Here is a 57,671-nt window from a genome sequence, read left to right as displayed (position 1 = left end):
CTTCGGACTCGCCGATAGCCGCCAGGTCGCAAGTGCCTGCGAGAATCTCTACCAGGTGGCGGGTCTGGATTTCGTGTCCCTGGCGCTTGAGTTTGCCGGCCATGTTCAACAGACAGCCAAGGTCTCCCCCCACCAGGGTACCGGCGCCGCTGGCGGCGGTGTTGGCGGTCTTGTTTTCCACCATGCGGTTGGAAATGTCCGGGTACTTCACGCAGAAAGTGCCGCCAAAGCCGCAGCAGGTTTCGGACTCGTCCATTTCGCTGAGCTGCAACCCGACCACCTGGCTGAGCAGGGCCCGTGGCTGGGTTTTGATACCCAGTTCGCGCAGGCCGGCGCAGGAGTCGTGATAGCTGATTTGGCCGTCGAACTCACTCTGGATGCCGCGAAACTGCAGCACATCCACCAGAAAGCTGCTGATCTCGAAAGCACGAGCTTTGAGGTCCTGGGCTCTGGCGTGCCAGGGGTCAGTGGCCTCGAACAGTTCGGGGTAATGGTGCAGCATGCCGATGCAGGACCCGGAGGGGCCGACCACATATTCATAACCATCGAAGGCCTCGATGGTCTGACGGGCAATGTCCTGGGTGCTGGCACGATCGCCGGAGTTGAACGCGGGCTGACCGCAGCAGGTCTGGCGTTCGGGCACTTCGACGCTGCAGCCGGCCTGTTGCAGCAGACTGATGCTGGCAAAACCTATTTCGGGTCTGAACATGTCTACCAGACAGGTGACGAACAGGGCGACCTGGGGCGAACGCTCGGCATTGGGCATGGATTTACCTGTTGTTTTTTATACGCGGTGGCGGGGTTGTTCCCCGCAAGCTGGATGAACAATAGAAGCCGGTGGTGAAAAAGGAAATGCTACAGTACCCACTGGTCTGACCAAGCGTGAAAGAGCAGGGGAAAGGTGCAAGGTGAAAGGTGAAAGGTGAAAGGTGAAAGGTGAAAGGTGCCCGCCGGTACGAATTACGAATTACGAATCACGAAGATTGGTCATTGGTCATTAGTCATTGGCGGTGCACCGAAATTCGAGCTCCTTATCCCGGAATTCGTAAACTCCCCTGAAAACCGCTCCTGCGTTTTCAGGATTTCCGCCATCCATGGCGGTCATTCCAGGCCACGGGTTGCTCTCCCTTGCCCCTTTTACCTTGCCCCTTGAACCTGCTCTCATAATCACGAATCACGGCTCCTTGAGAGGGGATACCTGCGAATTGGGCGAGGCAAAATATGAAAGATGAAACGGACAAGGCGCAGCAGCTGGTGGCGCAGCTCAGTCGCGGCATCGTCGAGGGCCGTTTTCTGCCGGGCGAGCTGCTGCCCTCGCAGCGTACTCTGGCGCAGGACTGTGGCGTTTCCCGCGCCACGGTGCGCGAGGCCATTACCCAGCTGGAGCTCGGCGGCCTGATTCAGACCCGCCAGGGCGATGGCAGCCGCTGCCAGAATCTGCTGGAACCGCACTTTGAAATGCCCGCCGCTGGGGCGGGGGATAACCTGGCCTTTCAGTTGCAGGTGCTGGAAATGCGCGCAGCTCTGGAGGGGGAGGCGGCCTACAACTGTGCCCGGCGTGCCAGCGCTGCAGAGCTGGCCGGCATAGAGCGGGAATACGCGTGTATGGTGCAGCGCAGTGAGGGCCAGAGCACCCTGGCCAAGGCCAAGGCGGATTTGAGGTTTCACATGATGATTGCGCAATCGAGCCACAACCTCCTGCTGATTTCCTTCAGTCAGCTGTTCTATAGCCGCTATTTCAATGCCATTTACGGTGTGCTCGATCGTACCCTCAAGCGGTATGGCCGCTACCCCGATGGCATTCGGGCGCAGCACGCCGGCATTTATCAGGCGCTGATGGCGCGTGATGCCGAACAGGCCCGGCGCCTGGCCACCGAACACATCCTGTTTACGCATCAGCTGCTAGAGCAGAGCGACTCTTAACCTGGTGGACAGAAGCATCCATGCTGCATGTATTAACCTGCCTGGCTTTTCACTAGGCGATCTGTCGCCGTGAACTTTATGACCACAATGCCCGCAAAGGTTTGAAAACCCAGTATCTCCGCAAACTGGCCACTTTGGCCGCTACCACCTAGTCTGCATCTGTCCCTGTATAGGTCGTGCTGTAGCGTTATTCAGCTCGAAACAGCAGGCGCAGAATTCACAACACAGCGGTGCCGCCTGGTACGGCTGATTACAAAAAGAAAGACGGAGAGTGCAGAATGAAATTCCCTGTAGCCAAAACCCTGATCGCGACAGCGACCTTCACGCTGGCCGCCCAGGCCGGCGCGTTTGAACAATCACGTACCGCTGAATGTATCGCTCCGGCCAACCCCGGCGGCGGCTGGGACTTCACCTGCCGCAGCGTTGGCAAGGTGCTGACCGATCTGGGTTACATCACCGGCAATGTTCAGACCGTTAACATGCCAGGTGCCGGTGGCGGTGTCGCTTTTGCGCATACCATCTCCAAGCGTGGCGACGACAGCGCGCTGATCGTTGCAGCCAGCACCGCGACCACCACCCGTCTGGCCCAGGGCCAGTTTGTTGGCATGGATCAGGACATGGTCCGCTGGGTCGGTGCTCTGGGGGCTGACTACGGTGTTATCGCCGTATCCAAGGACTCTCCGTTCCAGTCGCTGAACGACATGATGGATGCGCTCAAGGCAGATCCGAACTCGGTCAAGTTTGGCGGCGGCAGTGCAGCCGGCGGCTGGGATCACCTCAAGGTGCTGATTGCCGGTCGTTCCGCCGGTATCGAAAAAGCCAACCTGCCCAAGGTTAAATACCTGGCCTTTAACGGCGGTGCCGAGGCTATTACTCAGGTTGTGGGTGGTCATCTGGATGCCTTCACCGGCGATATTTCTGAAGCCCAGGGCTTTATGGAATCCGGTGATCTGAAGGTTCTGGCTGTTCTGTCGGAAGAGCGTCTGCCGGCACCGCTGGACAATATTCCGACAGCGCGTGAGCAGAATATCGATGCCGTTGCCCCCAACTGGCGCGGTTTCTATGTACCCAAGGATGTGTCCGACGAAGCCTACCAGTGGTGGGTTGAAACTGTAGACAACGTTTACAGCAGCGACAACTGGCAGGACGTGATGCAGAAAAATGGTCTGATGCCGTTTCACAAGACCGGTGCTGATTTCAGCACCTTTGTGAAAGGCCAGGTCGACAGCATCAAGGAAATTTCCACTGAGATCGGGCTGATTAAATGATAGGGGATCGAATCCTCGGTGTAGTTCTGCTCCTTCTGGCCGTAGTTTACGGCTGGGAGGCTGCCATGTTTCCAGAGCCCTTTGGTGGATCCGAGGCTGTCGGGCCGGAAACATTCCCGCTAATACTGGCGGTGATACTGGGATTGAGCAGCATCTATCTGCTGGTGCGCCCGGATGAAGACGAAGAGTGGCCGCATATGAAAATGCTGGCTGAACTCGGCTTCGTACTGCTGATACTGGCGATCTTTACCCTGATGCTGCAGCCGGTGGGCTTTATTCCCGCCACTACCCTGATGGTCAGCGTGCTGTGCTGGCGCATGGGTGCCAAGCCGTTGCCCTCTGTTGCTACGGGTGTCGGTAGCGCGGTTGTGGTGTACGTGCTGTTCAATTTCCTGCTGGAGCTGCACTTGCCGGCCGGACTCTTGAAGCTGAGCGGGGGCTGATCTAAATGGAAACATTGAATTTTCTGCTGCAGGGGTTTTCCGTCGCGTTGACGCCGGAAAACCTGATGTTCGCGGCCATCGGCGCCATTCTGGGCACCGTGATCGGTGCGCTGCCGGGCCTGGGTCCTGCTAATGGCGTCGCCATTCTGATTCCGCTGGCCTTCAGCCTTGGGCTGCCGGCGAGTTCTGCCCTGATTCTGCTGACCTCTGTGTATGCGGGTGCCATGTATGGCGGTCGTATCTCCAGTATTCTGCTGAATATTCCGGGTGACGAACCCGCGATGATGACCTGCCTTGACGGCTACCCCATGGCCCTCAAGGGCAGGGCGGCCGAAGCCCTGGCGATCTCCGCGATTGCGTCCTTTATCGGCAGTCTGCTGGCGACCATCGGGTTGGTGATTCTGGCGCCGATACTGGCCAAGTTTGCACTGCGTTTCGGCCCGGCCGAGTATTTCGCGCTCTTTACGCTGGCGTTTGCGACTCTGGGTGGTATTACCGGCAAGAACCAGGTTAAAACCGTCGTGGCGGCCTGTCTGGGTCTGATGATTGCCACTGTGGGGGTTGATATCACCACCGGTAATCAGCGTTATACCTACGATATTCTGGAACTGTACGAAGGGGTGGATTTCATCATCGCCATCGTCGGTCTCTTTGCCATCAGCGAGCTGCTGTTCTTTATTGAAATGCACGCCGGCGAAGGCTTCAAGAAGGTCGCACTGAACAAGCTCAACCTGAGCATGAAAGACATTATCCAGGTACTGCCGACCAGCCTGCGTGGCTCAGTGCTGGGCTTTATCGCCGGCGTTCTGCCGGGTGCCGGTGCATCCCTGGGCAGCTTCCTCAGCTATACGATGGAAAAGAAAGTCGTCGGCAAGAGTGGCTATTTCGGTGAAGGTGATCCACGCGGTGTAGCGGCGCCTGAAGCTGGCAATAATGCGGCGGCAAATGGTGCTCTGGTGCCGATGCTGACCCTGGGCGTACCGGGCAGTGGCACCACGGCGGTGCTGCTGGCCATGCTGATCTCGCTGAATATTCAGCCAGGCCCGATGCTGTTCACCCAGAATGCGGAGCTGGTATGGGGCGTGATCGCGGCGCTGTTTGTCGGCAACCTGATCCTGCTGCTGCTGAACATCCCGATGATCGGTATCTTCGTCAAGCTGCTGAGCATTCCGCCCAAGTATCTGATGCCGGTGGTGACCCTGGTGGCGTCAGTGGGGATCTTTGCCATCAGCAACAGCCCGCTGGATCTGTACTTCATGATTGGTTTTGGTCTGCTGGGCTACCTGCTGCGCAAGCTGCATATCCCGCTGGTACCGGTCATTCTCGGCATGCTGCTGGGGCCTGAAATGGAGAAAAGCCTGCGTCATGCCCTGACCCTGTCCGACGGTGACTGGACGGTGCTCTGGAGCAGCGGCCTGTCAGTAGGTATCTGGGCGGTGGCGATTGCCGGTCTGGTGCTGCCGTATCTGATCGGTCCGGTCTTGCGCCGTCGCATGGCGGCCGCCCAGGACAAGGACCACAGCATCGTAGACTGATCTGTCGATTGACTGGTTGCGGCGCAGGGCCCTGGTGGTCGGGCGCCGCAACCCAACCCCCACCCCGGCAGGAAGGGCCTTCCTGCCAGTGTGTTTCCACCGCCTTCGGGCGGTTTTTTTGTACATGGATGTACGATATCGGGGTGGGAGTGGAGCCGGTTGGAATGTAGGTGGGTGCAGCCCCGAAGGGGCGTAACCCAACGGTGGCCGTAACCCAGCAATGAGCCGCCGGTTGGAGTGGGGAGGAGACCATCTCATCATCCTACGGTGTCTGGCGTGGCAGGCGGTAGCGCCGTTCGGGGCGGCCAACGCTGCCGTAGGCGACATCGGCGGTCAGTTCCTGGGCGCCGACCAGATATTCTAGGTAACGGCGTGCCGTGGTGCGGCTGGAGCCGATACTTTCGCCCACCTGCTCGGCGCTGAGGGCCAGGCTTTGGTCGCTGCAAAATACCTTGCGGATTTTTTCCAGCGTCAGCATGTCGATGCCCTTGGGCAGGGTTGCCGCCGTGGTTTTGGGTGCGGCTGAGCCGGTGCGAGGCAGCAGGCCGTCGACTTCCTGCTGCGACAGGCTTTGCAGCTGCAGCAGGCGTTGGCGGTGCTGGCGGTAGTTGCTCAGCGCCTGTTGCAGGCGATCGAACACCAGCGGCTTGAGGATATAGTCGAACACACCCCAGCGCAGCGCCTCGGTGAGGGTTTCAACCTCCTTGGCGGCGGTGACCATGACCACATCGGTGGCGCTGTTTTCGGTACGCAGGCGCCGCAGTAACCCAAGGCCACTGCCATCGGGAAACTGTATGTCCAGCAGTAGCAGGTCCGGGCGCATGACTTCCACCAGATCCGCTGCATCCTGGGTGCTATGGGCGATGCCACGTACTTCGAAGCCCTCGATACGTTCAACGAAACGGCGCTGGATTTCTGCGATCTGCGGGTCATCTTCGGCGATGATAACGCTGATTTTAGGCGTCATGCTGTGACCTCGTCACCGTGGGGCTGCCGGAATGCTGTTGTCTGGGGGTCATACTGCGGCCTCCTTGGGAATGTAGGCGGTAAAGCGTGCACCGCCGTTTGTCGCTTCAGATACGGTGATCTCGCCGCCGAGCTGGGTCAGCGTCTGGCGTACCAGGTGCAGGCCTATGCCGCGATCGCCGGACTTGCCGCTCACGCCGCGCTGAAAGATGCGTTCGCGTTCGGCCTGCGGGACGCCGACGCCCTCGTCTTCGACTTCAAATATCAGATCCGACCCCAGGTCCGTCATCGACAGCTGCACCTGCTTGCCCCGGGCGGCCAGGGTCGCCTCAAAAGCATTGTCCAGCAGGTTGCCGAGCAGGGTAACGATACTTTCGGGGGCGACATGGGAGGGCAGGGCGCCCATATGGCTGTCGGGGTCTATCAGCAGCTGCAGGCCCAGTTCGTGGGCGCGATTGTACTTGCCCAGCAGGCAGCCGGACAGTACGGGTTCAGTCACTGAGGCGACCAGCCAGCGCAGCAGTGCCTGGTGCTCCCGGGTTTCCTGGCCAATGATGTCCAGCGCCTGGTCGCTGGCGCCGAGCTGAATCAGGCCGGCGATGGTGTGCAGTTTGTTGGCATATTCGTGGGCCTGGCTGCGCAGGGTTTCGGCGTATTGCTGAATCTGGGTGAGCTGGCGGCTGACCTGATCCAGTTCATCCTTGCGCCTGAAGCTGGCAACGCCGCCGATGAGTTTCTGACCGTCGCGAATCGGAATGCGGTTAACGATCAGGGTCTGGCCCCGCAGCACCAGCTCGCGGTCGAATTCCGGCTCCCCGCTGGCGAGCAGGTCAGGCAGGCGGCTATCGGGCAGTACCTCCTGAATCGGTCGGCCGATCAGGGACACCGTATCAGACAGGCCCAGGGTTGATGCCGCCGCCTTGTTGACGGTACTGATCAGGCCTTCGGTATTGACCGCAATGATGCCCTCGCGCACCGACTCCAGGGTGGCGTTGCGCTCTTCAAACAGGCGCGCGATCTGGTGTGGTTCGAGCCCGAAGATGGCGGCCCTGAAGCGGCTGGAAATCCACACGGCCAGCAGCACGGACAGTGCCAGCAGCGCCAGGGTGACGCCGATCACGATGCGCTGATAGCGGTGAATCACGTTGTCCAGGCTGATGGTGAGATAGCCCACCGACACCACGCCTAGGATCTCGCCTTCCTCTGAAAAAATCGGCGCCTTGCCGCGCACTGAGGGCCCGAGACTGCCGATTGCTTTGGATATGTAGCTCTGGCCCTTTGCCAGCGCGCGCTCGTTGTCACCGCCAACCATCGGCAGGCCTATGCGCTCCGGCAGTGGGTGCGCCAGGCGGATCCCCTGCTCGTCGCCGACCGCAATGAAGCTGGCATCGGTGGCCTCGCGCAGTTCCTCTGCCAGCGTCTGCATGCGTACGCTGTCGTGCGCACGGGCGGCCTCGCGGACCGCTGGTGTCTGGGCAATCATGGAGGCCAGCTGCAGTGCCCGCAGGCCGATCTGCTCCTCCAGTGAAGACGCCAGATAGCGCAGCGCAAAGCCGCCGAGCAGCCCGGCCTGCAGTAGCACCAGCAGGCACATCATGAGCATCAGCCGGGTGCTTATCTTGAATTTGGTCATGGTGTTTCCGGGGTCGGATGTTGCTGTTTTTATGTCGAGCCCAGCCGTTTCAGGCTTAGGTGTCAGTGTAACGCGAATTGACGGTAGTCGCTGCTCTTCGGTTGGAGTATAATTTCACCCCTTTTATGCTGTGCGTCGTCTGTACAGCTTTATTTTCACGACATTTTTTGATCACTTAAGTGGCCTGTCGTAAGGGTCACCACTGAGACTACTAGGGACTTTCATGCCTGTTATTACACTCCCGGATGCCAGCCAGCGCAGCTTTGAAACTGCGGTTAGCGTACATGACGTTGCGGCGTCTATCGGTGCTGGTCTTGCGAAGGCCGCACTTGCCGGCAAGGTGAACGGTACTCTGGTGGATACCAGCTACCTGATCAGCGAAGATGCACAGTTGGCAATCATCACGGCACGCGACGAAGAAGGCGTGGAGATTATCCGCCATTCCTGCGCGCACCTGATGGCCATGGCGGTGCAGCAGCTGTACCCGGGTGCCCAGGTGACCATTGGTCCTGTGATCGACAACGGTTTTTATTACGACTTTGCCTACGAACGGCCCTTTACGCCGGACGATCTGGTGCTGATCGAAAAACGCATGCAGCAGCTGTCCAAGGAGAACCTGGCGGTAAGTCGTTCTCTGATGGGACGTGAAGACGCCGTCGCCATGTTTGAAAAAATGGGCGAGCAGTACAAGGTGCAGATTATCGAAGCCATTCCCGGCGACGAAGATCTGTCGTTTTACGGTCATGGCGACTTTATCGACTTGTGCCGTGGTCCGCACGTACCGGCGACCGGCCATATCAAGGCATTCAAGCTGATGAAAGTCGCCGGTGCCTTCTGGCGTGGTGATTCGAACAACGAAATGCTGCAGCGCATTTACGGTACGGCCTGGGGTGACAAGAAAGACCTCAAGGAGTACCTGCACCGCCTCGAAGAAGCGGAAAAGCGCGATCACCGCAAACTCGGCAAACAGCTGGATCTGTTCCATCTGCAGGAAGAAGCGCCGGGCATGGTGTTCTGGCATCCGCCGGGCTGGATTCTGTATCAGGAAATCGAGCAGTACATGCGCGCCAAGCAGCGCAAGCATGGCTACCAGGAAATCAAGACACCGCAGGTGGTGGAGCGCTCCCTGTGGGAGAAATCCGGTCACTGGGACAAGTTCTCCGAGCAGATGTTTACCACGCACTCGGAGCACCGCGACTTTGCCATCAAGCCGATGAACTGCCCCTGCCATGTGCAGGTGTTCAATCAGGGTTTGCGTTCGTACCGCGAAATGCCGCTGCGTCTGGCCGAGTTCGGTGCCTGTCACCGCAATGAGCCCTCGGGCGCGCTGCACGGCATCATGCGTGTGCGTGGCTTTGTGCAGGACGATGCGCACATCTTCTGCGCCGAGGCGGACATCCAGAGCGAAGTGGCGAGCTTTATCGACTTCCTGCACGAAGTCTACGCCGACTTTGGCTTTACCGAGGTTATTTACAAGCTGTCGACCCGGCCTGAAAAGCGTGTTGGTTCCGATGCGAGCTGGGACAAGGCGGAGCAATCCCTGGCCGAGGCGCTGGATGCCGCAGGCCTGAAATGGGACCTGTTGCCGGGTGAGGGTGCCTTCTACGGACCCAAGATTGAATTTTCTTTGAAAGATTGTCTCGGTCGCGTCTGGCAGTGCGGTACTATACAGGTCGATTTCTCGATGCCGGGCCGTTTGGGTGCCCAGTTCGTGAATGAAACAGGTGAACGTGAGACACCGGTCATGCTACACCGTGCTATCCTCGGCTCGTTCGAGCGATTTATCGGCATACTGATCGAAAACTATGCCGGCGCATTGCCGGTCTGGTTGGCACCACAGCAGGTTGCGGTACTCAACATTACCGACAAACAGGCTGAATATAGTAAAAAAGTGGCGCAACTTCTTGAAGATAAGGGCTTCCGAGCACAAGCGGACTTGAGAAACGAGAAGATCGGCTTTAAAATCCGCGAGCGCACATTGCAGAAGGTTCCATATCTTCTGGTAGTGGGCGATAAGGAAGTAGAATCAGGTTCCCTGGCAGTGCGAACTCGCTCGGGCGAGGACCTGGGTACCTTGTCAATCGAAGAGTTCGTAACCCTCCTGTCACAAGACGTGGCTCGGAAGGGACGCCAGCATTAATCTGAGCAGGAGATAGCACCATCAGGCGCGATAATAGACGCGGCGAGAAACGCCCAGCGATCAACGACAATATTCGAGCTAACGAGTGTCGGCTGATTGGCCCAGACGGTAGCCAGATTGGAATAGTAACGATTAAGGAAGCTCTTGAGGCAGCTCAGGAAGCGGGCCTTGACCTTGTACAGATCGCGGACTCCGATCCCATCGTTTGTAAGGTGATGGATTACGGCAAGCATCAGTACGAAGCTAAAAAGCAGCAGAACCTGGCCAAGAAAAAGCAGGTTCAGATGCAGGTCAAGGAAGTGAAATTCCGTCCTGGGACGGAAGAGGGGGATTACCAGGTAAAACTGCGCAACCTGGTACGTTTCCTAGAAGCCGGAGACAAGGCGAAAGTGACCTTGAGATTTCGTGGTCGCGAGATGGCCCATCAGGAACTGGGCATGCAGCTGATGTTACGGGTCGAAAAAGACCTGGAAGAGCTGGGTGTCGTTGAACAGCGTCCTAAGATGGAAGGCCGTCAGATGACCATGGTCATTGCTCCGAAGAAGAAAAAGTAGTCTGAACGATGCAGCGCCCGTGATTGCTTCTGTATTGAGGCGGTTGCGGGTTTTGCGGTTGTTCAGGTGAACACAACTTAACAATGCGTGGGGATTTTGGAAATGCCTAAGATCAAGTCAAACCGTGGCGCTGCCAAGCGCTTCAAGAAAACTGCCAATGGCTTCAAGCACAAGCAGTCCTTCAGAAGTCACATTCTGACCAAGAAAAGCACCAAGCGTAAGCGTCAGCTGCGTCCGATGCTGCAGGTTCATGCAGCGGACAAGGCACTCGTTAAGCGTATGCTGCCGTACATCTAAGTCTTTTTTAGACTCTTGGTATTAACAGAATTTTAGGAAGGTATTGCAATGGCTCGTGTAAAACGTGGTGTGCAAGCACGTCGTCGTCACAAGAAGATATTGAAGCAGGCAAAGGGTTACTACGGAGCGCGTAGCCGTGTATTCCGTGTTGCCAAACAGGCCGTCATCAAGGCAGGTCAGTACGCGTACCGCGACCGTCGTCAACGTAAGCGTCAGTTCCGCGCTCTGTGGATTGCCCGTATCAATGCGGCAGCCCGCATCAACGGCGTATCTTACAGCCGTCTGATCGCCGGTCTGAAAAAAGCTAGCATCGAAATCGACCGTAAGGTCCTGGCTGATCTGGCTGTACACGAGCAGGGCGCGTTTACTGCTATCGTCGAAAAAGCGAAAGCTGCTCTGGCGTAAGGCAAACCCGCCTCTTGTAGGTAATTGATCGAATCGAATAGGGGAAGGGTGCAAGCTCTTCCCCTATTTTCTTTTGGAGCCGGTAATGGAAAACATTGAGCCCCTGTTGGCACAGGGCATTGCTGCTGTAGAGCAGGCAGCGAGTACTCAGGATCTGGATCAGGTCCGTGTTCAGTATCTCGGTAAGAAAGGTCATCTTACTCAGCTGCTGAAAGGGCTGGGGCAGTTGTCCGCAGAGGAACGTCCGCAGGCGGGCGCACTCATTAACGAAGCCAAGCAGGCGTTGCAGGATGTTCTGAACGCACGTAAGGACTCGCTCGAAGGCGCGGCGCTGAATGCCAAGCTGGCGGCTGAAACCATAGACGTGACCCTGCCCGGTCGCGGTCAGGAACTTGGCGGGCTGCACCCGGTCACCAAGACCCTGGAACGGATTGAAGCTTTCTTTGCCAATATCGGTTACAGCGTAGCCGAAGGGCCTGAAATCGAAGATGACTATCACAACTTCGAGGCGCTCAACATTCCGGCGCATCACCCCGCGCGGGCGATGCACGACACCTTTTATTTCGACGCTCACACCCTGCTGCGCACCCATACGTCGCCGGTGCAGATTCGTACTCTGGAAGAGCAGAAGCCGCCGGTGCGCATCATCTGCCCTGGGCGCGTTTATCGCTGCGATTACGACCAGACGCATTCGCCGATGTTTCATCAGGTTGAAGGCCTGCTGGTCGACAAGAACATCAGCTTTGCTGACCTCAAGGGCACGCTGGAGCAGTTCCTGCGCGAATTCTTCGAAGAAGACGTCAAGGTGCGTTTCCGCCCGTCCTACTTCCCCTTCACCGAGCCCTCGATCGAAGTTGATATCGATCGCGGTGACGGCAAGTGGCTCGAAGTACTCGGTTGCGGCATGGTGCACCCCAAGGTATTCGCATCCGTGGGTATAGATCCGGAAGAATACACCGGCTTTGCCTTTGGCATGGGCGTTGAGCGCCTGGCCATGCTGCGCTATGGCGTGAATGACCTGCGCCTTTTCTTCGAAAACGATCTGCGTTTCCTCGGCCAGTTCAACTAGCGCGCTGCCAGGTTTGGCTGCGGCCGGGCTTGGCGGCGTGTGCGAGCGTGCTCGCGGTGTGGAAGCGATTTTTAACAGATTTGGCAGGACAGCAGAATGAAATTCAGTGAACAGTGGTTGCGTGAACTGGTTAACCCGGCGATCGACACCGACACCCTGGTGGCGCAGATCACCATGGCGGGGCTTGAAGTTGACGACGTAGTGCCGGTTGCCGGCGCTTTCTCCGGTGTGATTGTGGGCGAAATCCTTAGCGCCGAGCCCCATCCCAACGCCGACAAGCTGCAAGTGTGCGTCGTGTCCGACGGTCACGAGCAGATTCAGGTTGTGTGCGGTGCACCGAACGCCCGTGCCGGCCTGAAAACCTCCTTCGCCAAGGTCGGTGCCGTTCTGCCCGGCGACTTCAAGATCAAGAAGGCCAAACTGCGCCAGGTCGAGTCCTTCGGCATGCTGTGCGCCGAAGACGAGCTGGGTCTGTCGCAGGATCACGGTGGCATCATGGAGCTGGCAGCCGATGCGCCTGTGGGCCACTGTCTGCGTGACTACCTGGGTCTGAACGACAAGATTATCGATGTCGACCTGACCCCCAACCGCGGCGACTGCCTGAGCATCACCGGCCTGGCCCGTGAAGTCGGCGTACTGAACAAGGTGGCGGTGAAGTTCGTTGAGCCCGCCCCGGTTGAATCCGTCATCAAGGATGCGTTCGCCGTTGTGCTGGAAGCCAGGGCTGCCTGCCCGCGCTACGTGGGGCGTGTGATCCGTCGCATCAACCCGCAGGCCGTAACACCGCTGTGGATGGTCGAGAAGCTGCGTCGCGCCGGTATCCGCTCCATAGACCCGGTGGTGGATGTCACCAACTATGTGTTGCAGGAACTCGGCCAGCCGATGCATGCCTTCGATCTGGCCAAGCTCAGCGGCAGCATTCTGGTGCGCGAAGCCCAGGACGGCGAAAAGCTGACTCTGCTGGATGGCCAGGATATAGAGCTCAAGGCCGGCACCCTGCTGATTACCGACGAGAAAGGCCCGCTGGCCATGGCCGGTATCATGGGTGGCCAGAGCAGCAGCGTGACCTCTGAAACCCGCGATATCTTCCTTGAGAGCGCCTTCTTTGCGCCCCTGGCTATCGCTGGCCGTGCGCGCTCCTACGGCCTGCACACCGACTCCTCACACCGCTTCGAGCGCGGTGTCGACTGGCGCCTGCAGCGCAAGGCGATCGAACGCGCCACTGAGCTGCTGCTGGAAATCGTCGGCGGTGAGCCGGGCCCGGTTACCGAAGTCAAAAGCGAAGAGAACCTGCCTGAAGTCGCCCGTATTCGCCTGCGTCACGCGCGGGTCAATCAGCTGCTGGCATTCGACATGCCCGCCGCCGAGATCGAAGAAATTCTTAGCCGTCTGGGGCTGCAGCTGAGCGCGGGCGACGCCGGCGTCTGGGATGTATCTGTGCCCTCGTACCGCTTTGATATCGAGATCGAAGTTGATCTGATTGAAGAGCTGGCCCGGGTCTACGGTTACAACAACCTGCCGGTGAAAACGCCGATGGCGGCGCTGCCGATCAAGCCGATTGTCGAGTCCCGCGTTGAAACCCGCACAATGCGCCGTACCCTGGTCGCGCTGGGTTATCAGGAAGCGATCACCTACAGCTTCATCGAAGCCGGGCTGCAAAAGCAGTTTGACGACCAGTACGATGCCATTGCTCTGGCCAACCCGATTTCGGCTGAAATGGCGGTCATGCGCACCAGCCTGTGGCCGGGCCTGGCCAAGGCGCTGCAGTACAACCAGAACCGTCAGCAGGATCGCGTACGTCTGTTCGAGAGTGGCCAGCGCTTCCTGCCCCAGGGCGGCGAGCTGGTACAGGAAAACGTGATTGCCGGTGTGATTGCCGGTAGCCGCGAACCCGAAGGCTGGACCGGCAAGGCGCAGAAGGTCGACTTCTATGACCTCAAGGGCCATGTCGAATCCCTGCTGGCCCTCGGTGGCGCCGCGCAGCAATACAGCTTCGCGTCTGCCAGTCATGTGGCGCTGCATCCGGGGCAGAGCGCAGCGATCCTGCGTGCTGGCAAGGTTGTGGGCTACATGGGTGCGCTGCACCCCAGCCTGATCAAGGCGCTGGACCTGGACGGCCCTGTCTACCTGTTCGAGCTCAAGCTTGAAACACTGGCTAACGGCCGCCTGCCGCGTTTCAGTGAGCTGTCGAAGTTTCCTGAGTCGCGACGCGACCTGGCGCTGATCGTGGATGAGAAAACCGCCTTTGATGCACTGCGCACCGTGGCACTGAAAGAGGGCGGTGACTTCCTTAAAGAGGTCACCCTGTTCGACGTTTATCAGGGCCAAGGCATTGAAGCAGGACGAAAAAGTCTGGCCATCGGCTTGACCTGGCAGCATCCATCACGCACTCTTAATGACGAAGAGATCAACGGAACTATCCAGGCTGTAGTCGGCGCGCTCAAATCCGGGTTCGGCGCGACATTGCGAGAGTAATGACAGAGGTGAAAGGCATGGGCTCTTTGACAAAAGCTGAAATGGCAGAGCGTTTGAACGAAGAGCTCGGTCTTAACAAGCGTGAAGCCAAGGAAATGGTCGAATCCTTCTTTGACGAGATTCGTGCCAGTCTGGCGTCAAATGAGCAGGTGAAGCTGTCGGGTTTCGGCAACTTCGACCTTCGCGACAAGCGACAGCGGCCCGGCCGCAACCCCAAAACCGGTGAAGAGGTCCCTATCTGCGCACGGCGGGTAGTGACCTTTCGTCCGGGCCAGAAACTCAAGGATCGAGTAGATACCTATGCCGACAGCCGGGCCGAGTAACCCCCGGCTGGAGCCCATTCCCAACAAACGTTATTTCACCATCGGCGAGGTAGCAAAACTCTGCGACCTCAAGACCCATGTCTTGCGTTACTGGGAACAGGAATTCGACCAGATCAGCCCGGTCAAGCGCAGCAACCGCCGCTACTACCAGCGCCAGGATGTACTGGTGATCCGCCAGATACGCAGCCTGCTGCACGAACAGGGCTACACCATCAGTGGTGCCCGTCAGTGGCTTTCCGGTGAGCAGGCAGGGGATGACGCCGCCCGCTACAAGCAGCTGGTGCGCCAGACCATTACCGAACTTGAAGAACTGCTCGGTACCTTGAAAAGTTTTTAAGAAAAAACTTCACAGTATCAAAACCTTAGGGTATATTACCCACCACTTGAAACGCAGCAGCAATTGCCGCAGTTCAGGTACAGTCGGGGCGTAGCGCAGCCTGGTAGCGCACTTGCATGGGGTGCAAGGGGTCGAAGGTTCAAATCCTTTCGTCCCGACCAACATTCAAAAGACAGAGGCCGGTTTGCGAAAGCATCCGGCCTTTGTTGTATCTGGGTTTTGGTGATTAAGGTTGCCAATTGAAATTTGCTATTCGCATTGCTTTCCCTAGCCATACACTACCTGATCAATATTCCTGCGATACCTCGGCCTGAGTGCATCTAGTCATACTACAACGATAACCTGCGCGGCCTCATTGGATTCGAGTTAAATCGAGCTATCAAGCAGAGTATCAGTAATCAGGCTAGTTCCACTACTGAGCCTGGATAGCACATCTGCGGTAGGTACAATGATGCTTCGCCATCAGTTCACAGGAAATTGAAATGACACAGGATACATCGTCGAAGTCATGGGCCGTCACTGGTAGCGTTGGCTGGCATAACAGCCAGGCATCAAGCTACTGGGACCGTATGCTGTCTATCGAAGAGGTTGCCTGTGTCCTGGGCGTCAGGATCACCGAGTTGAAACATGCGGTGCAGCATAACCTGCCGCTGAAGGGGAAGAATCCGCCGGCCCTGAATCGTGTGACGAAAGGGAAGATGTACTTTGAAGGACGCGCTGTTAAAGCCTATATCGATAACTGATCAGGACTATGTATTCGCAGACCGCCAAACGGCGGACTGAAGTGTACTCCTCGCTCAACATGACGGATCAGCTCACAGTGAGTGGCAGCAACTTCACAGAGCCACCCCAAGGCTGCCGTCATCAGCCTCAGGGTGTCTCGTTCGCCTGGTAAATGTCAAAAAATTAAAAATCGAAAGTCTTCTGTTTTCAGTTCCCCTGTCCCTGGGTACGTCGCAGTACGCGCAGGCGGCTTCTGAACTCGGTGCGGTCGACGTAGGTGCCGCGCAGGTGGCGCAGGCCGGTACTGGGGTCGAACTGGCGGCGGCCGTGCAATACGCGGCGGTTGTCGAATACGACCATGTCACCTCCACCGAGGCGCAGCTGGATCATGTAGCGGGGATCGCGCAGCTGGCGCATGAGCAGGCGGTAGGCCAGGTAGTACTCGTGCATTACGTCTTCGGGCAGATCGAAGATGTCCGCCAGGTGCGCGTTGTACTTGAGCTCGGTTACTTCACCCAGGTAGTTCAGGCTGATGACGGGTCTGTGCTCGCGGATATCGTAGTCATCATCATGAAAACGGAAGGGGATCTGCTGGTTTGCCAGCAGTTCGAAGGCCTCAGGCGCGTTTACACGAATGTCCTCAAGCACACGGAAGCCATCGACGAAGATGGATTCGCCTCCGCTGCTCTCGTTGTTCAGGCAATGCAGAAACTGGTAGCCCGGCGGTGTCTCGTGGTTGGGCAGGTCTGTGTGCAGTGGCAGCGCGTCGGCGGTGTAGGCCTGGTTGCTGGGTTTGGGCACTGAGCGGACGTCGAAGGTGAGGCCGAAATTGGTGCGCCTGAGGTAGCCAATGCGTTCGGCAGTCTCGACCACGGCTTCGTTCGTCGCCGGCATATTGCGCACCAGCGCCAGGCCGTAGCGGGCCAGGTCTTCCATCCATGTCAGTAATGCGGCGTCGCTGTGCATGATGGCTTCATGCTCACCCTGGGGGATAACGTCGACAAAGCGCTTGTCCCAGCTCTCGACGCGGCCGGAGCGGTCCTGCGCGAAATCCACCGAGTAGGCGTACTTGCGCAGCCAGTCGAAACTGTAGCTGCTGCGATGGTCGCCTTCGGACCAGTCGATATGCAGCTTGTCACCGTCGATGCTGACCGCGGTGGGCCTTATATCATCGCTGACACTCAGCAGGTCGAATGTGCGCTCTTCGGTAATGGCGTGAAAGGCACTGGAGCAGTTGTCGCGCAACCACAGGTAATGGTACTTGGAGCGTTTGCCGTCGGACCAGGTGATATGCAATACCTGTTCGTCCAGGTAATGGTCCTGAATACCGATGGTGTCAGAGGATTCCGGTCCTTCCACTGCTGCTGTTGTCATGGCGTCGGTCTCGTTTAAGCTCAAATTTTCTGGTTACAGGGTTTGCGTGTGGTGTTTGGAACTATTCAGGTACTTTCATTATTTTTTATAATTTACCCCTCTGCATTTGGTCTTTGCAGCAGGGGTTTAACGCGAGCCCCTGAATATCAGGGGCTTTTACGAAACGCTGGCGGTTTTTCAAGCACGATAATCAAGGGTCATGATGTCACAGGACCGCAAGGCCTATGTCATCGCCAGGTTATCAGTAGGGCGCCTCGACCCTGCCCATCTCGACGTAAACACTCTTTAGCTGAGTGTAGTGCTCTATGGCCGCCAGGCTGTTTTCCCGGCCAAGCCCCGATTGCTTGTAGCCGCCAAAGGGCATTTCAATCGGCGTGATGTTGTAATTGTTAATCCAGCAGGTGCCGGCCTTGAGTTGGGCCACAACACGGTGGGCGCGCTGCAGGTCGCGGGTAAAGACGCCGGCTGCCAGGCCGTATTCGGTATCGTTGGCCCGTGCGATGACTTCCTGTTCGCCATCAAAGGCGAGCACGGACATCACCGGGCCGAATATCTCCTGCTGCACTATGCTCATGTCGTCGCGGCACCGGGCGAAGATGGTTGGTTCGACGAAATAGCCCCGGTCACAGCCGTTTGCCATATGGCGACGGCCGCCCAGGAGCAGTTCGGCGCCGGCATTTTTGCCGTTTTCTATATGACCGAGCACCTTGTGCATGTGGGCTTCGGATATCAGGGCGCCGACATGGGTGTTCGGGCTCATCGGGTCGCCAATGACCATCTTGCGGGTGCGGGCGACCAGGCGTTCCAGAAAATCCTGCTCTATGCTGCGCGCGACGAACACCCGGGTGCCATTGCTGCAAATTTCGCCCTGGGTGTAGAAGTTGGCCATCAGTGCGGCGGACACGGCGTCGTCGAGATCTGCATCGGCAAAAATGATCAGCGGTGACTTGCCGCCGAGCTCCAAAGTGACATGTTTGAGCGTTGCAGCGGCGGCGGCCATCACCTTGCGTCCGGTTGCGACATCACCGGTCAGCGATACCTTGCTGATGCTCCGGTGGCTTGTCAGCCATTGGCCGACGCGGGCATCCCCCTGCACGACATTGAAAACACCGGGCGGGACACCGGCTTCGGTGTAGATTTCCGCCAGTTTCAGGGCCGTCAGCGGCGTCATTTCCGACGGTTTGTAGATCATGGCGTTGCCGCAGGCCAGGGCTGGGGCTGATTTCCAGCTGGCGATCTGGATGGGATAGTTCCAGGCGCCTATGCCAGCGCAGAGCCCCAGGGGCTCCCTGCGTGTGAACGCGAAGGAGCCGCCGAGGTCGTAATGATCACCGTGCAGGCTGGGTGCGACGCCGGCGTAGTACTCGATGGCATCGGCCCCGCTATGGATATCCACCGCCAGTGCTTCCTGGATGGGCTTGCCCGTGTCCATGACTTCGAGTCGTGCCAGTTCGTCATTGCGGCTGCGCAGGATATCGGCTGCGCGCTTGAGAATGCGGCCCCGTTCACTGCCCTTGAGCGCGGCCCAGTCCGTTTGCCCCTGCCGGGCACTCTCGATGGCGAGTTCGAGCACGCTCTCGCTGGCCTGCTGCACGGTGCAGATAAGCTCGCCGGTTGCCGGGTTACGGGTTTCGAATCGCTCGGCATCGACGTCGTCGATATAACGGCCGTCGACGTAGCTCTTCTGTTCGGTGAGGCTTGGCATTGTGTATTCCCGTACGAGTCGCGTTTGAATTAAATCCCACCATCTGATGGCGTTGGTTTCGGGGCCTGGGGCCCTTGCGGCCGAGTTATGTGCGCTGCCTGCTGGCAAGGGGGTCAGGCAATAGCGCCATGTTACCGAAGCACTAAATGAACAAATAGCGATTTATAGTTGTTGTATCAATCGGTAAAAGTGATTGAATTATTGAGTTTTCCCTTCGCTGAAACCCGTCTTCTGTTATTGCTGCTGGACTGTATTACGACGCTTATTTAATAAATAAATCGGATTGTATTGATTCTAATAATTCGCTTTAGCGATTTAATTTCCGGGAGTAGAGTGCGCCGTCATAGCCTTGTACCAGGTCAACGGAGACTCGCATGAAACGAAATCGCTTTCGTCGCATTAAAACAGGCTGCCGTCTGCTAATCCTGGCGCTGCTGCCCGTTGCACAGACGCCTGTGGTGGCGGCTGAAGCGCAGGATACGCGCCTGCAGGTGGTGACAACCTTCACCGTCATTGCCGATATAGCGGCCAATGTTGCGGGCAATGCAGCTGTCGTCCATTCGATTACCAAGCCTGGTGCGGAGATTCACGATTATCAGCCGACCCCCCAGGATATAGTCCGGGCGCAGTCGGCCGACCTGATTCTCTGGAATGGCATGAATCTCGAACGCTGGTTTGAGCGCTTTTTGCAGGACGTCAGGGCGGTGCCGAGTGTGCTGGTTACCGATGGCATTGTGCCGCTGTCGATCTACGCCGGCCCCTATGATGGCAAACCCAACCCTCATGCCTGGATGTCGGCGTCCAATGGGCTTATCTACGTCGACAATATTCGCCAGGCGCTGGTGCAACATGACCCGGACAATGCCGCTGTCTACAACGCCAACGCCTCCGCCTATTCGATCCGGATTGCGGCTCTGGGAAAGGCGTTGAAACAGCGCATGGCGGCCGTCGCGCCGCAGCAACGCTGGTTGCTGACGAGCGAGGGGGCCTTCAGTTATCTGGCTCGGGATCTGGACATGAAGGAAGTCTACCTTTGGCCTGTCAACGCCGAGCAGCAGGGAACGCCGCAACAGATTCGCCGGGTGATCGACAGGGTCCGACGCCAGGGCATACCGGTGATCTTCAGCGAAAGCACCATTTCTGATCGTCCGGCCCGCCAGGTGGCGCGGGAAACCGGCATTCGCTACGGCGGCGTGCTCTATGTTGATTCCCTGAGCCAGAAGGATGGCCCGGTGCCCAGCTATATCGACTTGCTGGAGGTCACGTTAAACACCATCGTCGATGGCTTTCTGAACGAATAAGACCCGCGCGGTGACGCTGTTTCTGTCAAACAACAACGGGGTGTGACTCGATGAATAACAACAAGAATAAGAATGCGGCGCTGATTCAGGTACGGGATCTGTCGGTGCAGTACGCCAATGGTCAGCGAGCGCTTGATAGTGTCAGTTTCGAGCTTGGGTCGGGGACTCTCTGTGGTCTGGTCGGTACCAACGGCTGCGGCAAGTCGACGCTGTTCAAGTCCATCATGGGCTTCCTGAAACCGACCCAGGGCGCCATTACTCTCAATGGTCAGGAGATTCGACGGGCACTGAAAATGAACCTGGTGTCCTACGTGCCCCAAAGCGAGGAGGTGGACTGGGACTTTCCGGTACTGGTGGACGACGTCGTCATGATGGGGCGTTACGGGCACATGGGCTTTCTGCGCCGCGCATCGCGCGAGGATCGCTTGCGTGTCGATGCAGCGCTTGATCGTGTCGGCATGTTCGAGTACCGCAAGCGCCAGATCGGCGAGCTGAGCGGAGGGCAGAGAAAACGCGTGTTTATGGCCCGGGCGCTGGCGCAGGGCGGCCGGATTATCCTGCTGGACGAGCCTTTTACCGGCGTCGACATCAACACGGAAAAAGCCATTATCGAGTTGCTGCAGGCCTTGCGTGACGACGGGCATCTGTTGCTGGTCTCGACCCATAACCTTGGCAGCGTGCCGGAGTATTGCGACCAGGTAATTCTGCTAAATCGCACCCTGGTGGCGGCGGGGCCGACGGCGGAAGTTTTTACCCGTGAGAACCTGATACGGGTGTTTGGCGGCACCCTGCCGAACCTGTCGCTGGAAACGCAGGAGCGTGAGTGCACTTTACCCCGGTTATCGCCAAGCCCGGGCATGACCGCCGCTGCGGCGCTGTCCCGCGGGGGCTACTGAGATGCTGGAATTGCTGCTGCAACCCCTGGGCTACGAATACATGGGCCGCGCCATCTGGGTGAGCGCCCTGGTCGGAGCCGTGTGTGCCTTTCTGTCGTCTTTTTTGATACTCAAGGGCTGGTCGCTGATGGGGGATGCGCTGGCACATGCGGTTGTGCCGGGTGTGGCGCTGGCCTATGCGCTGGCGCTGCCTTACGCGCTCGGTGCCTTAGTCGCGGGCATGCTGGCTGCCGTGACTATGGCTCTGCTGCGCCAGCGCACCCGGCTGCGCGAGGATGCGGTGATCGGGGTGGTATACAGCAGTTTTTTTGCCGCCGGTCTGCTGATCCTGTCCCTCAATCCGACCTCTGTGAACGTCCAGAGCATCATTCTGGGCAATATTCTCGCCATCAGCGATGAAGACCTGCTTCAGGTCGTTATCATTGCTGCCGTTTCCCTGACGATCCTGGCGTTGAAGTGGCAGGATCTCAAGGTGGTATTCTTTGATGCCAGTCACGCGGCCAGCGTCGGCTTGCCTGTAACCGGTCTGCATATCCTGTTCTTCACTCTGCTCAGCGCGACGACGGTGGCGGCGCTGCAGACCGTGGGCGCCTGTCTGGTGATCGCCATGGTGGTGACGCCGGGGGCGACGGCCTACCTGCTGACCGACCGCTTTGGCCGGCTGATACTGATCGCCATGGCCCTGGGGGGCGGGACGAGCGCGGTCGGGGCTTACCTCAGTTACTATCTGGATGGCGCCACCGGCGGCATTATCGTCATGCTGCAAACGCTGATATTTGTCCTCGTTTTCCTGCTGGCACCGAAACATGGCCGGCTGGCCCAGCGCCGCCGTGCTCGCCGCAATCCGGTGGAGGTCTGAATGAATACGCTCTTTTCCCTGGTGCTGGATCCACTGGCGTACGAATTCATGCAGCGGGGCCTGATCGCCGCCTGCCTGGTCGGGACTGTCTGCGCGGTGTTGTCCTGTTTTCTGGTGCTCAAGGGCTGGTCGCTGATGGGCGACGCCATCTCCCATGCGGTCTTGCCGGGATTGCTGCTGGCCTATCTGGCTGGATTGCCCCTGGCCCTCGGCGCTTTTGCCGCCGGTACTGGCTGCGCCTTTGCCACCAGCTATCTGAAAGTGCACAGCCGCCTGCGGGAAGATGCGGTGATGGGGATCGTGTTCTCAGGCATGTTTGCCTTTGGGCTGGTGTTACTGACCAAGGTGGAGTCGGACATACATCTGCTGCATGTGCTGTTCGGCAATGTGCTGGGGGTCAGCTGGCAGGAGATTGGTGAAACCGCACTGATCGCCTTGCTGACGCTGGTGGTGATTCTGCTCAAGGGGCGGGATTTGCTGCTGTACTGCTTTGATGAGATTCAGGCCCAGGCGACGGGGTTGCCGGTGCGCCTGATCCAGTCGGGCTTTATGCTGCTGGTCGCCCTGACGATTGTAGCCTCACTGAAGGCGGCGGGGGTCATACTGGTGGTCGCGATGCTGATCGTGCCTGGGGCGACGGCGTTGCTGCTGGTGAATCGATTTCAGTCGATGCTGATCATCGCCGTGGCAGTCTCCGTCACGTGCTCCGTGCTGGGGACTCTGATCAGCTTTCATATAGATGCGGCGACGGCGCCGCTGATTATAGTGCTGCAGGGGACGCTGTTCATACTGGCATGCGTGCTGTCACCCAAAACCGGTCTGTTGAGAACGCGAAGGACATGACAGCAGCATCGGGATAGTCCCGTTGCCTTAAGTGGACGTCACTCAGCCAGGTTCCTGCCTGAATGCGAGTTCATCGATTATCCATTCCATAAAGGCATTGCTTGCGCTGGATAGCGGGCGTCCTTCGGTGTAGGTCAGGTGGTAATTATCCTCCGTCTCTATCCAGATATCGAAGGGTGCGTGCAGCTTGTTGCGCAGGCCAATGGTGTTAATCAGGTCTTCATATCCCAGGAATACTCCGAGGCCAGACTGCGCCATGCTGATCGCCATGGCGACGCTATCGACTCTGTGCTTGAGCGCGCCTGAGTCATCGACACCCACGTTAAGGAACCAGTCTGTCCAGCCCTGGTGATTACCGATTACGTCGATCAGGGGTAATGACAGCAGGTCTATCGGTTCATGCACCAGTCTGGACAGGGACGCGGCGCAGTATGGCTTGAGGCGAGGCGTCAGCAGGGGCCTGCTCGTTTGCCCGGCCCAGCCGCCCCGGCCGTGTCTGATGGCAATATCGACCGGTTCCTTGTCAAAGTCGTATTCCCAGTTTGAATGCCGGATCTCCAGCCTGAGACCGGGATAGCGGGTACAGAAATTATTCAGTCTGGGGGCCAGCCAGCCCCAGGCGAAGGCCATGTTGACTTCGATAACGAGCACGCCGCTGGAGACGGGCGAGAAAATATCGGCCGTACTGCGCTTAAGGCCGTTTATGGCACTCTGCACTATGGGGAGATAGGACAGGCCTTTATGGGTGAGGAAGACCCGCCTGTGCTTGCGGTTGAACAGCGGTGTGTCCAGGTGGTGTTCCAGCAGACGGATCTGCTGGCTGACCGCTGACTGTGTCATGTTGAGTTCCCGCGCGGCTGCACTGAAATTGAGCAGTCGTGCTGCAACTTCGAACGTTTTGAGCCAATTCAAGGGTGGGAGGCCTGATTTCATATGATCTATAAGCTCTACTTATTATTATTGCCAAAATAAGTTGTTAGAATAACTTTTCATGACAACCTAGGATAGGTTTGCGCTGAGATTAAGGTCAGGGAGCCGGTTGTGCTCCCATGGGTTTATTGGGTTTATTGGGTATCGGGGCAGAAATCACACCAGGGAGTTGGCCTTCCATCGCCCCCGAGCCAGGCAGTCGAGTTCGGGGTAAAAAACAGCGCTTAGCCAAGAGGGGTTGTCAGGCCGAAGTATTGGCAGGCGGCTCAACTATTGGGGGCGCTTCACAACGGAAGGCCCAGTGCGAACGTCATAAAATTAAACATGTTTGCATATCTGCGCCCAGTCTTTTGAATTCAAGAGCCCATGGGTGATGGACAAGCCGGTAGGAAGCCTGTTTGTTCGCCAGATTAATAATAAAACAATGAATAAATGAGGTGACTGTATGCTGAGAGCTGATCAATTAGACGCTCTTATAGAACGAAGGGGGGTGTTGAAGGGACTGAATTCAACGCTTGGCATCGCGGCGATTGCCATGGTTGTGTTCTTTATTCTGTATGCAATTCTGTTGGGGAAAACAGCCAGTGACCAGTTCCTGGGTCTCAAATCCTGGATTGAGAGCACCTTGGGCTGGTACTACGTGCTGATCATGTTCTCGACTTTCGTAGTGTGCATGTATGTCATGTGCTCCAGGGTAGGAAAAATCCGCCTCGGTCGTGATGATGACAGGCCTGAATTCAGCAATTTTGCCTGGTTTTCAATGCTTTTTGGCTGCGGTACCGGGGCCGGGATGCTGTTCTTCTCGATGTCCGAACCGATGATTCATTTTGCCAGCGGCTGGAGTGGCGGTAATCCATTTCTCAGTGCAGACGTCAAGGCGGCGGTCGCGGCCTTCTTCGAAGCCAAGCAGCTGGCGCTGAATAATGGTCTGCTGCCGGGCGATACAGGCTTTCCTGTGCCAAGCAGTCAGGTTGCAGAGGCGGCGGCCGGCGGGCTCAAGCTAACCATTTTCCATTGGGGCACCGTCGCCTGGGCCATGTATGGCATCGTCGGTCTCTCACTGGCGTACTTTTCGTTCCGCAAAGGTCTGCCGCTCTCGATGCGTTCAGCTCTCTATCCGCTGATTGGCAACAAGATCTATGGCCCCATAGGACACACGGTCGATATTCTGACCGTATTTGGTACCATTTTCGGGATAGCGACAACGCTTGGGCTCGGCGTCGAGCAGATAGGTTCAGGCCTGATTTCGCTGGGCTTGCTGGAAGAAAAATCCCAGACCGTCACCGTTGTATCCATCGTTCTGATCAGCGCTATCGCCACCGCATCAGCCACCAGTGGTGTTGCCCGCGGCATCAAGGTGCTGTCGACCCTCAACACCTGGATTTGCATTGCCATACTGGCGTATTTCCTGGCAGCCAGTAATACCAACTATATGATCTCAAGCACGGTCACGGCCCTGGGCGATTACGTTTCAGATGCCGTGTCCATGTCACTCTGGACGGCGCGCAGCCCTGAAGAGCGGGTGTGGCAGGGTGGCTGGACGATATTCTACTGGGGCTGGTGGATTGCCTGGGCCGGATTCGTCGGCATGTTTATCGCCCGAATTTCCCGTGGCAGAACGATCCGTGAGTTCATGCTGGGCGTGATGGTCATACCGTCCATGGTTGCGCTGCTCTGGTTTGGCGTTATTGGGTCGGCGGGTATTTATGAATCCATTTATGGCGCCGATATGCAGATATATAACGCCGCCGTGAATAACTGGGATTATGCCGGCACCATATTTCGCTCCTTCGATGTACTGACGCCTGGGCCTGTTGCAACCATCGCCAAGGTTGCGGCATTGGTTGTAGTGGTGATTTTCTTCGTGACCTCCGCAGACTCAGGCACTCTGGTGCTGGGGCGCCTGCTGGCCTTTGGACAGCGGCCTCCGGTACAGCAGCGGATCATCTGGGGCATGGTACTGGGGGGCGTGACCCTGGTGGTACTGCTGCTGGGTGGAGACCAGGCACTGAAGTCCCTGCAGGCCGCTTCGATTGCGGGCGCCTTGCCTTTCAGCTTCGTGTTGATTGCGATGATGGTCGGGCTTTTGAAATCCCTGCGCAAGGATGGGGAAAGTGTGATTGATAACGAGGAGCAGGTTAAGAAACTCATCGAGCGGGAAATTCGCGATCTTTCGTAGCAACCTTTCGGGCTTGACCTGAGGAAAGGCCTCTACAGGATTTGTAGAGGCCTTTCTGTTCTTGGGCGCTTGATCAGTGGTGTCACTCGAACACAACCGGAGATCTAGATGAATATTGCCCAGATCGAAACATTTCTTGATGTGGCCAACAGTCAGAATTTTAACCGCACGTCTGAGAACCTGTCGGTCACCCAGTCGGCCGTGAGTACACGCATAAAGTCACTGGAGGAAACCCTGGGTGTCACGCTTTTCACGCGCGGGCGTTTTGGCGCAGAGCTGACCAGTTCCGGTGCCAAGTTCCGCCAGTATGCGCTGCAGATCAGCGAGGTCTGGCGCCAGGCGCGCCAGGAGTTGTCGCTGCCACGTGGCTACGAAGGCGTGTTGCGGATGGGGACCCAGTTCAGTATCTGGGAAAAATTCGTCAACAGCTGGATTATCTGGATGAGTGAGCGCTATCCCAATATAGCGTTGCACGTTGAGGCCGATTACTCGATATCGATGATGGAGCAAATCGTGCAGCGGATGCTGGATATCGCTGTGATGTACCAGCCCCGGATCCTGCTGGATATCGAGATCACCAAGCTGTTCGACGATGTTTTTGTGCTGATATCGACCGAACCCTGTGATCTGGCGGGGCTTGACCGGGACAAGTACGTCTATATCGATTGGTGCCTTGGGTTCCGCCATGCCCATGCCCATGCGGTCCCCGAGCTGAAGGCGCGCAGGGTGACCATGGGCCTGGGTACCATGGCCATAGACTATCTCAATACCAAGGGAGGATCGGTATACCTGCCGGCCTGGCGTGCCCGCAAGCTGATCGACGATGGGAGCTTCTTCCGCGTTCTGGATGCGCCCGAAATCGTGCAGCCCGTGTATGCGGTGTATCGAAAGGAGGTAGCCAGGAGCGAAATTTACGAAGGGGCCATTGAGAGTTTACGGGCTTTTGCTCCCAGCTACAGTGAAATGATGGCGTCTTGTTTATCGAAACCTGAAGGGCTTTAATCACTTTCCAAGGCCCGCTATTAGCCCTGATTTACACGGCCGCATACTTGGTTTTATCGATACTAGATACTGCCAGCACACCTGTGTGCTGGCAGGTTTACGATGTTATTTAAGCGTGTTTTATTGTCTTCCAGTGCAGGGCAAACGCATGAACGTTTTTTGAACAAACGAATCACTTCTGGTTGATTTTTGATGTGATCACCATGAAACTTGCCCATTTCTCACCATGATTCAGAACAGCCCAACACTGCTCGACCGTATGATGGCACTGGAAGATCCCCGTCAGGCCGCCAAATGCACCCACGACCTCGGCGAGGTCGTCTTCATGGCAACATGCGGGTTGCTCTGTGGTGCCGACGACTGGAACGCCATCGCACTCTTCGCTGAAGTACGCGAGGAATGGTTCAGGCAGTACCTGAAACTGCCGGGTGGCATACCCTCACATGATACCTTCAACCGCCTGTTCTCACTGCTTGATCCAGCTCAGTTCCGAGAGCTGTTCACCCGTTGGGTGCAGGATGTCCTGATCGACACGCCTCTCTCGGGCGTGGTTGCCATCGACGGTAAAACCGTGCGCGGATCCCGGTCGGGCAACCAGGGTGCGATCCATATGGTCAACGCTTGGTCGACGGAGCTGGGTGTCTCGCTCGGGCAATACAAGGTTGATCAAAAGTCTAATGAAATCAAAGCTATTCCCGAGTTGCTGGATATTCTGATGCTGCGCGGTTGCCTGGTGACGTTGGATGCAATGGGATGCCAGAAGAAGATTGCCAACAAAATTCTCTCGGCTGAAGCGGACTACCTGCTGGCGATCAAGCGCAATCAACGCAAGCTCCATGCTGAGGCGGATACCTGGTTCGATCGTTACTGGTCCGAGCACCCGGATGATGTGCCCGGTCTCTCGTTTGCAGAGGTTCACAGTAACACGCATGGGCGTCAGGAGCTGCGGCGCTGCTGGGTGCTACATGATCTGGAGAGCTGTCCGGTTGCCACATCCTGGAACGCCCGCACGATCGCAGCCGTCCAGCTGGATCGTAGCAGTGCCGGAACATCTACCAGCCTAGTGCGCTATTTTGTCTCCAGCAGGACCATGGATGCCAATGATGTACTTCAGGCAACGCGTCAGCACTGGCAAGTGGAGAATGGCCTTCACTGGGTGCTGGACGTGGCCTTCGGTGAGGATCAATCGCGTGCGCGGCAGGGCTATGCCGCTGAGAATCTGGCCACGTTACGACAGATTGCGCTGAATCTGCTGAAGCAGGACACCACTGTCAAAGTCGGGATCAAGAACAAGCGCAAGGGGTGCGGCTGGAGTGACCGTTACCTGTTTCACATTCTCGGGCTGATCAAATAGTGTTCATGCGTTTGCCCTGTCTTCCAGTGCGGTATTAATTCCTTTTTTAAACTCTATTCCTTGATGAAATACGCCTGCCTTTTAAATTAATGCGTCGGGATTATTTTCAATCTTAATATTCGATTATATGGATAAAAATAAAGCGTTTTTTTTATTGAATCAGCTTCGTTAGTATCTCCTTCGCAGCACAACAACAGTACAACAATAACGCTTGCACGGAGATATAACATGATCATCGACGTCGACTGCCACAATTACTGGAGCTCGGCTGAAGTCCTGCTTCCCTATATGGATCCTTTCTTCAAGGACTACTTCGTTCGCGGTGAACAGCCAGGGCCCAGAGGCGCTTTTCCGCATGCTCACAGACCCTGGCTGCATCCTGAAGGCTTCAAGCGGGCAGATATTAATCCGATGTGCGAGGAAGACAATTACGCCATTATGAAGTCCAAGCACCTGGATCACTATGGCATCGATTATGCTGTCCTGACGGGCGATGAAGCGCTGGAAGCCTCGACCCTGGCAAACCCCTATTACGCGGCGGCTCTGGTGCGTGCCTATAACGATTACCAGGTTGAAGAGTGGCTGCCCCGCGATGAGCGCTTTGTGGGCAGTATCGTTATCGCACCTCAGGATCCGCAGCTGGCGGCGAAGGAAATCCGCCGTCTGGGCCATCATCCGCGCATGGTACAGGTGCTGGCATCCCACGGTGCAGCCCGTCCCTACGGTGATCCGTTCTACCACCCGATCTATGAGGCCTGCGCCGAGGTTGGACTTCCCTTTGCCATACATCTGGGTGGGCAGGGCGGTATTAACTCGAACCCTATCGGGGCCGGCCCGACCACCTTTTTCTGGGAAACCCACGCAATTCTGCCGCAAAGCGCGATGACCCACGTCGCCAGCATGATTGCCCAGGGCGTATTCGAAAAATGGCCGAGCCTCTACTTCGTCGTTATCGAGTGCGGCGTGGCCTGGGTGCCCAGCGTGCTCTGGCGTCTGGATGCCAACTACAAGGCGCTGCGCAAGGAAACGCCCTGGCTGAAACGTTTGCCCAGCGAGTACTTCAAGGACCATATCCGTTTCACGACTCAGCCGCTTGAGCGCCCGGATAATCTGCAGCACCTCTGGGCGGTACTTGAGGCCATGGATGGCAAGAATACGCTGATGTTCGCCTCGGATTATCCGCACTGGGACTATGACGACATCAACAGCCTGCATATACCGCCGCAGTGGCGTGAAAGCGTGCTTGGTGGCAATGCCTTCCAGGTATACAAGCGCCTGCAGACGATTGAAGCCAGTAAAAAAGTGGCCTGACGGAGGAGGTTGAAGATGTCCCAGAACAAGATCGTCGCATGCAAAACTCATGAGGTCGCACCGGGCCAGCAAAAGATTGTGCAGCTGGATCGCTTCAGTGTCGGTGTATTCAATCTCGGTGGTGAATTTCACGCTTTGCTGAATGTTTGTCCGCACAAGGGGGCCGCGCTCTGTGAAGGCCCGGTGTGCGGTACGGCCGCGCAGACCGATGAGCGGGATTTCATCTACTGCAAGGAAAACGCGCTGGTGCGTTGCGCCTGGCACGGGTGGGAGTTTGATATCAAGTCGGGTGAGTTTCTGGTCGATCCGAGCATCAAGGCCAAGACGTTTCCGGTCAGCGTTGAGGGCGAGGATGTAGTGGTGCATCTGTAGTTCCTGATGCCTCGGTCGTGACCAGAGCCGGTGTGGGTGCGCGTTCGCCCACGCCGGTTTTTTTACCGAAAACGGAGATAACGCCATGAATATGCCACTTGCAATCGAACACGCTGTTGAATGGCAGACGGGCGTAAAAGCGGTTCGCTGTCTGGGAATCGTTGATGAAACACCTGATGTGAAAACCTTCAGCTTTGGCCTGAAGGGTGACGAGTCGCTGGAGTTCAAGCCAGGACAGTTTCTTAACATGACGTTTACGATCGGTAGCCAGGATGTGCAGCGTTGCTACTCCATTGCCTCGTCCCCGAACCGGCCCCGTCAGTTTGCTATCACCGTCAAGCGGGTGCCTGATGGCAAAGTTTCGAACTGGCTGCACGACAGTTTCGGTGTCGGTCATGAGGTCAGGATCGGCTTGGCTACCGGTCACTTTAATTGCGTCGATATAGAGGCGGACAAGTATCTGCTGTTGTCCGGAGGCAGCGGTATTACCCCCGGCATGTCGATGGTGCGCTGGATGCTGGAATCCGGGCAGCAGCGGGATCTGCACTTTATTCACAGTGCGCGCAGTCCGGTCGATATAATTTTTCATGACGAATTACTGAGTATTGATCGCCAGTGGCCCGGCTTTCAGCTCTCGCTGTTGTGCGAGCACAAAAGCAGCGCGCGGGGCTGGGGTGGGTTTAGGGGGCGCCTGTCTGCTGACCTGCTTCAAGCGATCTGTCCTGACTTTCTTGAGCGCAGAGTATTCTGCTGTGGGCCCGCACCCTATATGCAGGCTGTGCGGAGGGTACTGGAGGCACTGGACTACCCCATGGATCGGTATGTTGAGGAATCATTTGGGGGTGCACCACTGACTCCGGGCTCTGCAAGTCCTGTACCGGGCGAGGCGACAGTGTCGACGCAGGTGAACTTTGCCCGTATGGGTACGCAGGGGTGCGGGAATTTTTCTCAGTCCCTCCTGGATACGGCCCTGAACTCGGGTGTCTGGATTCAGTCTGCCTGTCGCACCGGTATATGTGGAAGCTGCAAGGTGCTTAAGCTGGAAGGCAGTGTGTCGATGGACGCTGCCCTGGCGCTCAGCGAAGCCGAGGTCAGTGGGGGGTACGTTCTGGCCTGTTGTGCCTATCCCCAGGGCGACGTAACACTGGATCTGTAACCGTCGCCAATCCGGCTGTCGAAGGAGGGTGGAGAGCGCGCAGATGGCGGGCTGGTGTTCGAATACCCAGTATAAAGCCGCGTGACCTTGTAAAGTCACGCGGTGATCGCTGTTTTTGGGATAGTGCTGCTGCTGATGGACAGCAGGCTCGCAAAAGCATCAGATGCTTTTCAGGTAGGTGCCGGCCTGTTTCAGCATGCCGTAGCCACTCACCAGCACAATACCGCACATCACCAGCAGGGAGCCGAACAGGAAACCGGGCTCCAGAGGTTCGTTCAGCAGCCAGGCGCCCAGCACGACGCCGAACAGCGGCGTGAGGAACGAAAAGCTTCCCAGGCGCGAGGCCAGGTAATGGCGCAGCAGCCAGAACCAGACCAGGAAGCTGGCAAAAGACACGATTACCGACTGGAACGCCAGGCTTGCCCAAAGTGCGGGGGTCGGGTTGACGCTGGTCTGGCCCTGGGCGGCGGCAAAGACCAGCAGCACGACAAAGGCGATCACCAGCTGATAGAGCAGGGTCTGGGTGGCCGGCAGCTGCGAGAGGCTAGTGCTTCTGATCAATACGGTTGTTGTACCCCAGGCCGCACCCGCCATGAGTGCCAGGGCGTCGCCCCAGAGCATGGATAGCAAGTCTGTGTTGTTGTTTGTATCCCGTCCCAGAAACGCCACCGCGATGCCGCCAAATGCCAGCGCAATGCCGAACCATTGCAAAGGCGCAAGGCGTTCAGATGCGACCTTCCAGTGCAGCCCCAGGGCTGCAAATACAGGTGCGCTGTACATGAAGGTGATCACATGGGAGGCGCTGGTGTGGCGCAGACTTTCCCCCATCAGCAGATACTCGGTGGCAAACAGGGCACCAATAAGGAGGCCCGGCTTCCAGCTGCCATCGGCAAGGCTCAGGCGCTCGCCGCGAAGCTGCATAAACAGCCAGACCAGCAGGGCGCTGATACCGGAGCGCAACGCGATTTGCAGCACCGGCGACATGTCCTCGGCCGTGGCCTTGAGGGTGATTTGCTGCAGGCTCATGATCAGGCAGAACATGAGCATCAGGCTGGTGGCTTTGGTATCAAGCGGCTGTCGAGCGTCCAAGAGTGGCTCCCGGTTAAATATCTGTAATGAAAGGTGCTGGCCGAGCCCGCGTTTTTACCACGGGTTTAAACGGAGCGGGTAATACCGCCGTCGACGCGCAGGTTCTGGCCGGTGATATAACCACCGCCATCGGAGGCGAGAAAACCGATAACATCGGCGATTTCCTCTACCTTGCCGTAACGCTGCATCGGAATGCGATCACGGAATGCCTGCTTTTCGGGCAGGCTGTCGATAAAGCCCGGCAGTACATTGTTCATGCGAATATTGTTGGCGGCGTACTTGTCGGCAAACAGCTTGGTAAAGGCCGCGAGGCCCGCCCGGAACACGCCCGAGGTCGGGAAAACCGCATCCGGCTCAAAGGCTGCGAAGGTCGAGATATTGATAATGACGCCCGCGCCCTGCTCAAGCATGATCGGGGTTACCAGTCGGGTGGGGCGCACGGCGCTGAGGAAATAGACGTCCATGCCGCTGTGCCAGTCGTCATCGCTCAGTTCGAGTACCGGGGCGCGCGGACCGTGGCCTGCGCTGTTAACCAGTACATCAATGCGGCCCCATTCGGCGATGACCCTGTCGATGAGCCGTTGCAGATCGTCATTGCACAGATTGGATCCGGTTACACCTATGCCGCCCAGCTCTGCGGCCAGGGCTTCACCCTTGCCGGACGATGAAAGAATGGCGACGCGAAAACCGTCTGCAGCCAGTTTACGTGCTGCCGCTGCGCCCATGCCGCTTCCGCCCGCTGTTACAATAGCTACTTTCTGGTGCGACATCTTGATCTCCCGTGCTTGTTGATGTTTCCTATCTAGCCTGACTCTCGGAAGATCCACCAATCATGATTGGGCAACCAAGGCAGTAGGAAAATTACAGGATGAGAAGATGGGGAACAGGTCGCGGACTCTTGCCAACGCTGAATCACCTGATCGCGCTTGAGGCAACCGCGCGCCTTGGCAGCTTTCGTGCCGCGGCCGAGGAAATGTCACTGACTCAGGGCGCGGTGGCGCAGCAGGTGCGGGCGCTGGAAAAGGAGTTTGGCTGTCTGTTGTTTGAGCGCTTGCCCCGCGGGTTGAGCGCAAACCGGCAGGGGCGCGAATATATCACCCGCCTGCGTCTGGCGCTGGGCATTATCGACGAGGCAACGCGGGAGCTGTTGCAGCAGGAGACGCCGGAGGAGGCCGGGCGCCTGATCGTCAGCACCACATCGACCTTCGCCAGCCGCTGGCTGATTCCGCGCCTGCCGGAATTCTCCCGCGCCAATCCGGATATTGCCGTGATGATTGACGCCTGCGATACCGCCCGACCGCTCAGTGGCAAGGGCGGCGTCGATATGGCGATTCGCTGGGGCGCACCGCCTTTTGCCGAAAGTCATGCCCGCTTCCTGCTGCCGGCCAGTTCCATTCCTGTCTGTGCCCCGGCTCTGCTGAGCCGCCGCGGGGTGCTGAGCCCTGACAATCTGGATGTGTTGCCCCTGATATCAGACAGTCACAAGAACTGGCAACGCTGGTTTGAATCCTGCGGCCGGCCGGGCGTGAAAATATCAGGCCCGGTGTTCTCCCAGACGAGCCATGCGATAGAGGCGGCGGAGCAGGGGATGGGGGTTGCGCTGGTGCCCTCGCTGTTTGTTGAGGCGGCATTGCAAACGGGCACCCTGGTGCATGCGCTCAAGCATCCGCATCGACTCGATACGGAGGCGGGTTTTTACATTATTACCGCCCAGCCCATCGAGCCTGAGTCAGCCTGTGGCCGTGTGATTGACTGGCTGCTGACTCAGGGGAGGCTGGTTGATCCTGCTGGCTTTATACCTTAATGGGGCCTGTGGATAGCTCCATGTCCTTGTCGAGCGGGAAAATGGGCCGCGGTACGTTGCGATAAGGCAGCAGGTCATAGCGAGGGGTGCAGAGGGCGCCGCTGTCGCACACGATCACTTGTCCGGCAATGGGGTCGAATGCGGCGCGAAAGTGCTGCATCGACTTCAATGCCACTACCCGTTTGTGTTGCGGGTCTATACCGAAGGCCTTGAATTGCTGCAGATCGAGTATCTGCCGGGCGATGCTGACCACCAGAATATCGATTCCGGCTACTCGCAGCACGGCACTGGGGCCAAAACTGCCGTGCAGCCCATGGATAATGGGACCATCGCCGATAAAATGACCATCGCTGATGGACACCAGCTGGCCTTCCAGGGACAGGGGACCGCCTCCGAAGCGGGGGTCTGTGGCGCCCCCCAAAGTGATCTGAATGGATTGACCGACCCCGGTGTCGTGCAGTATTTGTACGGCGCTGGCGTCGACCAGGGGACCAAAACAGGCGTTACCGACATCCGCGTCAAGCAGCGCCCGCAGTAGCTCGGTGGCATCGCCGTAGCCTCCAGCGCCCGGGTTGTCGGCATAGTCGGCGATCACCAGCGGACCCTCGGTCGGCATATACTGGGCGGCGATCGTTGCGGCTTCTGTCACGCTGAGGTAATCGTTCAGCACCTCGAAGCGGCGGTTCCAGATATCATCGGCCAGGGTTTCGGCGAAGGCACTGTGGGCGCTGAAATCGCCCTGTGCCGTCACCAGCACCGTGGGCCCGACCTCCACCACATCGGCACTGGCAAAACCTGCATTAATGCTGACGGCGAAAACATCGTCCGTCTCTTCATAAGCCCGTGCAATTGCCATGCGCTCGATCATGGGGCCTATATCGGTGCGCCCGCCATTGACCTCCTCCAGCATTGGCCGGCTCACGCGGATCGTACGGGGGTGAATTTCGCCGGCCATGGTACGTTGCAGAATTTCGCCGGCATGGCGACCGGCTTTGCGCATATCAATATGCGGGTAGGTTTTGAAGGACACAATAATGTCGGCGAGCGCGCACATCTGCCGGCTGACATTGGCGTGTGGATCCAGGGTGATGGCGATGGGCAGATCTGGGCCGACCAGACTGCGGATACGCGCAAGCAGCTCGCCTTCACCGTCTTCGCAGAAATCGAGCCCCATGGCACCGTGGAGCCCGAGCAGAATGCCGTCGAAGCGCTTGAGCCTGATGGCCGCGAGTATGGGTTCGCAGAGCCAGTCAAACGCCTGGCGCCTGACCTTGCCGCTGGGCCCTGCCGCCGCGCTCAGCACATGATTGACCTGCCATTGGTGCGCCAGCCCGGCGTCGAGAAAGCCCGCGAGTTCAGTGTTCTCATTGCCGCGCTCGGCGAGGGCGGCTTCGCCCATCAGTACATAACGGGCCATAAAGGCCTCTCTGCCGGTTTTGTGCAGGCTGAAAGAGTTGGTTTCGTGGGAAAACTCAGCCGTAAGAACGTTGAAACTCATGCGATCTTCCGTGGGTTATTGGTCGTGGGGCTCGCTGTTGCAGGCGCTGTCACAGGGATTGCAGTGCCGCCTGGGCGAGATGCGTGCAGTACCTTGGTAACAAAGGGTGAGGTCATGCTGCGCACAGTTGCGCTGTAATTGAGCTGAAAGCGCACCTCGGCACCGACGGCCAGGGGATGGTCGCCGCAGTCGATGATGAGGTGATCGCTGCTGGCGTCGATGATATCGATCCCTGCGGGGCTACTGAGGCCGTCGGGGTCCACGTCCTGTCGGCCGATGGCCAGAATTGCCTGGGCGATATCACCCCGATCCGCTGGTGGGGCTTTTTCGCCGAAGGCGGTCTGGGCGATCTCTCCCCAGGGCTGCGTTGGCTTGATCTTCGATTCGATCACTTCGGCGACCAGGGTAATGGCGTCGGTATAGAGGCCATCAATTGGCTGGCGGTGCAGGGGTTCGCACCCCAGCAGAATGGACTCACCCAGGCGCAGGTTGTTGATACGGCCGGTGTCGGCACCGCTGAAGGCCCAGTTCAGGTTGGCTGAGTTACCGCCTGTCACTATATCCAGGGAAATGCCGAAGGCGGCTTCCACCGAGTGTGCCAGTGCGGACAGCTGATCCATATTGCGGCTGTCCGGCGACACACCGCAGTGACACGCCAGATTGGCGCCTATTCCCTTTAGTTTGATATTCGGCATATCAAGTACCAGGCCCGCGGTGTGCAAAAGGTCGGCCGGCATAATCCCTTCGCGCAGGTCGCCAAGTTCCACCATCAGCACGACTGCGTGTGTCTTTCCGGCAGCGTTGGCTGCGTCTGAAAGTTGACGGATGACGTCGAGCTCACTGTTGAGGCTAATGTCGGCGTACTGAATCACCCGCGGCACATCGCTGATCATGGGGGCACGTATCAGCATCATCGGTGCCCTGATGCCTGCGCGGCACATGGCTTCGATGTTCTCCATGCGCGAGTCGCCGATCATGCTCACGCCCGCCCGCAGCATTGTGCGGGCGATTTCGGGTGAGCCGAGGCTTGCCTTCATTACTGCGGTAACCGAGATACCGCGGGCGGCTAGCCGAGAGACCAGTGTGCGGGCATTGTGATGAATCTTGTCGAGATCGACTTCGAGGCGCGGCGCACTCATTGTGCGTGCGCGGTGAGCTTTTCCCCAAGTTCGGGAAATGCCCTCAGCACTATGTCTACAAGGTGATCCGGTGAGCGGGTCAGCGCATCGGTAGCAGGGATACCCAGTTCACGTTCGTAGGCATCGACGGCCGTGCTGACTTCAGCATCGGTCATGTTTTCATGGTTGAGAGTCAGTCCAATAACCCGGGTATCGGAAAAGGTCTGGATCAGGTTGATCTCGGCGGCCGGCAGCGGCATGGGCATCCGGTCAAAGTCACAGCGGTAGGTACGGCCCGGTGCATGCTGCAGGATGACGCCGTTGGGACAGCTGCCGCGCAGGATAAATGAGGTGGTGGAAAATGCAGGGTGGCTCAGCGCTCCCTGTCCTTCAATAATGATCACATCGGGCTGTTCAGCTTCAAAGGCATCAAAGATGATGGCTTCCAGTTCGCCGGCGCAAAACTGCGAAGGCACTGCATCCAGGGCGATACCGTAGCGTGCGCCCTGGATCAGGCCGGTTTGACCTGTACCGACCATCACCACGTTCAAGCCACGATCTCTCAGCGCGCGGGTGAGGATGGTCGCCGTGGTGCGTTTGCCGATGGCGCAGTCTGTGCCCAGCACCGCGATACGCGGGCAGGTTACCTGTGCGATGCGGCCGCTGAACATCCGCAGGTCTTTACTCGCACGGGGACGGCGGACATCCAGAATCGTTACGCCACTGGCGCCGCTTGCCGCGACAAACTCAGGGTCGTCGTTCAGAAACTCATGCAGGCCGTTGACGATATTCATGCCCAAACCAATGGCATCGAGCACCAGACTGCGCTCAGCGGCCGACAGCATGCCGCTGGACGGCGCCATCCCGAAGATGAAAAAGTCGGGTAATGTCTCGGTCCGTGAAAGGGCGTCGGCCAGGTCACGGCAAATCGGGATGGCATTCGCGACTCCGTCAAGCACCATACCGGCATCCTGCCCGGCCTTCTGGCTGTCAATGATCGACAGGATCTCGTATTTTTCCGAGTGCCGCACGAGGCCGTTGGCGGTTTTGCCGTCGACGGCACCAAAGTTCGCTTCACAATAGACAATGGCGGTTGTGAGGCGCTTGGGTTCATTAGGTGATTGTGAGGGTGCTGCACGCTCAAAGGTGGCCGTGGCGGGGGAGGCCAAGTGTGCAGACGTAGGTTGGAAAGAGGAAACTCGGGTGTCGTTCGGGGCAGTGCTGGAAAATGGTGTGTCTGGTGAAGGGTGAAGCGGTAAAGCGGACCTTGGCGTGGCTAAGGCTTGGTCATCAGTGGCGGGCGGGCCCTGGGGTGAATAGAAGCGGGCCTGTGGGGGAAGTTGCGGAATATCAGACATGAAATAACCTCTGTATGACGGAGGCTCAGAAGGGCAGCTGGATCGTGCCGACCTGGGTCGGATGTCAACAAGAGGTCCCCACTAAGCGGTGGGGTGAAAGTACATACTAACATAGCTGGGCCCTCCACAAGTAGGATGCGGTGTAGCGAAGCGAAACCCATCAAGGCGACCGCCACGGTACCGGTAATTGGTAAGCCGGCAGCTTTCAGCCGTAAGCTGACAGCTTTAAGCTTATGGCTGAAAGCTCTAAGCCACCGAATCACGAATCACGAAGGTTGGTAAGTAGTCATTGGTGGATTGGCGGTGAACCGGAATTCGTCGGCACATTCTCGATGGGCCCCGGACCTTCACCAAGTAGGATGTGGTGTCGCGAAGCGAAACCCATCAACCCACGTACGCACGCTTTCTCTATCTTTTTCTATATATAGAGAATAGAGAAAGAGAGTCCGCAGCATGGTTTGTCTATTTATTGATCAGCTTGTAATGGTTTAAATGTGCACTGCTGGTTATTGAGTAATCTATATCGCCGTCGATAAGCCGGTTCAAGCTTTAATAAGCCCCTTTTTGCACTTATTCGTTATTAATTTCAAAGGGGCTGTTGACTCTGATCGGGGGCGATGTAGAATGCGCACCTCGCTTAGGGAAAGCGGCTTTAACAGCCACCGAACAGAGCGAGGAAGTCGGAAGTAAGTGGTTGATTTTCAAGTGTTTAGCTTGATGAATTAGCCGGCAGTATCGGCTTGTGAGTCACTCGTTTTTCTCCTCGGCTTCGGTCGGAAATGTTGAAAAAAAGAGTTGACTTAAAACACCGAGACGCTAGAATATGCGCCTCACTTGAGACACGGGATCAGCGGTAACGATCCTCGAGTCCAAGCGCTCTTTAACAGATTGATCAGATAATTCGTGTGGGCGCTTGTCAGGATAAGGCATAAATAGCTTTATCAAGGTAAGCAACCCTAATGTGAATTCATTTAAGTTGTTATAGCTTGAGTCAGAATTATCGATACTTCGGTATCTTGATTTAAAACTGAAGAGTTTGATCATGGCTCAGATTGAACGCTGGCGGCAGGCCTAACACATGCAAGTCGAGCGGTAGAGAGAAGCTTGCTTCTCTTGAGAGCGGCGGACGGGTGAGTAACGCGTAGGAATCTACCTGGTAGTGGGGGACAACATTCGGAAACGGATGCTAATACCGCATACGCCCTAAGGGGGAAAGGAGGGGATCTATTTATAGACCTTTCGCTATCAGATGAGCCTGCGTAGGATTAGCTAGTTGGTAGGGTAAAGGCCTACCAAGGCGACGATCCTTAGCTGGTCTGAGAGGATGACCAGCCACACTGGGACTGAGACACGGCCCAGACTCCTACGGGAGGCAGCAGTGGGGAATATTGGACAATGGGGGCAACCCTGATCCAGCCATGCCGCGTGTGTGAAGAAGGCCTTCGGGTTGTAAAGCACTTTCAGTGGTGAGGAAAGGGTAGCGGCTAATAACCGTTACCTGTGACGTTAGCCACAGAAGAAGCACCGGCTAATTCCGTGCCAGCAGCCGCGGTAATACGGAAGGTGCGAGCGTTAATCGGAATAACTGGGCGTAAAGCGCGCGTAGGTGGTTGAGTCAGTCAGATGTGAAAGCCCCGGGCTTAACCTGGGAACTGCACCTGATACTGCTTAACTAGAGTACGGTAGAGGGCAGTGGAATTTCCTGTGTAGCGGTGAAATGCGTAGATATAGGAAGGAACACCAGTGGCGAAGGCGACTGCCTGGATTGATACTGACACTGAGGTGCGAAAGCGTGGGTAGCAAACAGGATTAGATACCCTGGTAGTCCACGCCGTAAACGATGTCGACTAGCCGTTGGGAGACTTGCTCTCTTAGTGGCGCAGCTAACGCAATAAGTCGACCGCCTGGGGAGTACGGCCGCAAGGTTAAAACTCAAATGAATTGACGGGGGCCCGCACAAGCGGTGGAGCATGTGGTTTAATTCGACGCAACGCGAAGAACCTTACCTACTCTTGACATCCAGAGAACTCGCTAGAGATAGCTTGGTGCCTTCGGGAGCTCTGAGACAGGTGCTGCATGGCTGTCGTCAGCTCGTGTTGTGAAATGTTGGGTTAAGTCCCGTAACGAGCGCAACCCTTGTCCTTATTTGCCAGCACGTAATGGTGGGAACTCTAAGGAGACTGCCGGTGACAAACCGGAGGAAGGTGGGGACGACGTCAAGTCATCATGGCCCTTACGAGTAGGGCTACACACGTGCTACAATGGCCGGTACAGAGGGCTGCAAACCCGCGAGGGGGAGCCAATCTCACAAAACCGGTCGTAGTCCGGATCGCAGTCTGCAACTCGACTGCGTGAAGTCGGAATCGCTAGTAATCGTGGATCAGAATGCCACGGTGAATACGTTCCCGGGCCTTGTACACACCGCCCGTCACACCATGGGAGTGGGTTGCACCAGAAGTAGCTAGTCTAACCTTCGGGAGGACGGTTACCACGGTGTGGTCCATGACTGGGGTGAAGTCGTAACAAGGTAGCCGTAGGGGAACCTGCGGCTGGATCACCTCCTTAAACGACATGGCTTGTTCTGGCATAGCGTCCACACGAATTATCTGATCAAACGTTAAAGAGAGCGAAATGCTTATAGAATTTTCTGTAAGCAAAAAGCGTAAGGCTGAAGAGCAAACGCTTATATGTAGGCTTGTAGCTCAGTTGGTTAGAGCGCACCCCTGATAAGGGTGAGGTCGGTGGTTCAAATCCACTCAGGCCTACCAACTTTCCGGCAGGAAAGTTGTAGTAGCTCAGCTGGTTAGAGCGCACCCCACTCCCCATGATAGAGAATGGGTGAGGTCGGTGGTTCAAGTCCAATCAGGCCTACCAATTTTCCAGGTTGAAAATTGATGTAGATCGATGGATTAGAGCGCACCCCACTTTTTATGATAAAGAATGGGTGAGGTCGGTACCTCAAATCCACTCAGGCCTACCAGTTTTCCGGCAGGAAAGTTGTAGTAGCTCAGCTGGTTAGAGCGTACCCCACTCTTTATGATAAAGAATGGGTGAGGTCGGTGGTTCAATCCACGTTGACATCACAGCCAATCAAACGCGGTTGACGCTGTTACCTGGTTACTCTCTGTACCAGGAAAAGTTCTGGGGCTATAGCTCAGCTGGGAGAGCGCCTGCTTTGCACGCAGGAGGTCTGCGGTTCGATCCCGCATAGCTCCACCATTTAAAAGAAAGCTGTAAGTCATAAGTTGCACACCGATCACGGTTTGAAGCTTATCGCTTAAAGCTGTCAGCTCGAAGCTTATCGCTTCAAGCTTGCTTTATCGCTCTTTAACAATATGGATTCGAATTAATTCGAGATATGTCTTGTACTGTAGTACAAGCGCCAATGGCGAAAAATCTTATCGAACTCTCGTCCTTACCAGACGCCTTCGGGTTATATGGTCAAGTGACGAAGCGTGCACGGTGGATGCCTTGGCAGTCAGAGGCGACGAAAGACGTGGTAGCCTGCGAAAAGCTTCGGGGAGGTGGCAAACAACCTTTGATCCGGAGATGTCTGAATGGGGAAACCCACCCAGCTTGCTGGGTATCTTTTAGCTGAATACATAGGCTTTAAGAGGCGAACTCGGGGAACTGAAACATCTAAGTACCCGAAGGAAAAGAAATCAATTGAGATTCCCTTAGTAGCGGCGAGCGAACGGGGATTAGCCCTTAAGTTGGTTTGGTGTTAGCAGAAGGCGCTGGAAAGTGCCGCCGTAGTGGGTGATAGCCCCGTATGCGAAAACGCCTTATCAATGAAAACGAGTAGGACGGGACACGTGTTATCCTGTCTGAACATGGGGGGACCATCCTCCAAGGCTAAATACTCCTGACTGACCGATAGTGAACCAGTACCGTGAGGGAAAGGCGAAAAGAACCCCTGTGAGGGGAGTGAAATAGACCCTGAAACCGTGTACGTACAAGCAGTGGGAGCGGTTCTTGAGACCGTGACTGCGTACCTTTTGTATAATGGGTCAGCGACTTAATTTCAGTAGCAAGGTTAACCGTATAGGGGAGCCGTAGGGAAACCGAGTCTTAATAGGGCGTTTAGTTGCTGGGATTAGACCCGAAACCGGGCGATCTATCCATGGGCAGGTTGAAGGTTGAGTAACATCAACTGGAGGACCGAACCGACTACCGTTGAAAAGTTAGCGGATGACCTGTGGATCGGAGTGAAAGGCTAATCAAGCCCGGAGATAGCTGGTTCTCCTCGAAAGCTATTTAGGTAGCGCCTCATGTCTCACCACCGGGGGTAGAGCACTGTTTCGGCTAGGGGGTCATCCCGACTTACCAACCCGATGCAAACTCCGAATACCGGTGAGTGCAATCATGGGAGACACACGGCGGGTGCTAACGTCCGTCGTGAAAAGGGCAACAACCCAGACCACCAGCTAAGGTCCCAAAGTTATCACTAAGTGGGAAACGATGTGGGAAGGCTCAGACAGCTAGGAGGTTGGCTTAGAAGCAGCCACCCTTTAAAGAAAGCGTAATAGCTCACTAGTCGAGTCGGCCTGCGCGGAAGATATAACGGGGCTAAGTGATACACCGAAGCTGTGGATGCCATTTATGGCATGGTAGAGGAGCGTTCTGTAAGCCGTTGAAGGGAAAGCTGTGAGGCATCCTGGAGGTATCAGAAGTGCGAATGCTGACATGAGTAACGATAATGGGGGTGAAAAACCTCCACGCCGGAAGACCAAGGTTTCCTATCCAACGCTATTCGAGGTAGGGTGAGTCGGCCCCTAAGGCGAGGCAGAAATGCGTAGTCGATGGGAAGCAGGTTAATATTCCTGCACCGGCGGTAACTGCGATGAGGGGACGGAGAAGGCTAGGCGAGCGCAGCGTTGGTTGTCTGCGTTTAAGGATGTAGGTTGGGGGATTAGGCAAATCCGGTCCCCCTTAAGACTGAGATCTGATGACGAGGTTCTTAGGAACTGAAGTCGTTGATGCCACGCTTCCAGGAAAAGCCTCTAAGCTTCAGGTTACCGCTGACCGTACCCAAAACCGACACAGGTGGTCAGGTAGAGAATACCAAGGCGCTTGAGAGAACTCGGGTGAAGGAACTAGGCAAAATGGTGCCGTAACTTCGGGAGAAGGCACGCTCCTGATGGTGACCCCCTCGCGGGGTGAGCTGTTGGGAGTCGAAGATACCAGGTGGCTGCGACTGTTTATTAAAAACACAGCACTCTGCAAACACGAAAGTGGACGTATAGGGTGTGACGCCTGCCCGGTGCCGGAAGGTTAATTGATGGGGTTAGCGCAAGCGAAGCTCTTGATCGAAGCCCCGGTAAACGGCGGCCGTAACTATAACGGTCCTAAGGTAGCGAAATTCCTTGTCGGGTAAGTTCCGACCTGCACGAATGGCGTAACGATGGCCACACTGTCTCCACCCGAGACTCAGTGAAATTGAAATAGCTGTTAAGATGCAGTTTACCCGCGGCTAGACGGAAAGACCCCGTGAACCTTTACTATAGCTTCACAGTGGACTTTGACATTACTTGTGTAGGATAGCTGGGAGGCTTTGAAGCGTGGACGCCAGTCTGCGTGGAGCCAATCTTGAAATACCAGCCTGGTACTGTTGAGGTTCTAACTCTGGACCGTAATCCGGTTCGAGGACATTGTGTGGTGGGTAGTTTGACTGGGGCGGTCTCCTCCCAAAGAGTAACGGAGGAGCACGAAGGTACCCTCAGCATGGTCGGAAATCATGCATTGAGCGCAAGAGTAGAAGGGTGCTTGACTGCGACACTGACACGTGGAGCAGGTACGAAAGTAGGTTCTAGTGATCCGGTGGTTCTGCATGGAAGGGCCATCGCTCAACGGATAAAAGGTACTCCGGGGATAACAGGCTGATACCGCCCAAGAGTTCACATCGACGGCGGTGTTTGGCACCTCGATGTCGGCTCATCACATCCTGGGGCTGAAGCCGGTCCCAAGGGTATGGCTGTTCGCCATTTAAAGTGGTACGCGAGCTGGGTTTAGAACGTCGTGAGACAGTTCGGTCCCTATCTGCCGTGGGCGTTTGAGATTTGAGAAGAGTTGCTCCTAGTACGAGAGGACCGGAGTGAACGAACCTCTGGTGTTCCGGTTGTCACGCCAGTGGCATTGCCGGGTAGCTACGTTCGGACGGGATAACCGCTGAAAGCATCTAAGCGGGAAGCCCCCTTCAAGATGAGATCTCACTGGGGCCTTGAGCCCCCTAAAGGGCCGTTTAAGACTAAGACGTTGATAGGCGGGGTGTGTAAGCGCTGCGAGGCGTTGAGCTAACCCGTACTAATTGCCCGTGAGGCTTGACCATATAACGCCCAAGGCGTTTGGTTGCCTGCTCCGACTAAAAAGAACGAGCAGGCGAAAAGCACGAGAGAGACGAGATTGACGCATTGGCAAGAGCTTGTGCTGCAGACAGACATAGAGTGAAAGCTCACCCTCGAATTAAGCTACGTCGCGACAGGCCAGACGCTGTCGAGGCCAGAATCCATATTGTACAAGTTTTGCTTGGCGACAATAGAGCTGTGGAACCACCTGATCCCATCCCGAACTCAGTAGTGAAACGCGGTATCGCCGATGGTAGTGTGGGGTTTCCCCATGTGAGAGTAGGTCATCGCCAAGCATTTATTCAAACAGAAAAGCCTCGACCATCGGTCGGGGCTTTTCTGTTTTATCTGTTCAGCGATGACCCTCACATGGGGACGGTAGACAGCCCCCGGTGTCAGGGTAGTTGTCGCCTGATCAGTTTCACCTAAATCAAAGCACCGGGGACGGAAAGAGTCATGCGATGCGACGTTATTCACCCGAGCGTAAAGAAGCGCTGCTGAAGAAGCTTTTGCCGCCCCACAATATGTCTGTGGCCGAGCTCGCCCGCCAGGAAGGCATCTCCGATGTAACCCTGTATGCTTGGCGAAAACAGGCCAAAGCGGGAGGTGCTGCGGTGCCCGGAGATCAAAAGTTAACGGATAACTGGTCAGCTGAATCCAAGCTGGCGGTGGTGATTGAGACCGCCGCGCTGTCTGAAATCGAGCTGAGCGAATACTGCCGCAGTAAAGGGTTGTATCCCCAACAGGTCAAAGCGTGGCGTGACGCCTGTCTGTCGGGTCAGCAGACGGCCAAGGCCCAACGTCAGCTCGATCGCGAACAGGCCAAGGCCGACAAGAAACGTATCCGCGAACTGGAGCGTGAACTCAGACGCAAGGACAAGGCACTGGCCGAGGCGGCCGCGATCCTGGTGCTGCGAAAAAAGCTCAATGCCTACTGGGGGGACGACAGCGAGGACAGCTAACGGCGCTGTCGGTCCGGCAGGATTATGTCGCCTGGATTGCTGAAGCCATGGCCGCCGGTGCCCGAAAACAAGTCGCCTGCAAGGAACTGGCGATTAGTCTGCGCTCGCTGCAACGCTGGACACAGGAAGGCGCGCCGAAAGCCGATGGTCGCACGACCACGCCGCGGCCCACGCCGGCGAATGCCCTGACTGATGCTGAACGCGAGACGATCTTGCAGCTCTGCAACAGCACGGAATACGCGCATCTTCCACCGAGCCAGATCGTGCCCCGGCTGGCCGATCAGGGCCGTTATCTCGCATCTGAAAGCAGCTTTTATCGGGTGCTGCATGCCGCCGATCAGCAGCATCGCCGGGGCCGCGTTCAGCGCCCGAAAAGGCATCCGGCACCCACGACGCACGCTGCGAACGGGCCGAACCAGCTTTGGTCTTGGGACATCACGTATTTACCCTCGCCGGTGCGGGGCCAGTATTACTATCTGTATCTGATCGAGGACCTTTACAGTCGCAAGGGCGTGGGTTGGGAGGTGCATGAACAGGAATGCGGCGATAAGGCCGCAGCTCTGCTGCAACGCAGCGTGCTCAGCGAGCAGTGCCTGCATCAGCCGCTGGTACTGCACTCGGATAACGGCGCGCCGATGAAGTCCGTCACACTGCTAAGCAAAATGTACGACCTGGGGATCACACCGTCGCGTGGGCGACCGCGGGTCAGCAATGACAACGCCTTCTCGGAGTCGTTGTTCAGAACGCTGAAATACTGCCCGCAGTGGCCACATAATGGCTTCACCAGCCTGGAGGAGGCACGGGCCTGGGTGAGAGACTTCATACGCTGGTACAACCACGAACATCGTCATAGTCGCATCCGCTTCGTCACGCCGGCCGAACGGCATCGTGGACAGGATCATGAAGTGTTGGCTCGGCGAGATGCGCTGTACCAGCAAGCCCGTTCTGAACGACCGGAACGCTGGTCAGGCAACACGCGTAACTGGCAGCCGGTTGGGATGGTGATGCTCAACCCGGAGAAGCAGGAAACGACTCAGAATAAGGCTGCATAACAGAATGGTCTGCGCGACAACTACGTTGACAAACACCGACAGCGCCGCTCGCGGCCGCCCAGCCATGTGATAGTAGGGTCAAAACGGGGCTTGTCGAAGCACAGCTTTGACCCGTTTTGACGACCGCGGCCTCTATTTAATGGGTAAATGGGCCCGCGGGACGGCTCGCCAGCGAGGCGCCAAGCATTTATTCAACGAAAACGCCTCAGCCTCTGGTTGGGGCTTTTTTGTATGTGGGATTTGAAAAAGGTACAGCTGCAAAAGAACCACTTGATCGCATCCGCTTTTTATTCGTCAGCGTATAGCCCTATGGCTATTTTGGAACTTCAGCCAGGGGTTTGGGCCTGCAGAGAAAGAACCCTTGGGCCATGGCGACCTTTAGCTGTCGTAATGTATTTATTTCCGCCTGGGTTTCGACGCCCTCTGCGACTATCTTGCTGCCGGTTTTTTCGGCAAATACAATTAATGCAGCCGCCAGAGCGATGCAGCCTTCATTGTGGTCAATGCCGCTGATCAGACTGCGATCGAGCTTTATGATATCGGGCTTGAGTTGCAGGATATGGCGAAAACTGGCGTATCCGGCACCGGCGTCGTCTACTGCCAGTCTTAAGCCCTGTTGCCTGAGGGGTTCGAGTATCTGGGTAATCCGGGTGTAGTCATCGATCGACGCATGCTCGGTCAGCTCCAGTACGATGCGCCGGGGATTGGTGGCCAGGAGGGTTAGAATGGTCGCGCAATTGAGTACCGTTTCGGGGGTAATATTCACGGCAACATAGCTATCGGCGGGCAGCTGCGACAGCCCGGCAATCGCCTGGCTGACGGCGAAGCACTCGAGTTCAGCGAGCAGGCCTGTGGCTTCGGCTTCAGCGAACCACTTATCGGGCGATCGCAGCGGCTCGGCATGAAAGCGGCTAAGGGCTTCATAACCAATAATGGCGTTTCTGGTCAGACAGTAAATCGGTTGATAGACGATGCTCAGTTTCTCTTTGCGCAGCACCGACTTGATACGCCTTACTTTAATATCAAGGTGGCGCTCATCCAGTGTAATCCGCTCGAGCAAGGTGCCGCAGAGTTGGGCATAGAGGCGCATGTTGAGAATATCCCGTTCACCGAGAGATTCGTTGGGCCTTGTACTGAAACAGCAGAAAGAGCCAAAAAGGCTGCCGTCGCGAAAGCGAATCGGTACGCTCAGGTGGGCGCCAACCGGCAGTTGAGTGGTTGCAGCCAGTGTTAAGGCTTCAGGAATATCGCCTGCATTGCGAATCAGTTCCGGGAGCCTGCCATCAACCACACGCTGGCAGTAGCTCTGCTCCAGTGGGCCTGAGCCACCGACTGCGATAGGACATGTCGTCAGGTTGTCGGCGTCGACAAAGCGAAAGCTGCGTTGCCCCTGGTCAAACTCGGAAATAAATGCGACTTCCATACCGAGGTTCAGGCGCACTGCATGCAATATTTCTGACAGTATGGCATCGATCGAAATATCGTCGGGTCCTTCCAGCATCCTGGACTCCTGCGCCTGAAGTGCTTCCAGACCTGGCGGTTCGATGAGGGTATCTATGTGATTGGTCATCTGGGTCGCCATCCTTAGCTCCTTGGGGCAGGTTCGGAGCTGCCCATGAGGTTCTGAGTCCTATAAGACGCCAAAGGCATCTGTACTTCATCCGTGTCTGTGTTGAGCGCATAGCCGCCAACAGGCGGCGAGTTGAACTGACTGAGTGCCAGGTTGCAGTGTCACGACAAGCTCTATTTTAGTGCATTATTAAAAAGAGTGTCGAGCAGGCGCGGGCGAGCCGCCAGGTGCTGCGAGGCTAGGGTGCGAGTGTCGGAACTCGGGCCATGCAGGGCTGGCGGCAGCTTTTGTTGCGGTATGTTGAACTGGTGTCGCTTTTAACTTAAAGGCGCCCAGTAACTTTGCTGCCACTCGTCCTGTAGTTCGGGTGTGAGAAAGCTCCAGGCGATAAAGCGGCTGATCTTCTGGCCCTGAGCCATTTCCACCACGCGCACCTGCTGGGCACCGGCATGGCTCAGTTCCCGCCGGATCGCGGCAAGGCTGGATTGCTTCGCGACCAGGGATGTAAACCAGTAGCACTGTTCGCCATAGGCTTTGCTTTCCTTCACCATACGACAGATAAAGCCTTCCTCACCGCCGTCGCACCAGAGTTCGTCTGGCTGGCCGCCGAAGTTTAACTTAGGGGTGGCCGCTGGCTGCGAGTCCTTTTTAAGGCCGCGCCATTTACGCTCGGATTCCGCTGTCATGGCGGCTTCCGATGTATGGAAGGGCGGGTTGCACAGGGTGACGTCAAAATGGTCGTCGGCTTTCCAGATGCCGTTAAAGATGCAGTTCTGCTGGCGCTGCAGGCGAGCTTCAATCTTGCCGGACAGGCAGCGGTTGGAGCGCACAATACTCTGTACCGTGCCCACGGCCATGGCGTTGATGTCGGAGCCGACAAACTGCCAGCCGTATTCGCGGTTGCCAATAATGGGATAGACGCAGTTCGCACCTATGCCGACATCCAGTGCTCGCACCATGCGCCCGCGGGGAATCACGCCGTTGTTTGAATCGGCCAGCAGGTCCGCCAGGTAATGCACATAGTCGGCTCTGCCGGGGATCGGCGGGCACAGGAAACCGGGGGGAATATCCCAAAAGGCGATGCCGTAAAACTGACTCAACAGGGCCTGGTTCAGCGCTTTCACCGCCTGGGGGTCGGCAAAATCGATGGACTCGTTACCATAACGGTTCAGCTGTACAAACCCCGCCAGCGCAGGATTCGCCTTGCTCAGCACGGCAAAGTCATAGCGGCCCCGGTGCGGGTTGCGACTGTGCAATTCGGCCTTGTTGGTGCGTACAGCGTCAGTTTTCTTCATGGCATCATCGGTGTTCTGTAGGTAGGCGGGCAGTATACCTGACAACGACTTTGCTGTGCCCGAGGGGCCGGGCAACCGCTGCCAGCAATTTGGAGAGGCGATGGTTCTGTTGCCTGGTAAACTCTACCGATGCCCGCCATATAAGTTGCATGAAAGGATTCAGCATTGAGTAACGATACCATCCAGTACTACCACCTGAACGCCAAGAAGTTTGTGGCGCAATATGACTCGCTGGCTGCGCAGCTGGTTCATAGTCTCTGGATAGATCAGCTCGCCCAAACTCCTTTGGGCAGTGCACTGGATATAGGTGCGGGAAGTGGGCGCGATGCCCGCTGGCTGGCATCCAAAGGTTGGCAGGTAACGGCGGTAGAGCCGGCTGAGGCGTTGCGCAGGGCGGCGCAAAGCCGTGAGGCTGTGCAAGATACTGAGCGGGCCATTGAGTGGGTCGATGATCAATTACCGCATCTCGCCAAGGTTCGGTCGGGAAATCCAACCTTTGATCTGATTCTACTTTCAGCGGTCTGGATGCATATAACGCCGGATTCTCGCCGGGTGGCGTTGGCGGCGCTGGTCAGCTTACTGGCTGAAGCTGGCATGATGGTTATTACTCTGAGGTTTGGGCCCACTGATCCGCTGCGACCTATGTATCCGGTGAGTGCGGATGAGGTGCAGGCCATCGCAGCTCCCCTTGGTGTAAGCGTTGAGGTGATGTCTGGCGCTGCGCTTGATAAAGACCAGCTCAATAGATCTGAGGTTCACTGGCAGACGCTGCTGCTGCGCCATACAGCAACGGAGGGCTGCGCATGAGCGGCCAGCGCCTCATTACGGGCGGAGCAGACCAGCCCTTATTGAGCTCCCTACGCCATGCCATCAGCCATGCGACCGAAATTGAGATAGCTGTCTCCTTTATTAAGGTCAGCGGTCTGGAGCTGATTTTCAAGGATATTGAAACCGCGCTCTTATCCGAGCGACAGGTACAGTTGAGGCTCTTGACCAGCGATTATCTCTGCGTCACGGATCCTCGGGCACTGCGAATGCTGATGTTGCTGGCGGAGCGCGGCGCTGATATTCGTATTTTTGAGGTGGGCTCCGCCGATAGCTTTCACCTTAAGGCCTATATATTTGTGCGTTCAGAAGGCGGCGAACTCAGCTGTGCCGATGCTTTTGTGGGGTCGAGTAATATCAGCAAGATTGCGCTTACCGATGGGCTTGAATGGAACTACCACATCGATTTCCCCAACGATGCAGATCTAAATGCTGCCGCTCGCATCGCCGAGATCCGGGGCAAGTTTCAGAGCTTATTGCAGTATTCCCAGGTACGGACATTAAGTTATGACTGGATCGAGCAGTATGAAGGGCGCTATGCACAGCGTCGCAAGGTAACACCCATACTGGCGGTCGCCCCCGGCTCAGACGAACCAGAGCCCGCCATTCCTGAGCCGCATTTGCACCAGCAGGAGGCGCTACTCGCGCTGGAGGCTGCGCGCAGTCGAGGTGCCCGCCGGGGCCTGGTGGTGTTGGCAACCGGGATGGGAAAAACCTATTTGGCGGCCTTTGATGCCAGCCGTTTCGCCGCGGGTCGGGTGCTGTTTGTCGCCCACCGTGAAGAGATATTGCTGCAAGCCGAGGAAAGCTTTCTGGCGGTGCTGCCGAAACGGCGTATCGGCCGCTACACCGGTAAGCAAAAGGATACGCAGTTCGATCTGCTTTTTGCCTCAGTACAAACCTTGGGGCGCAGCGAACACCTGCAGCGATTTGCACCCGATTACTTCAGCTACGTCGTGGTTGATGAGTTCCACCATGCGGCGGCCAGCAGCTATCAGAAACTGATTGATTATTTCACGCCACAGTTTCTGCTTGGCTTAACGGCAACGCCGGAGCGCACCGATAATTCTGACATTCTAAAGCTCTGCGATCACAACCTTGTGTACCGTATGGATCTGTTTGATGGCATCAGCGCCGAGCAGCTCTGTCCGTTCCGCTATTACGGTATCTATGACGCTGAGGTGGATTATGAACATATTCCCTGGCGCAATGGCCGCTTTGATCCTGCCAAGTTGTCGAATAAGTTAGCCACCCTGGGCCGCGCACGCCATGCCATTAATGAGTGGCGACGCCTGGCGGGGCAGAAGACCCTGGTGTTTTGTGCCTCCATCGCCCACGCTGATTTTATGGCGCAGCAGTTCGAGCGTGAGGACATCGCCGCGGTCAGTGTTCATACCGAGTCTGATATCACCCGCAGCGAGGCCCTGGAGCAGCTCAGGGATGGGCGGGTTAACGTCTTGTTTTCCGTCGATTTGTTCAGCGAAGGCGTGGATGTACCCAGCATCGATACCGTGATGATGTTGCGGCCAACCGAGTCTAAAATCCTCTTCCTGCAGCAACTGGGCCGAGGGTTGCGCCGTGCGGCGGATAAGCCCCACCTGGTGGTGCTGGACTTTGTTGGCAATCATCAGAGCTTCTTGAACCGACCTGAGCTGTTGCTCGGTAATCTGTTCGATAAAGCGCCTAGTCGAAGCCAGTTGATAAAGGTTCTGAAAGATAAAAGCTGGTTGTTACCCGATGGCTGCTTTATTCATTACGATTTGCAGTTTATCGAGTTTCTGGAATCGTTGGCGGCGAATAATTTAGTTAATGACTATTTCAAACTGAAAGAAAGCCTAAAGCGCCGGCCTACACTGACGCAGATGTGGCGCAGCGGCAGCAACCTTGCCAAATTGCGCCAGCAGTACGGCAGTTGGTGGGAATTTCTCGATGAGCTGGATGAAGCTGAGTTCGACGAGCGCGCTGCGATTGAAGCCTACGGCCAGTGGTTTCGGGATCTTACGAGTACGGCAACCGCCAAAAGCTACAAGCTGGTGTTGCTGCAGACCTTACTGGAGCATAGGGCTATTGCTAACCAGAGCAGCGTGGGGCAACTGGCCGATTGGGCTTACCAGTGGTTTATGGATAGACCCGACTGGCAACAGGATCTGCCTGCAAGTTTACAGCCGCTGCATGAGGTCAGTACGCCCGCGTGGCTTGCGCACTGGCGCAAGATGCCCATCAAGTTTTGGTGCACGGCGGAGCGTTCCGGCGAGCGCTGGTTCCACGTTGACGATATGAACTTTGCGTTCCAGCAGACCATCAGCGTTGATGCCATCGGCAGCTTTATTCGCATGACCCAGGAAATACTCGATTGGCGCTTTGCTCAATATGGCAGTGATCGAATGGCGTTGGCGCCCGTTACCGACGTCGCCAGTACCGAGGCGGGCGAAGTTGAGCCTGCACGCTTGGCGTATTTTCCGGATATTCAGATTGCCTGCGGTCACTTTAAAACAGGCTATGCCGATACGGATGAGTCGGTGGCGATGCCCAGGGGCTTTGGCCAGTTGAGCTCGGATAGGCACTTTATCGCCCGGGCGTCCGGTAATTCGATGAACGGTGGCAAGAGCCCGATTTATGATGGCGACTACCTGTTGCTCGAGTACATCACGACTGAGAATGCCGGCAAAATCAGTGATCAAATCGTTGCCATAGAACGGCAGGACTTTGGCGGCGATAACCAATATCTGCTGCGAAAAGTGCTGAAAAACGGTTCAGGTTATAGCTTAAGGGCCAGTAACCCGGACTATGAAGATATCCCCGCAACCGAAGATATGGTCACCTTCGCACGCTTTAAGGGCAAGGTGGACCCGCTTGAGCTCTTTGTCGGCCGCGAGTTTATGCGTGAAGATATCCCGCCGCTCTTTGGTGTTGAGTTCAATCCGGGTAACTGGCAATCCGGTCACGTCGTACTGGCTGATCAGAATGCCCATGTGCTGCTGGTGACCTTGAACAAGCGCGGTAAAATGGAGGATCACCGTTACCATGATTATTTTATGGATCAGGATCAGAAGCACTTCCATTGGCAGTCGCAGAACAGCACAGCTCCAGATAATAAACGTGGCCGCGAGCTGATTAATCACGCACAGCTGGGGATCAAGATTTACCTCTTTGTGCGTGACGATAAACTACGTAACAAGAAAGCCGCGCCCTTTAAGTTCCATGGCGCTGTGGTCTATAACCGCCATGAAGGCAGTAACCCCATGAGTATTGAGTGGGACTTAGTGGATCTGTGATGTCAGTTGATAAACCTCCTTCAGTAACCTACGGCAGCCCGCACTCTGGAGACGCCGAGCCCATCACCTTCGTGCATATCAGGCGCAGGTTCGATTTTCGCTCGATACAGATCGGGCGCTGGGTTACGCGGGATGAGCAGGTGCGGGCGGCGGGGCTGTTTTATGGGGCTTTGGTGGATCTGATGCATATTCTGCAGGGGCCTGAAACGCTGATATCGCTGCGCGGCGCACTGTCGCTGCAATACGGCATTGGCGGTCGCCCTGGTGTGGCTGCGCACTATGACCCGGCGCAGCGCTGTTTTGCACTGGCAAAAAACGCAGGCCCCGGCAGTATTGCCCATGAGTGGTTTCATGCGCTGGATCATTATCTTGGGGACAAGGCGTTCAGTGATGTGCCCGCCAGCATGTTTGCCTCCAAAGCCTGGCTCAGTGATGCAACCCCGGTTGCCCATCCGCTGAATGATCGGCTGTCGGAGTGCTTTCGCTGCATTCTACTGGATGAGCTAGGGGACGGGCCGAGTGAACTCTTCCGGGTATCGGCGCTGGAAGATAGAGCACTGGGCACGGTCTATTACAGCCAGCCGGAAGAGCTCTGTGCCCGGGCTTTCGAAGCCTTTGTGCAGGATTCAGCTATTCGCAATAACTTCCTGGTGAAAGGCACCCGGGCTTCGGCCGAAGCGCGCCGGGGTCTGTATCCCCAGGGCGCGCAGCGCGAGCGAACCAATGCCGCCTTTGGTCGCTATTTCAGCCAGCTTGGGGCGGCATTGGGTCGGTAATGTGTTAGGTGCCGTTGTCGGTCTCGGCATTTTCAGCAGGGCTTAAAATCTATCCTGCTGGCGGTACTGCAGTTCGCGCTTGAGATCCTTGAGGGTACGCAGTTCGTCGAGGACGCCGGGGATCTGCAGGCGCATCAGGCGGATGCGATCCAGCAGACGGTCGAGGTTTTGTGCCTGTTTGCGGCGGCTGTCAGCATAGAGGTGGTAGTGCACAAAGGCGCGCTGCGGATCTGATTGTATGTAGTCGTTTTTTTCCAGCTGTACGCGCTGAATTTGCGCCTGCACCGACAGGCACAGCGCCTCGAAGGCGGATTCCGGAATCTGCAATGCGTCTGAGGCGACGTGCTGCTGATACAGCGTCATGACAGCCATCATGTCGTTGTTGTCCCGCGCCTGCAGCAGTTCGGTCATCAGCTGCTCCTTGTGCTCCCGCTGTGCAGGGTCTTGCTCCCGATCTGGATGCAGCGCCTGGGCGGCGCGCCTGAACAGCTGCCTGAGCCACTTGTGGTCCACGGCTGGAACCTGCTCCGCGTTTTGGCGCTCCGGTGCTTCGTCGCCAGCACCGGCTGCATCAGCCTCTGGCGTGTCCTGCTTTGCGGCCTTGTCTTTATCCGATTCAGGTGCTGCATGATGGCTGTCGTCAGCACTGTCGTCATCATCTGCCTCGGCGTCTGCATGCGAGTGCGGCTGCGGAATATGGCTCGCGGTACCAAAGATTTCCAGCTGGGTGCGCATGTACTGCTGGGCGATGGCGGCGGCTTCCTTGCGGTCGTATAGCGCGACCTGTTCCAGCAGTTCGTACAGCCAGGCTTCCAGGGTTTCGCGGTGGCCTTGGCGCAGGTTTTTACGTTCTGAAAAGTCGATCAGGCGTTGCAGCAGGGTTTTCAGCATGCGGTGATTGTTTTTCAGCCGCGGCAGTACCTGCTTGGCATAAATATGACCGAGTTCATCCAGCTCACGCACGAGTTTCTGGCGCCTTTTCTCTTCGCGTTCGAGATTCTTGCGCAGACGGTCAAAGCGTTTTTGCAGTGCGGAAGTCGGGGCCGCAGGGCTGGCGGGCTGCTCGGGCTGCTCGGGCAGGGTGTCAATATTCATGGCTGCTTTGGCCGGACTCGGGGCTGCTGAGAAGGGGCGCATACTACAGGGCTAACGCCTGAATTGGGATAGCAGGCGTTAGCCCCGCGGCAGTGGGGGGAAAGCGCAGCAATATACCGGCGGCCTGCAGATTCGCATCGACGGGTCAGTGCCGCAATGCGAATCAGTAAAAATCTACCATCTGCTCGGTCATGAAATAATAGCGCTCTTCCTGTCGGTTACGCAGTTCGCGCTTCAGGTCATTCATGTTGCGTAGCTCATCGATGATTTCCGGGATCTGCTGTCCTATCAGGTGGATCGCTTCCAGCACGTCTCTGAGGTTTTGCTGCTGTTTCTTGCGGGTGCCGGCATAGAGAAGATCATGTACACGGGCCCGGTGTGGATCTGAATAGATGTGAATCATTTTCTCTTGCTGCAGCCCTTGTATCTGATTTTGCAAGGACGTACACAGGGCCTCGAAGGCGAATTCCGGAATCTGCAGGCTGTCATCGTTGACGTGCTGCTGATACAGCGTCATGACGGTCATCATGTCGTTATTGTCACGTGCGTGCAGCAACTCAGTCATCAGCTGCTCCTTTTGTAATCGCCGGGCGGGATCGCGCTCCCTGTCTGGATGCAGGGCCTGAGCGGCGCGGCGAAACAGCTGTTTGAACCATTTTTCGTCGAGCACTGCTGCAGCCGGTTGTACCGGCGGATCAGCGTCGAAATCATCGAAATAGCGGGAGTTTTTCTGTGAATCAGAGTCCGGAATGTCGTCAAAACCGAAAAAATCTGACTGCGCCTCGTTATCCGGTGCCGTTTGATATGCCTGTTCCGATGCCCCGCTGGTGAAAGGCTCATCGGGGCCAAACGGATCGAATTCATCGAACTCACCGGGGTCAGGAACCTGTGTTCGCTTGCCAAACGCCTCATACTGGCTATCCATGTAGAGTTCGGCAATGGCTGTGGCTTCGATGGGGTCGTATTCGGCAACCTGTGCCAGTAGCTGATGGATCCAGGCCTCCAGTTCTTCCCGGTGCCATTGACTGAGACTCTTGCGCGTAGAGAAATCGATCAGTCGATTCATGAGGAGTTTTAGTATCCCATGATTGTTTTTCATCTCAGGCACCACCTGTTCAGCATAGGTGTGACAGAGCGCGTCCAACTCCTGAACAAATTTTTGCTGTTTTTTTTCTTCCTTCGCCAGCTTTTTGCGCAGTTGGTTAAAGTGCCGCTGCATCGCAGGAATGTCGGCTGCGGCGTTGTCGGGGTGTGCGTGCAGTATTTCGATGTTCATGGTCTGAATGGCTGCGCTCATGTGCTGGGTTGGACGGTGAATTCTACCGGGGGCCGCCCTGAATTGTGAAGATTTATGGTGGTTATACCTGCGTGCCGAGGTTGTTAATCTCAGCCTCCTATAGGGAGATAAGCTCGCGCAGTTGCTGGTTCGAGAGTTCGGTGATCCATTGCTCGCCGCTGGCGACGCTGAGATCCGCCAGTTCCTTCTTGCTCTGGATCATGGCGTCGATTTTTTCCTCGAAGGTGTTTTCCGTGATCAAGCGGTGTACCAGTACCTTGCGCTGCTGGCCGATACGGTAGGCGCGGTCTGTGGCCTGGGCTTCCACGGCCGGGTTCCACCACAGATCGTAATGGATCACCTGGCTGGCGGCAGTGAGGTTGAGACCGGTGCCGCCGGCCTTGAGTGACAGTATCATGGCGCGCACACCGCGCTCGTTCTGAAAGCTTTCGACCATCTCGTCACGCTGCTTGCGGGACAGCCCGCCGTGCAGGAAGGGGACTTCCCAGCCGAATTGCCGGCGCAGGCTGTCGGCCAGCAGATCCCCCATACGGGTGTACTGGGTGAAAATCAGCGCCTTCTCGCCGCAGCCATCCAGCTCGGTCATGATTTCCATAAAGGCCGCCAGCTTGCCGGAGTCTTCCACCAGGGCCTGGTCCTGGCTGAGGAACTGCGCCGGGCTGTTGCAGATTTGCTTCAGGGCATTGAGCAGCTTGAAGATAATGCCGCGCCGCTCGATCCCCTCGCTGGCCTGCAGATCTTGCATGATTGCATCCACGGTGCTTTGGTACAGGGCCGCCTGTTGGGTGCTGAGGGCGCAGTAGCGGTTGCTTTCGATCTTGTCCGGCAGGTCGCTGATAATCTGTTTATCGCTTTTAAGTCGCCGCAGAATAAAGGGCGCGGTGATTTTGCGAAAACGCTCCAGCCGGCCCTGATCGCGATCGCGCTCAATCGGGTTGGC

The 57,671-nt window shown here is 56.8% G+C and carries 45 protein-coding genes, 3 tRNA genes and 3 rRNA genes (2 of these 51 cut by a window edge); 35 read left to right on the top strand and 16 right to left on the bottom strand.

Annotated features, from left to right (window positions below; all coding sequences use genetic code 11):
* On the bottom strand, positions 1-766 hold the 5' portion of the coding sequence (locus A8C75_RS16750; RefSeq protein WP_067385028.1) for a (Fe-S)-binding protein. The gene continues 56 nt to the left of window position 1, outside the view; 766 of the gene's 822 nt are visible here — the first part of the coding sequence; it begins with the start codon at positions 764-766; its stop codon lies off the left edge, out of view.
* A gap of 455 nt (positions 767-1,221) precedes the next feature.
* On the opposite strand from A8C75_RS16750, the gene A8C75_RS16745 reads away from it, so the two are divergent.
* The 4 genes from A8C75_RS16745 to A8C75_RS16730 all read left to right on the top strand — a co-directional run bounded on the left by A8C75_RS16745 (position 1,222) and on the right by A8C75_RS16730 (position 5,169).
* Positions 1,222-1,923: a FadR/GntR family transcriptional regulator gene (locus A8C75_RS16745; protein ID WP_067385025.1), complete on the top strand. Its 702-nt coding sequence runs from the start codon at positions 1,222-1,224 to the stop codon at positions 1,921-1,923.
* A gap of 278 nt (positions 1,924-2,201) precedes the next feature.
* Complete coding sequence (locus tag A8C75_RS16740) at positions 2,202-3,191, top strand: Bug family tripartite tricarboxylate transporter substrate binding protein (RefSeq protein ID WP_067385022.1); 990 nt, start codon at positions 2,202-2,204, stop codon at positions 3,189-3,191.
* The gene (locus A8C75_RS16735; protein ID WP_067385019.1) at positions 3,188-3,634 is read left to right on the top strand and encodes a tripartite tricarboxylate transporter TctB family protein; all 447 of its coding nucleotides are present in this window, start codon (positions 3,188-3,190) and stop codon (positions 3,632-3,634) included. Before A8C75_RS16740 ends, A8C75_RS16735 begins: the two co-directional genes overlap by 4 nt.
* 5 nt (positions 3,635-3,639) lie before the next feature.
* Complete coding sequence (locus A8C75_RS16730) at positions 3,640-5,169, top strand: tripartite tricarboxylate transporter permease (protein ID WP_067385016.1); 1,530 nt, start codon at positions 3,640-3,642, stop codon at positions 5,167-5,169.
* Positions 5,170-5,431: 262 nt separating this feature from the next.
* On the opposite strand, the gene A8C75_RS16725 is transcribed toward A8C75_RS16730, so the two are convergent.
* On the bottom strand, positions 5,432-6,136 hold the full coding sequence (locus tag A8C75_RS16725; RefSeq protein WP_067385013.1) for a response regulator: 705 nt from the start codon (positions 6,134-6,136) through the stop codon (positions 5,432-5,434).
* A gap of 48 nt (positions 6,137-6,184) precedes the next feature.
* On the bottom strand, positions 6,185-7,768 hold the full coding sequence (locus A8C75_RS16720) for an ATP-binding protein (RefSeq protein ID WP_067385010.1): 1,584 nt from the start codon (positions 7,766-7,768) through the stop codon (positions 6,185-6,187).
* Between the two features lie 223 nt (positions 7,769-7,991).
* On the opposite strand from A8C75_RS16720, the gene thrS reads away from it, so the two are divergent.
* The 10 genes from thrS (at position 7,992) to A8C75_RS16670 (ending at position 16,111) form a co-directional block, all read left to right on the top strand.
* Entirely contained in the window at positions 7,992-9,908 is a 1,917-nt protein-coding gene (thrS, locus tag A8C75_RS16715; protein WP_067385007.1) for a threonine--tRNA ligase, read from the top strand.
* Positions 9,909-9,928: 20 nt separating this feature from the next.
* Positions 9,929-10,462, top strand: a complete 534-nt coding sequence (gene infC, locus A8C75_RS16710) for a translation initiation factor IF-3 (protein ID WP_084784119.1) — start codon at positions 9,929-9,931, stop codon at positions 10,460-10,462.
* A 102-nt stretch (positions 10,463-10,564) separates the two neighbouring features.
* On the top strand, positions 10,565-10,759 hold the full coding sequence (gene rpmI, locus A8C75_RS16705) for a 50S ribosomal protein L35 (RefSeq protein ID WP_067291323.1): 195 nt from the start codon (positions 10,565-10,567) through the stop codon (positions 10,757-10,759).
* A 48-nt stretch (positions 10,760-10,807) separates the two neighbouring features.
* Entirely contained in the window at positions 10,808-11,164 is a 357-nt protein-coding gene (gene rplT, locus A8C75_RS16700) for a 50S ribosomal protein L20 (protein WP_067291326.1), read from the top strand.
* 85 nt (positions 11,165-11,249) lie between these two features.
* Entirely contained in the window at positions 11,250-12,233 is a 984-nt protein-coding gene (gene pheS, locus A8C75_RS16695; protein ID WP_067385002.1) for a phenylalanine--tRNA ligase subunit alpha, read from the top strand.
* 96 nt (positions 12,234-12,329) lie between these two features.
* On the top strand, positions 12,330-14,708 hold the full coding sequence (gene pheT, locus A8C75_RS16690; RefSeq protein ID WP_067384999.1) for a phenylalanine--tRNA ligase subunit beta: 2,379 nt from the start codon (positions 12,330-12,332) through the stop codon (positions 14,706-14,708).
* Positions 14,708-15,031, top strand: coding sequence for an integration host factor subunit alpha (gene ihfA, locus A8C75_RS16685; protein WP_472387574.1), 324 nt, complete (start codon positions 14,708-14,710; stop codon positions 15,029-15,031). The genes pheT and ihfA overlap by 1 nt, the downstream gene beginning before the upstream one ends.
* The gene (locus A8C75_RS16680) at positions 15,009-15,368 is read left to right on the top strand and encodes a MerR family transcriptional regulator (RefSeq protein WP_067384995.1); all 360 of its coding nucleotides are present in this window, start codon (positions 15,009-15,011) and stop codon (positions 15,366-15,368) included. Before ihfA ends, A8C75_RS16680 begins: the two co-directional genes overlap by 23 nt.
* 84 nt (positions 15,369-15,452) lie before the next feature.
* A tRNA-Pro gene (locus tag A8C75_RS16675) sits at positions 15,453-15,529 on the top strand.
* Between the two features lie 321 nt (positions 15,530-15,850).
* Entirely contained in the window at positions 15,851-16,111 is a 261-nt protein-coding gene (locus A8C75_RS16670; RefSeq protein ID WP_067384991.1) for a hypothetical protein, read from the top strand.
* 187 nt (positions 16,112-16,298) lie between these two features.
* Here A8C75_RS16670 and A8C75_RS16665 read toward each other — a convergent pair whose 3' ends face one another.
* Together A8C75_RS16665 and betB are read right to left on the bottom strand one after the other, a co-directional pair.
* Positions 16,299-17,465 carry a TauD/TfdA family dioxygenase gene (locus A8C75_RS16665; RefSeq protein ID WP_084784118.1) on the bottom strand — a complete coding sequence of 389 codons (1,167 nt, stop codon included), beginning with the start codon at positions 17,463-17,465 and terminating at the stop codon, positions 16,299-16,301.
* A gap of 241 nt (positions 17,466-17,706) precedes the next feature.
* A complete protein-coding gene (betB, locus tag A8C75_RS16660; RefSeq protein WP_067384988.1) occupies positions 17,707-19,170 on the bottom strand; it encodes a betaine-aldehyde dehydrogenase in 1,464 nt (487 codons plus the stop codon).
* Positions 19,171-19,544: 374 nt separating this feature from the next.
* Between betB and A8C75_RS16655 the strand changes: the two genes are divergently transcribed.
* From A8C75_RS16655 to A8C75_RS16640, 4 genes are read left to right on the top strand one after another with little or no spacing between them, the layout of a single operon-like run.
* On the top strand, positions 19,545-20,471 hold the full coding sequence (locus tag A8C75_RS16655) for a metal ABC transporter substrate-binding protein (RefSeq protein ID WP_067384984.1): 927 nt from the start codon (positions 19,545-19,547) through the stop codon (positions 20,469-20,471).
* A gap of 50 nt (positions 20,472-20,521) precedes the next feature.
* Positions 20,522-21,367 carry a metal ABC transporter ATP-binding protein gene (locus A8C75_RS16650; RefSeq protein WP_084784117.1) on the top strand — a complete coding sequence of 282 codons (846 nt, stop codon included), beginning with the start codon at positions 20,522-20,524 and terminating at the stop codon, positions 21,365-21,367.
* Between the two features lies 1 nt (position 21,368).
* Positions 21,369-22,226 (top strand): metal ABC transporter permease, encoded by an 858-nt coding sequence (locus tag A8C75_RS16645; RefSeq protein ID WP_067384981.1) that lies wholly within the window; start codon positions 21,369-21,371, stop codon positions 22,224-22,226.
* A complete protein-coding gene (locus tag A8C75_RS16640; protein ID WP_067384978.1) occupies positions 22,227-23,069 on the top strand; it encodes a metal ABC transporter permease in 843 nt (280 codons plus the stop codon). It begins immediately after the preceding gene.
* Positions 23,070-23,111: 42 nt separating this feature from the next.
* On the opposite strand, the gene A8C75_RS16635 is transcribed toward A8C75_RS16640, so the two are convergent.
* Entirely contained in the window at positions 23,112-24,002 is an 891-nt protein-coding gene (locus A8C75_RS16635; protein ID WP_067384975.1) for a LysR substrate-binding domain-containing protein, read from the bottom strand.
* A 487-nt stretch (positions 24,003-24,489) separates the two neighbouring features.
* Here A8C75_RS16635 and A8C75_RS16630 point away from each other — a divergent pair, with 487 nt between their 5' ends.
* The 6 genes from A8C75_RS16630 to A8C75_RS16605 all read left to right on the top strand — a co-directional run bounded on the left by A8C75_RS16630 (position 24,490) and on the right by A8C75_RS16605 (position 31,373).
* Entirely contained in the window at positions 24,490-26,178 is a 1,689-nt protein-coding gene (locus tag A8C75_RS16630; protein WP_227819952.1) for a BCCT family transporter, read from the top strand.
* A gap of 108 nt (positions 26,179-26,286) precedes the next feature.
* Positions 26,287-27,180, top strand: a complete 894-nt coding sequence (locus tag A8C75_RS16625; protein ID WP_067384969.1) for a LysR family transcriptional regulator — start codon at positions 26,287-26,289, stop codon at positions 27,178-27,180.
* A gap of 226 nt (positions 27,181-27,406) precedes the next feature.
* Positions 27,407-28,534: an ISAs1 family transposase gene (locus A8C75_RS16620; protein WP_067384965.1), complete on the top strand. Its 1,128-nt coding sequence runs from the start codon at positions 27,407-27,409 to the stop codon at positions 28,532-28,534.
* A gap of 228 nt (positions 28,535-28,762) precedes the next feature.
* The gene (locus A8C75_RS16615) at positions 28,763-29,845 is read left to right on the top strand and encodes an amidohydrolase family protein (protein WP_067384962.1); all 1,083 of its coding nucleotides are present in this window, start codon (positions 28,763-28,765) and stop codon (positions 29,843-29,845) included.
* Positions 29,846-29,860: 15 nt separating this feature from the next.
* Positions 29,861-30,217 (top strand): Rieske (2Fe-2S) protein, encoded by a 357-nt coding sequence (locus tag A8C75_RS16610; protein ID WP_067384959.1) that lies wholly within the window; start codon positions 29,861-29,863, stop codon positions 30,215-30,217.
* An 85-nt stretch (positions 30,218-30,302) separates the two neighbouring features.
* Complete coding sequence (locus A8C75_RS16605) at positions 30,303-31,373, top strand: FAD-binding oxidoreductase (RefSeq protein ID WP_067384956.1); 1,071 nt, start codon at positions 30,303-30,305, stop codon at positions 31,371-31,373.
* A 159-nt stretch (positions 31,374-31,532) separates the two neighbouring features.
* Here A8C75_RS16605 and A8C75_RS16600 read toward each other — a convergent pair whose 3' ends face one another.
* Together A8C75_RS16600 and A8C75_RS16595 are read right to left on the bottom strand one after the other, a co-directional pair.
* Positions 31,533-32,462 (bottom strand): DMT family transporter, encoded by a 930-nt coding sequence (locus A8C75_RS16600; RefSeq protein WP_067384953.1) that lies wholly within the window; start codon positions 32,460-32,462, stop codon positions 31,533-31,535.
* Positions 32,463-32,527: 65 nt separating this feature from the next.
* The gene (locus tag A8C75_RS16595) at positions 32,528-33,232 is read right to left on the bottom strand and encodes an SDR family oxidoreductase (protein ID WP_067384950.1); all 705 of its coding nucleotides are present in this window, start codon (positions 33,230-33,232) and stop codon (positions 32,528-32,530) included.
* 98 nt (positions 33,233-33,330) lie between these two features.
* Between A8C75_RS16595 and A8C75_RS16590 the strand changes: the two genes are divergently transcribed.
* Positions 33,331-34,266 (top strand): LysR substrate-binding domain-containing protein, encoded by a 936-nt coding sequence (locus tag A8C75_RS16590; RefSeq protein ID WP_084784116.1) that lies wholly within the window; start codon positions 33,331-33,333, stop codon positions 34,264-34,266.
* Here A8C75_RS16590 and A8C75_RS16585 read toward each other — a convergent pair.
* From A8C75_RS16585 to A8C75_RS16575, 3 genes are read right to left on the bottom strand one after another with little or no spacing between them, the layout of a single operon-like run.
* The gene (locus A8C75_RS16585; protein WP_067384944.1) at positions 34,256-35,764 is read right to left on the bottom strand and encodes a M81 family metallopeptidase; all 1,509 of its coding nucleotides are present in this window, start codon (positions 35,762-35,764) and stop codon (positions 34,256-34,258) included. The genes A8C75_RS16590 and A8C75_RS16585 overlap by 11 nt on opposite strands.
* Positions 35,761-36,903, bottom strand: a complete 1,143-nt coding sequence (locus tag A8C75_RS16580) for an alanine/ornithine racemase family PLP-dependent enzyme (RefSeq protein WP_067384941.1) — start codon at positions 36,901-36,903, stop codon at positions 35,761-35,763. The genes A8C75_RS16585 and A8C75_RS16580 overlap by 4 nt, the downstream gene beginning before the upstream one ends.
* Positions 36,900-38,051, bottom strand: a complete 1,152-nt coding sequence (locus A8C75_RS16575) for an N-acetyltransferase DgcN family protein (protein ID WP_067384938.1) — start codon at positions 38,049-38,051, stop codon at positions 36,900-36,902. Before A8C75_RS16575 ends, A8C75_RS16580 begins: the two co-directional genes overlap by 4 nt.
* Positions 38,052-39,264: 1,213 nt before the next feature.
* Between A8C75_RS16575 and A8C75_RS16570 the strand changes: the two genes are divergently transcribed.
* The 6 genes from A8C75_RS16570 to A8C75_RS23180 all read left to right on the top strand — a co-directional run bounded on the left by A8C75_RS16570 (position 39,265) and on the right by A8C75_RS23180 (position 46,598).
* A 16S ribosomal RNA gene (locus A8C75_RS16570) occupies positions 39,265-40,805 on the top strand.
* Between the two features lie 126 nt (positions 40,806-40,931).
* Positions 40,932-41,008, top strand: a tRNA-Ile gene (locus A8C75_RS16565).
* A gap of 375 nt (positions 41,009-41,383) precedes the next feature.
* Positions 41,384-41,459: transfer RNA gene (locus tag A8C75_RS16560), tRNA-Ala, on the top strand.
* A 220-nt stretch (positions 41,460-41,679) separates the two neighbouring features.
* Positions 41,680-44,568: ribosomal RNA gene (locus A8C75_RS16555) — 23S ribosomal RNA — on the top strand.
* Between the two features lie 196 nt (positions 44,569-44,764).
* Positions 44,765-44,880 (top strand): 5S ribosomal RNA (gene rrf / locus A8C75_RS16550).
* The 16S, 23S and 5S rRNA genes sit together here with 2 tRNA genes alongside, the layout of an rRNA operon.
* 165 nt (positions 44,881-45,045) lie before the next feature.
* Positions 45,046-46,598 (top strand): IS3 family transposase gene (locus tag A8C75_RS23180; RefSeq protein WP_120785207.1). Its coding sequence is split into 2 segments (ribosomal slippage): positions 45,046-45,508 and positions 45,508-46,598, totalling 1,554 coding nucleotides; the frame shifts between segments, so codons are not numbered across the junction.
* A gap of 313 nt (positions 46,599-46,911) precedes the next feature.
* On the opposite strand, the gene A8C75_RS16535 is transcribed toward A8C75_RS23180, so the two are convergent.
* On the bottom strand, positions 46,912-48,168 hold the full coding sequence (locus A8C75_RS16535; RefSeq protein WP_067387425.1) for a sensor domain-containing phosphodiesterase: 1,257 nt from the start codon (positions 48,166-48,168) through the stop codon (positions 46,912-46,914).
* 317 nt (positions 48,169-48,485) lie between these two features.
* On the bottom strand, positions 48,486-49,463 hold the full coding sequence (rlmF, locus tag A8C75_RS16530) for a 23S rRNA (adenine(1618)-N(6))-methyltransferase RlmF (protein WP_067387424.1): 978 nt from the start codon (positions 49,461-49,463) through the stop codon (positions 48,486-48,488).
* A 165-nt stretch (positions 49,464-49,628) separates the two neighbouring features.
* Here rlmF and A8C75_RS16525 point away from each other — a divergent pair, with 165 nt between their 5' ends.
* Genes A8C75_RS16525 through A8C75_RS16515 form a run of 3 tightly spaced genes read left to right on the top strand, consistent with a single transcriptional unit; the run spans position 49,629 to position 54,339 of the window.
* A complete protein-coding gene (locus A8C75_RS16525; protein ID WP_067384935.1) occupies positions 49,629-50,270 on the top strand; it encodes a class I SAM-dependent methyltransferase in 642 nt (213 codons plus the stop codon).
* Positions 50,267-53,563 carry a DUF3427 domain-containing protein gene (locus tag A8C75_RS16520; protein ID WP_067384931.1) on the top strand — a complete coding sequence of 1,099 codons (3,297 nt, stop codon included), beginning with the start codon at positions 50,267-50,269 and terminating at the stop codon, positions 53,561-53,563. Before A8C75_RS16525 ends, A8C75_RS16520 begins: the two co-directional genes overlap by 4 nt.
* Entirely contained in the window at positions 53,563-54,339 is a 777-nt protein-coding gene (locus A8C75_RS16515; RefSeq protein WP_067384928.1) for a CLCA_X family protein, read from the top strand. The genes A8C75_RS16520 and A8C75_RS16515 overlap by 1 nt, the downstream gene beginning before the upstream one ends.
* Before the next feature lie 42 nt (positions 54,340-54,381).
* Here A8C75_RS16515 and A8C75_RS16510 read toward each other — a convergent pair whose 3' ends face one another.
* Both A8C75_RS16510 and A8C75_RS16505 read right to left on the bottom strand, forming a co-directional pair.
* A complete protein-coding gene (locus A8C75_RS16510) occupies positions 54,382-55,434 on the bottom strand; it encodes a hypothetical protein (protein ID WP_067384925.1) in 1,053 nt (350 codons plus the stop codon).
* A 163-nt stretch (positions 55,435-55,597) separates the two neighbouring features.
* Entirely contained in the window at positions 55,598-56,500 is a 903-nt protein-coding gene (locus A8C75_RS16505) for a hypothetical protein (protein WP_157890316.1), read from the bottom strand.
* Positions 56,501-56,518: 18 nt separating this feature from the next.
* Here A8C75_RS16505 and A8C75_RS23670 point away from each other — a divergent pair, with 18 nt between their 5' ends.
* A complete protein-coding gene (locus tag A8C75_RS23670; protein WP_157890315.1) occupies positions 56,519-56,779 on the top strand; it encodes a hypothetical protein in 261 nt (86 codons plus the stop codon).
* A gap of 49 nt (positions 56,780-56,828) precedes the next feature.
* On the opposite strand, the gene A8C75_RS16500 is transcribed toward A8C75_RS23670, so the two are convergent.
* On the bottom strand, positions 56,829-57,671 hold the 3' portion of the coding sequence (locus A8C75_RS16500) for a DEAD/DEAH box helicase (protein ID WP_067384918.1). 2,721 nt of this gene lie beyond the right edge of the window; 843 of the gene's 3,564 nt are visible here — the last part of the coding sequence; the start codon falls outside the window, past its right edge; its stop codon occupies positions 56,829-56,831.

The organism is Marinobacterium aestuarii (assembly GCF_001651805.1).
GTDB lineage: Bacteria > Pseudomonadota > Gammaproteobacteria > Pseudomonadales > Balneatricaceae > Marinobacterium_A > Marinobacterium_A aestuarii.
This window is presented reverse-complemented; position numbering and strand designations above follow the sequence as displayed.

Excerpts from the sequence above, each read along its gene's own strand:
- A8C75_RS16745 (WP_067385025.1), top strand. The coding sequence starts at position 1,222 with ATGAAAGATGAAACGGACAAGGCGCAGCAGCTGGTGGCGCAGCTCAGT.
- A8C75_RS16740 (WP_067385022.1), top strand. The coding sequence starts at position 2,202 with ATGAAATTCCCTGTAGCCAAAACCCTGATCGCGACAGCGACCTTCACG.
- A8C75_RS16735 (WP_067385019.1), top strand. The coding sequence starts at position 3,188 with ATGATAGGGGATCGAATCCTCGGTGTAGTTCTGCTCCTTCTGGCCGTA.
- A8C75_RS16730 (WP_067385016.1), top strand. The coding sequence starts at position 3,640 with ATGGAAACATTGAATTTTCTGCTGCAGGGGTTTTCCGTCGCGTTGACG.
- A8C75_RS16725 (WP_067385013.1), bottom strand. The coding sequence starts at position 6,136 with ATGACGCCTAAAATCAGCGTTATCATCGCCGAAGATGACCCGCAGATC.
- A8C75_RS16720 (WP_067385010.1), bottom strand. The coding sequence starts at position 7,768 with ATGACCAAATTCAAGATAAGCACCCGGCTGATGCTCATGATGTGCCTG.
- thrS (WP_067385007.1), top strand. The coding sequence starts at position 7,992 with ATGCCTGTTATTACACTCCCGGATGCCAGCCAGCGCAGCTTTGAAACT.
- rpmI (WP_067291323.1), top strand. The coding sequence starts at position 10,565 with ATGCCTAAGATCAAGTCAAACCGTGGCGCTGCCAAGCGCTTCAAGAAA.
- rplT (WP_067291326.1), top strand. The coding sequence starts at position 10,808 with ATGGCTCGTGTAAAACGTGGTGTGCAAGCACGTCGTCGTCACAAGAAG.
- pheS (WP_067385002.1), top strand. The coding sequence starts at position 11,250 with ATGGAAAACATTGAGCCCCTGTTGGCACAGGGCATTGCTGCTGTAGAG.
- pheT (WP_067384999.1), top strand. The coding sequence starts at position 12,330 with ATGAAATTCAGTGAACAGTGGTTGCGTGAACTGGTTAACCCGGCGATC.
- ihfA (WP_472387574.1), top strand. The coding sequence starts at position 14,708 with ATGACAGAGGTGAAAGGCATGGGCTCTTTGACAAAAGCTGAAATGGCA.
- A8C75_RS16680 (WP_067384995.1), top strand. The coding sequence starts at position 15,009 with ATGCCGACAGCCGGGCCGAGTAACCCCCGGCTGGAGCCCATTCCCAAC.
- A8C75_RS16670 (WP_067384991.1), top strand. The coding sequence starts at position 15,851 with ATGACACAGGATACATCGTCGAAGTCATGGGCCGTCACTGGTAGCGTT.
- A8C75_RS16665 (WP_084784118.1), bottom strand. The coding sequence starts at position 17,465 with ATGACAACAGCAGCAGTGGAAGGACCGGAATCCTCTGACACCATCGGT.
- betB (WP_067384988.1), bottom strand. The coding sequence starts at position 19,170 with ATGCCAAGCCTCACCGAACAGAAGAGCTACGTCGACGGCCGTTATATC.
- A8C75_RS16655 (WP_067384984.1), top strand. The coding sequence starts at position 19,545 with ATGAAACGAAATCGCTTTCGTCGCATTAAAACAGGCTGCCGTCTGCTA.
- A8C75_RS16650 (WP_084784117.1), top strand. The coding sequence starts at position 20,522 with ATGAATAACAACAAGAATAAGAATGCGGCGCTGATTCAGGTACGGGAT.
- A8C75_RS16645 (WP_067384981.1), top strand. The coding sequence starts at position 21,369 with ATGCTGGAATTGCTGCTGCAACCCCTGGGCTACGAATACATGGGCCGC.
- A8C75_RS16640 (WP_067384978.1), top strand. The coding sequence starts at position 22,227 with ATGAATACGCTCTTTTCCCTGGTGCTGGATCCACTGGCGTACGAATTC.
- A8C75_RS16635 (WP_067384975.1), bottom strand. The coding sequence starts at position 24,002 with ATGAAATCAGGCCTCCCACCCTTGAATTGGCTCAAAACGTTCGAAGTT.
- A8C75_RS16625 (WP_067384969.1), top strand. The coding sequence starts at position 26,287 with ATGAATATTGCCCAGATCGAAACATTTCTTGATGTGGCCAACAGTCAG.
- A8C75_RS16620 (WP_067384965.1), top strand. The coding sequence starts at position 27,407 with ATGATTCAGAACAGCCCAACACTGCTCGACCGTATGATGGCACTGGAA.
- A8C75_RS16615 (WP_067384962.1), top strand. The coding sequence starts at position 28,763 with ATGATCATCGACGTCGACTGCCACAATTACTGGAGCTCGGCTGAAGTC.
- A8C75_RS16610 (WP_067384959.1), top strand. The coding sequence starts at position 29,861 with ATGTCCCAGAACAAGATCGTCGCATGCAAAACTCATGAGGTCGCACCG.
- A8C75_RS16605 (WP_067384956.1), top strand. The coding sequence starts at position 30,303 with ATGAATATGCCACTTGCAATCGAACACGCTGTTGAATGGCAGACGGGC.
- A8C75_RS16595 (WP_067384950.1), bottom strand. The coding sequence starts at position 33,232 with ATGTCGCACCAGAAAGTAGCTATTGTAACAGCGGGCGGAAGCGGCATG.
- A8C75_RS16590 (WP_084784116.1), top strand. The coding sequence starts at position 33,331 with ATGAGAAGATGGGGAACAGGTCGCGGACTCTTGCCAACGCTGAATCAC.
- A8C75_RS16585 (WP_067384944.1), bottom strand. The coding sequence starts at position 35,764 with ATGAGTTTCAACGTTCTTACGGCTGAGTTTTCCCACGAAACCAACTCT.
- A8C75_RS16580 (WP_067384941.1), bottom strand. The coding sequence starts at position 36,903 with ATGAGTGCGCCGCGCCTCGAAGTCGATCTCGACAAGATTCATCACAAT.
- A8C75_RS16535 (WP_067387425.1), bottom strand. The coding sequence starts at position 48,168 with ATGACCAATCACATAGATACCCTCATCGAACCGCCAGGTCTGGAAGCA.
- rlmF (WP_067387424.1), bottom strand. The coding sequence starts at position 49,463 with ATGAAGAAAACTGACGCTGTACGCACCAACAAGGCCGAATTGCACAGT.
- A8C75_RS16520 (WP_067384931.1), top strand. The coding sequence starts at position 50,267 with ATGAGCGGCCAGCGCCTCATTACGGGCGGAGCAGACCAGCCCTTATTG.
- A8C75_RS16515 (WP_067384928.1), top strand. The coding sequence starts at position 53,563 with ATGTCAGTTGATAAACCTCCTTCAGTAACCTACGGCAGCCCGCACTCT.
- A8C75_RS16510 (WP_067384925.1), bottom strand. The coding sequence starts at position 55,434 with ATGAATATTGACACCCTGCCCGAGCAGCCCGAGCAGCCCGCCAGCCCT.
- A8C75_RS16505 (WP_157890316.1), bottom strand. The coding sequence starts at position 56,500 with ATGAATCGACTGATCGATTTCTCTACGCGCAAGAGTCTCAGTCAATGG.
- A8C75_RS23670 (WP_157890315.1), top strand. The coding sequence starts at position 56,519 with ATGATTGTTTTTCATCTCAGGCACCACCTGTTCAGCATAGGTGTGACA.